The organism is Ruminococcus sp. (assembly GCF_016287535.1).
Classification (GTDB): Bacteria; Bacillota; Clostridia; order Oscillospirales; family Ruminococcaceae; genus Ruminococcus.
The window spans coordinates 57,672-114,420 of the sequence record NZ_JAEFAJ010000002.1; the positions used below are offsets into that span (position 1 = coordinate 57,672).

The 56,749-nt window shown below is 49.2% G+C and carries 62 protein-coding genes and 1 other annotated feature (1 of these 63 running past the window's edge); of the genes, 10 read left to right on the forward strand and 52 right to left on the reverse strand.

Features of this window, described 5'->3' with window-relative positions; genetic code table 11:
* Positions 1-78 precede the first annotated feature (78 nt).
* The 18 genes from hydE to QZZ36_RS01885 form a co-directional block, all read right to left on the reverse strand.
* Positions 79-1,116 (reverse strand): [FeFe] hydrogenase H-cluster radical SAM maturase HydE, encoded by a 1,038-nt coding sequence (hydE, locus tag QZZ36_RS01800; protein ID WP_295075812.1) that lies wholly within the window; start codon positions 1,114-1,116, stop codon positions 79-81.
* A 1-nt stretch (position 1,117) separates the two neighbouring features.
* Entirely contained in the window at positions 1,118-2,050 is a 933-nt protein-coding gene (gene nadA, locus QZZ36_RS01805) for a quinolinate synthase NadA (RefSeq protein ID WP_295075814.1), read from the reverse strand.
* Positions 2,051-2,254: 204 nt separating this feature from the next.
* Positions 2,255-2,587 (reverse strand): SdpI family protein, encoded by a 333-nt coding sequence (locus tag QZZ36_RS01810; protein ID WP_295075816.1) that lies wholly within the window; start codon positions 2,585-2,587, stop codon positions 2,255-2,257.
* 148 nt (positions 2,588-2,735) lie between these two features.
* Complete coding sequence (locus QZZ36_RS01815) at positions 2,736-3,122, reverse strand: RidA family protein (RefSeq protein WP_295075818.1); 387 nt, start codon at positions 3,120-3,122, stop codon at positions 2,736-2,738.
* A gap of 41 nt (positions 3,123-3,163) precedes the next feature.
* Positions 3,164-3,577: a hypothetical protein gene (locus QZZ36_RS01820; RefSeq protein ID WP_295075819.1), complete on the reverse strand. Its 414-nt coding sequence runs from the start codon at positions 3,575-3,577 to the stop codon at positions 3,164-3,166.
* Complete coding sequence (locus QZZ36_RS01825) at positions 3,562-3,792, reverse strand: hypothetical protein (RefSeq protein ID WP_295075821.1); 231 nt, start codon at positions 3,790-3,792, stop codon at positions 3,562-3,564. Before QZZ36_RS01825 ends, QZZ36_RS01820 begins: the two co-directional genes overlap by 16 nt.
* A 144-nt stretch (positions 3,793-3,936) precedes the next feature.
* Entirely contained in the window at positions 3,937-5,013 is a 1,077-nt protein-coding gene (gene leuB / locus QZZ36_RS01830; protein WP_295075823.1) for a 3-isopropylmalate dehydrogenase, read from the reverse strand.
* 148 nt (positions 5,014-5,161) lie between these two features.
* On the reverse strand, positions 5,162-5,806 hold the full coding sequence (locus QZZ36_RS01835; RefSeq protein WP_295075825.1) for a YhfC family glutamic-type intramembrane protease: 645 nt from the start codon (positions 5,804-5,806) through the stop codon (positions 5,162-5,164).
* Between the two features lie 19 nt (positions 5,807-5,825).
* A complete protein-coding gene (gene leuD / locus QZZ36_RS01840; protein ID WP_295075828.1) occupies positions 5,826-6,317 on the reverse strand; it encodes a 3-isopropylmalate dehydratase small subunit in 492 nt (163 codons plus the stop codon).
* Positions 6,314-7,582: a 3-isopropylmalate dehydratase large subunit gene (gene leuC, locus QZZ36_RS01845; RefSeq protein WP_295075831.1), complete on the reverse strand. Its 1,269-nt coding sequence runs from the start codon at positions 7,580-7,582 to the stop codon at positions 6,314-6,316. The genes leuD and leuC overlap by 4 nt, the downstream gene beginning before the upstream one ends.
* Positions 7,583-7,732: 150 nt before the next feature.
* Positions 7,733-8,236: an acetolactate synthase small subunit gene (gene ilvN, locus QZZ36_RS01850; protein WP_295075834.1), complete on the reverse strand. Its 504-nt coding sequence runs from the start codon at positions 8,234-8,236 to the stop codon at positions 7,733-7,735.
* Positions 8,237-8,245: 9 nt separating this feature from the next.
* Positions 8,246-9,943: a biosynthetic-type acetolactate synthase large subunit gene (gene ilvB, locus QZZ36_RS01855; protein ID WP_295075837.1), complete on the reverse strand. Its 1,698-nt coding sequence runs from the start codon at positions 9,941-9,943 to the stop codon at positions 8,246-8,248.
* Positions 9,944-9,979: 36 nt separating this feature from the next.
* Positions 9,980-11,647 (reverse strand): 2-isopropylmalate synthase, encoded by a 1,668-nt coding sequence (locus tag QZZ36_RS01860; protein WP_295075839.1) that lies wholly within the window; start codon positions 11,645-11,647, stop codon positions 9,980-9,982.
* A gap of 69 nt (positions 11,648-11,716) precedes the next feature.
* Positions 11,717-11,960 (reverse strand) — a binding site (T-box leader).
* 213 nt (positions 11,961-12,173) lie between these two features.
* A complete protein-coding gene (locus QZZ36_RS01865; RefSeq protein WP_295075842.1) occupies positions 12,174-12,431 on the reverse strand; it encodes a hypothetical protein in 258 nt (85 codons plus the stop codon).
* Between the two features lie 14 nt (positions 12,432-12,445).
* Complete coding sequence (locus tag QZZ36_RS01870; protein ID WP_295075845.1) at positions 12,446-12,589, reverse strand: hypothetical protein; 144 nt, start codon at positions 12,587-12,589, stop codon at positions 12,446-12,448.
* A 3-nt stretch (positions 12,590-12,592) separates the two neighbouring features.
* Complete coding sequence (locus QZZ36_RS01875; RefSeq protein ID WP_295075848.1) at positions 12,593-13,267, reverse strand: TIGR00266 family protein; 675 nt, start codon at positions 13,265-13,267, stop codon at positions 12,593-12,595.
* A 56-nt stretch (positions 13,268-13,323) separates the two neighbouring features.
* Positions 13,324-14,307: a biotin--[acetyl-CoA-carboxylase] ligase gene (locus QZZ36_RS01880; RefSeq protein WP_295075851.1), complete on the reverse strand. Its 984-nt coding sequence runs from the start codon at positions 14,305-14,307 to the stop codon at positions 13,324-13,326.
* A gap of 334 nt (positions 14,308-14,641) precedes the next feature.
* Positions 14,642-15,136 carry a hypothetical protein gene (locus QZZ36_RS01885; protein WP_295075853.1) on the reverse strand — a complete coding sequence of 165 codons (495 nt, stop codon included), beginning with the start codon at positions 15,134-15,136 and terminating at the stop codon, positions 14,642-14,644.
* Between the two features lie 109 nt (positions 15,137-15,245).
* Between QZZ36_RS01885 and spoIVB the strand changes: the two genes are divergently transcribed.
* The gene (gene spoIVB, locus QZZ36_RS01890) at positions 15,246-16,469 is read left to right on the forward strand and encodes a SpoIVB peptidase (protein ID WP_295075854.1); all 1,224 of its coding nucleotides are present in this window, start codon (positions 15,246-15,248) and stop codon (positions 16,467-16,469) included.
* A gap of 58 nt (positions 16,470-16,527) precedes the next feature.
* Here spoIVB and QZZ36_RS01895 read toward each other — a convergent pair whose 3' ends face one another.
* The 34 genes from QZZ36_RS01895 to spoIID all read right to left on the reverse strand — a co-directional run bounded on the left by QZZ36_RS01895 (position 16,528) and on the right by spoIID (position 46,654).
* A complete protein-coding gene (locus QZZ36_RS01895; protein WP_019679940.1) occupies positions 16,528-16,800 on the reverse strand; it encodes an HPr family phosphocarrier protein in 273 nt (90 codons plus the stop codon).
* Between the two features lie 371 nt (positions 16,801-17,171).
* The gene (gene trmD, locus QZZ36_RS01900; RefSeq protein WP_295075857.1) at positions 17,172-17,870 is read right to left on the reverse strand and encodes a tRNA (guanosine(37)-N1)-methyltransferase TrmD; all 699 of its coding nucleotides are present in this window, start codon (positions 17,868-17,870) and stop codon (positions 17,172-17,174) included.
* Between the two features lie 54 nt (positions 17,871-17,924).
* Complete coding sequence (locus QZZ36_RS01905) at positions 17,925-18,644, reverse strand: hypothetical protein (RefSeq protein WP_295075860.1); 720 nt, start codon at positions 18,642-18,644, stop codon at positions 17,925-17,927.
* 49 nt (positions 18,645-18,693) lie between these two features.
* Positions 18,694-19,917, reverse strand: coding sequence for a hypothetical protein (locus QZZ36_RS01910; protein WP_295075864.1), 1,224 nt, complete (start codon positions 19,915-19,917; stop codon positions 18,694-18,696).
* A 3-nt stretch (positions 19,918-19,920) separates the two neighbouring features.
* Positions 19,921-20,424: a ribosome maturation factor RimM gene (rimM, locus tag QZZ36_RS01915; protein WP_295075867.1), complete on the reverse strand. Its 504-nt coding sequence runs from the start codon at positions 20,422-20,424 to the stop codon at positions 19,921-19,923.
* 13 nt (positions 20,425-20,437) lie between these two features.
* Positions 20,438-21,190: a hypothetical protein gene (locus tag QZZ36_RS01920; RefSeq protein ID WP_295075870.1), complete on the reverse strand. Its 753-nt coding sequence runs from the start codon at positions 21,188-21,190 to the stop codon at positions 20,438-20,440.
* A 56-nt stretch (positions 21,191-21,246) separates the two neighbouring features.
* The gene (locus tag QZZ36_RS01925; RefSeq protein ID WP_295075873.1) at positions 21,247-21,852 is read right to left on the reverse strand and encodes a helix-turn-helix transcriptional regulator; all 606 of its coding nucleotides are present in this window, start codon (positions 21,850-21,852) and stop codon (positions 21,247-21,249) included.
* 230 nt (positions 21,853-22,082) lie between these two features.
* Positions 22,083-23,522: an adenylosuccinate lyase gene (gene purB, locus QZZ36_RS01930; RefSeq protein WP_295075876.1), complete on the reverse strand. Its 1,440-nt coding sequence runs from the start codon at positions 23,520-23,522 to the stop codon at positions 22,083-22,085.
* Positions 23,523-23,773: 251 nt separating this feature from the next.
* Complete coding sequence (locus tag QZZ36_RS01935; RefSeq protein WP_295075879.1) at positions 23,774-24,454, reverse strand: hypothetical protein; 681 nt, start codon at positions 24,452-24,454, stop codon at positions 23,774-23,776.
* A gap of 25 nt (positions 24,455-24,479) precedes the next feature.
* Positions 24,480-24,848, reverse strand: a complete 369-nt coding sequence (locus tag QZZ36_RS01940) for a hypothetical protein (RefSeq protein ID WP_295075882.1) — start codon at positions 24,846-24,848, stop codon at positions 24,480-24,482.
* A 73-nt stretch (positions 24,849-24,921) separates the two neighbouring features.
* Positions 24,922-25,155: a hypothetical protein gene (locus tag QZZ36_RS01945; protein WP_295075885.1), complete on the reverse strand. Its 234-nt coding sequence runs from the start codon at positions 25,153-25,155 to the stop codon at positions 24,922-24,924.
* A gap of 42 nt (positions 25,156-25,197) precedes the next feature.
* Complete coding sequence (locus tag QZZ36_RS01950) at positions 25,198-25,965, reverse strand: PP2C family serine/threonine-protein phosphatase (RefSeq protein WP_295075888.1); 768 nt, start codon at positions 25,963-25,965, stop codon at positions 25,198-25,200.
* 8 nt (positions 25,966-25,973) lie between these two features.
* Complete coding sequence (locus QZZ36_RS01955) at positions 25,974-27,071, reverse strand: FHA domain-containing protein (RefSeq protein WP_295075891.1); 1,098 nt, start codon at positions 27,069-27,071, stop codon at positions 25,974-25,976.
* Positions 27,072-27,228: 157 nt separating this feature from the next.
* Positions 27,229-27,882 (reverse strand): peptidoglycan-binding protein, encoded by a 654-nt coding sequence (locus tag QZZ36_RS01960; protein ID WP_295075893.1) that lies wholly within the window; start codon positions 27,880-27,882, stop codon positions 27,229-27,231.
* 217 nt (positions 27,883-28,099) lie between these two features.
* Positions 28,100-29,071, reverse strand: a complete 972-nt coding sequence (gene secF / locus QZZ36_RS01965; protein WP_295075896.1) for a protein translocase subunit SecF — start codon at positions 29,069-29,071, stop codon at positions 28,100-28,102.
* Positions 29,068-30,480: a SecD/SecF family protein translocase subunit gene (locus tag QZZ36_RS01970; RefSeq protein WP_295075899.1), complete on the reverse strand. Its 1,413-nt coding sequence runs from the start codon at positions 30,478-30,480 to the stop codon at positions 29,068-29,070. The genes secF and QZZ36_RS01970 overlap by 4 nt, the downstream gene beginning before the upstream one ends.
* A 287-nt stretch (positions 30,481-30,767) precedes the next feature.
* Positions 30,768-31,178 carry a F0F1 ATP synthase subunit epsilon gene (locus tag QZZ36_RS01975; protein ID WP_295075901.1) on the reverse strand — a complete coding sequence of 137 codons (411 nt, stop codon included), beginning with the start codon at positions 31,176-31,178 and terminating at the stop codon, positions 30,768-30,770.
* An 18-nt stretch (positions 31,179-31,196) separates the two neighbouring features.
* Positions 31,197-32,588: a F0F1 ATP synthase subunit beta gene (gene atpD / locus QZZ36_RS01980; protein ID WP_295075904.1), complete on the reverse strand. Its 1,392-nt coding sequence runs from the start codon at positions 32,586-32,588 to the stop codon at positions 31,197-31,199.
* A 107-nt stretch (positions 32,589-32,695) separates the two neighbouring features.
* Positions 32,696-33,076 (reverse strand): four helix bundle protein, encoded by a 381-nt coding sequence (locus QZZ36_RS01985; protein ID WP_365685407.1) that lies wholly within the window; start codon positions 33,074-33,076, stop codon positions 32,696-32,698.
* Positions 33,046-33,954, reverse strand: a complete 909-nt coding sequence (atpG, locus tag QZZ36_RS01990; protein WP_295075910.1) for an ATP synthase F1 subunit gamma — start codon at positions 33,952-33,954, stop codon at positions 33,046-33,048. The genes QZZ36_RS01985 and atpG overlap by 31 nt, the downstream gene beginning before the upstream one ends.
* 14 nt (positions 33,955-33,968) lie before the next feature.
* Positions 33,969-35,990 (reverse strand): F0F1 ATP synthase subunit alpha, encoded by a 2,022-nt coding sequence (atpA, locus tag QZZ36_RS01995; protein WP_295075913.1) that lies wholly within the window; start codon positions 35,988-35,990, stop codon positions 33,969-33,971.
* A complete protein-coding gene (gene atpF, locus QZZ36_RS02000) occupies positions 35,987-36,475 on the reverse strand; it encodes a F0F1 ATP synthase subunit B (RefSeq protein ID WP_295075916.1) in 489 nt (162 codons plus the stop codon). Before atpF ends, atpA begins: the two co-directional genes overlap by 4 nt.
* Before the next feature lie 48 nt (positions 36,476-36,523).
* On the reverse strand, positions 36,524-36,745 hold the full coding sequence (gene atpE, locus QZZ36_RS02005) for an ATP synthase F0 subunit C (RefSeq protein ID WP_295075919.1): 222 nt from the start codon (positions 36,743-36,745) through the stop codon (positions 36,524-36,526).
* Between the two features lie 45 nt (positions 36,746-36,790).
* Positions 36,791-37,012 (reverse strand): ATP synthase F0 subunit C, encoded by a 222-nt coding sequence (gene atpE / locus QZZ36_RS02010; protein WP_295075922.1) that lies wholly within the window; start codon positions 37,010-37,012, stop codon positions 36,791-36,793.
* Positions 37,013-37,014: 2 nt separating this feature from the next.
* Positions 37,015-37,764, reverse strand: coding sequence for a FoF1 ATP synthase subunit a (locus tag QZZ36_RS02015; RefSeq protein WP_295075925.1), 750 nt, complete (start codon positions 37,762-37,764; stop codon positions 37,015-37,017).
* Positions 37,765-37,977: 213 nt separating this feature from the next.
* Positions 37,978-38,313, reverse strand: coding sequence for a hypothetical protein (locus QZZ36_RS02020; RefSeq protein ID WP_295075928.1), 336 nt, complete (start codon positions 38,311-38,313; stop codon positions 37,978-37,980).
* A gap of 45 nt (positions 38,314-38,358) precedes the next feature.
* Complete coding sequence (locus QZZ36_RS02025) at positions 38,359-39,321, reverse strand: GDP-mannose 4,6-dehydratase (RefSeq protein WP_295075931.1); 963 nt, start codon at positions 39,319-39,321, stop codon at positions 38,359-38,361.
* A 30-nt stretch (positions 39,322-39,351) separates the two neighbouring features.
* Complete coding sequence (locus QZZ36_RS02030; protein ID WP_295075934.1) at positions 39,352-40,473, reverse strand: glycosyltransferase; 1,122 nt, start codon at positions 40,471-40,473, stop codon at positions 39,352-39,354.
* On the reverse strand, positions 40,470-41,618 hold the full coding sequence (locus tag QZZ36_RS02035; protein WP_295075937.1) for a glycosyltransferase family 1 protein: 1,149 nt from the start codon (positions 41,616-41,618) through the stop codon (positions 40,470-40,472). Before QZZ36_RS02035 ends, QZZ36_RS02030 begins: the two co-directional genes overlap by 4 nt.
* A gap of 27 nt (positions 41,619-41,645) precedes the next feature.
* Positions 41,646-41,909: a hypothetical protein gene (locus QZZ36_RS02040; RefSeq protein ID WP_295075940.1), complete on the reverse strand. Its 264-nt coding sequence runs from the start codon at positions 41,907-41,909 to the stop codon at positions 41,646-41,648.
* A gap of 29 nt (positions 41,910-41,938) precedes the next feature.
* Positions 41,939-42,976, reverse strand: a complete 1,038-nt coding sequence (gene gmd / locus QZZ36_RS02045) for a GDP-mannose 4,6-dehydratase (protein ID WP_295075943.1) — start codon at positions 42,974-42,976, stop codon at positions 41,939-41,941.
* A 34-nt stretch (positions 42,977-43,010) separates the two neighbouring features.
* Complete coding sequence (locus QZZ36_RS02050) at positions 43,011-44,075, reverse strand: mannose-1-phosphate guanylyltransferase (protein ID WP_295075947.1); 1,065 nt, start codon at positions 44,073-44,075, stop codon at positions 43,011-43,013.
* Positions 44,072-45,457, reverse strand: coding sequence for a sugar transferase (locus QZZ36_RS02055; protein ID WP_295075950.1), 1,386 nt, complete (start codon positions 45,455-45,457; stop codon positions 44,072-44,074). The genes QZZ36_RS02050 and QZZ36_RS02055 overlap by 4 nt, the downstream gene beginning before the upstream one ends.
* Before the next feature lie 177 nt (positions 45,458-45,634).
* Positions 45,635-46,654, reverse strand: coding sequence for a stage II sporulation protein D (spoIID, locus tag QZZ36_RS02060; protein WP_295075953.1), 1,020 nt, complete (start codon positions 46,652-46,654; stop codon positions 45,635-45,637).
* 123 nt (positions 46,655-46,777) lie between these two features.
* On the opposite strand from spoIID, the gene QZZ36_RS02065 reads away from it, so the two are divergent.
* The 9 genes from QZZ36_RS02065 to rimO form a co-directional block, all read left to right on the forward strand.
* The gene (locus QZZ36_RS02065; protein WP_295075956.1) at positions 46,778-48,136 is read left to right on the forward strand and encodes a citrate synthase; all 1,359 of its coding nucleotides are present in this window, start codon (positions 46,778-46,780) and stop codon (positions 48,134-48,136) included.
* Positions 48,137-48,150: 14 nt separating this feature from the next.
* A complete protein-coding gene (locus QZZ36_RS02070) occupies positions 48,151-49,491 on the forward strand; it encodes a hypothetical protein (RefSeq protein ID WP_295075958.1) in 1,341 nt (446 codons plus the stop codon).
* A gap of 55 nt (positions 49,492-49,546) precedes the next feature.
* On the forward strand, positions 49,547-50,248 hold the full coding sequence (locus QZZ36_RS02075; RefSeq protein ID WP_295075960.1) for a response regulator transcription factor: 702 nt from the start codon (positions 49,547-49,549) through the stop codon (positions 50,246-50,248).
* Positions 50,248-51,651, forward strand: a complete 1,404-nt coding sequence (locus QZZ36_RS02080) for a HAMP domain-containing sensor histidine kinase (protein ID WP_295075963.1) — start codon at positions 50,248-50,250, stop codon at positions 51,649-51,651. The genes QZZ36_RS02075 and QZZ36_RS02080 overlap by 1 nt, the downstream gene beginning before the upstream one ends.
* A gap of 35 nt (positions 51,652-51,686) precedes the next feature.
* Entirely contained in the window at positions 51,687-52,718 is a 1,032-nt protein-coding gene (locus tag QZZ36_RS02085; protein ID WP_295075966.1) for a DUF1385 domain-containing protein, read from the forward strand.
* Positions 52,712-53,560 (forward strand): peptide chain release factor N(5)-glutamine methyltransferase, encoded by an 849-nt coding sequence (gene prmC, locus QZZ36_RS02090; RefSeq protein ID WP_295075969.1) that lies wholly within the window; start codon positions 52,712-52,714, stop codon positions 53,558-53,560. Before QZZ36_RS02085 ends, prmC begins: the two co-directional genes overlap by 7 nt.
* Before the next feature lie 63 nt (positions 53,561-53,623).
* Positions 53,624-54,805 carry a recombinase RecA gene (gene recA, locus QZZ36_RS02095; protein WP_295075972.1) on the forward strand — a complete coding sequence of 394 codons (1,182 nt, stop codon included), beginning with the start codon at positions 53,624-53,626 and terminating at the stop codon, positions 54,803-54,805.
* Positions 54,805-55,446, forward strand: coding sequence for a RecX family transcriptional regulator (locus tag QZZ36_RS02100; RefSeq protein WP_295075974.1), 642 nt, complete (start codon positions 54,805-54,807; stop codon positions 55,444-55,446). Before recA ends, QZZ36_RS02100 begins: the two co-directional genes overlap by 1 nt.
* 1 nt (position 55,447) lies before the next feature.
* On the forward strand, positions 55,448-56,749 hold the 5' portion of the coding sequence (rimO, locus tag QZZ36_RS02105) for a 30S ribosomal protein S12 methylthiotransferase RimO (protein ID WP_295075977.1). The gene runs 27 nt beyond the window's last position; only the first 1,302 of its 1,329 coding nucleotides appear in the window; it begins with the start codon at positions 55,448-55,450; the stop codon falls past the right edge of the window.

Below are 56,749 nucleotides of genomic sequence, written 5' to 3' on the forward strand. Positions count from 1 at the left end.
CCAGAGGCGACTCCATAACTTTCAACTCTCAATTCTAAACTCTGAATTTAAATAAAGCTTTGTCCTGCAATAACAGGTTTAATCTATGCAGTCTCCGCGTTCCGATACTGTCTCGTATCCTGCGGATTCTATTCTTCTTTGCAGGCAGCCGCGGCACTCAGCCGCTTCCTCGCCTGTGCATATCTTGTTATCGTAGAGGTCGTACTTTTTGCGCACCTTTACAGGTGAAAGATTCGGCATTACCACGTTGCAGCCTGTCTGCAGTCCAAGCTCCCTTCCGTTGGGAGCTATAGTGCCGAGGGCAGTTGTCGCGGGGAGCAGTACCTTCGGGAACATAAGCCTGAGTATGCCGAGAAGCCGCAGGGTAAGTTCAAGAGTGCCGCCTTTTTCGCCGGCAAATGGAGTTTTGTGATGAGGCACGAAAGGACCTATTCCTATCATCTGCGGCTGAAGCTCCTGTAAAAAGCGAAGGTCGGCGATGAGATGCTCTACAGTCTGGAAGGGAGCTCCCACCATGAAGCCGGCGCCCACCTGATAGCCCAGTTCTTTCAGCTGAAACAGGCATTTCTTGCGGTTGTCGAGGCTCATTTCCTCAGGGTGCAGCTTTGAATACAGCTCCTGTGAAGCTGCTTCGTGGCGGAGCAGATATCTGTCTGCGCCTGCATCTCTCAGCAGCTTGTAGCTCGCATATGAGCGCTCACCGAGTGAGAGCGTCACCGCGCAGTCGGGATACTTTTCCTTTATCTCTTCTATCAGCGGACAGAGAAACTCGTCCGTAAAGAAGCTGTCCTCGCCGCCCTGCATTACGAATGTGCGGAAGCCCAGCTCATAGCCGTTTTCGCAGCAGCTCAGTATCTCCTCACGGGAAAGGCGGTAGCGGTCTGCGTCCGTATTGCCTCTGCGTATGCCGCAGTATAGGCAGTTGTTTTTACAGTAGCTAGAGATCTCTATAAGACCTCTCAGGAACACCTTTTTCCCGTAGCTCTTCTGCCTTGCCTCGTCTGCCCTTTTACGGAGCAGTTCCGCGGCGTCCTTATCATCAGTATTTATCAGCTCCCTCAGCTCGCTGTCAGAGAGGTCGCCTGTGCTGTACAGCTTTTCGACAATTTCCGTCATATCAGCCGCCCAGCCTTATCATTTCGTCTATGCATTTCCTTGCCTGAGCGATAAGCTCGTCACTCATAAGTATCTCACAGGCTTCACGGTCCTCGCCGCTTATTGCAAGGAGAGTATTGTACACGTCGGGAAGCGTTGTGAGCTTCATATTATGGCAGACAAGGTCTCTGCTCACAGGATAGAAGCTCTTTTCGGGACAGTCGTACTGCAAATGCTCAACTATTGAATTCTCCGTACCGATGATGAACTCCTTTTTGTCCGACTTCTTTGCATAATCCATTATGCCCGTTGTCGAGCCCACATAATCCGCAAGTTCTACTACTTTGGGGGTACATTCGGGGTGTACGAGGAAGAGAGCGTCGGGGTGCTCCTCCCTTGCCTTTTTCACCTCGCTGACGGTTATCCTTGCGTGTGTGGGACATCCGCCCTGCAGGAGCTTTATGTCCTTGTCGGGGCACTGCTTTTTTATATAGTCTCCGAGGTTGCAGTCGGGGATAAAGAGTATCTTGTCACTGTCGAGAGCCTTTACTATCTTCAACGCGCTGGAAGAGGTAACACACACGTCGCAGACCGTTTTGAGAGCGGCTGTGGTATTGATATACGCAACAACGGTGCGGTCGGGCTCTTGAGCGCGTATGGCGCTTATCATGTCCCTGTCCATCTGCTCAGCCATAGGGCAGCCGGCGTGTTTGCTGGAGAGGTAAACACGCTTCTGAGGCGAGAGCATTTTAGCTGTCTCAGCCATGAAGTGAACTCCGCAGAAGATTATATTCTCCTCAGCTACGCCCTTAGCGTCAACGCTGAGCTTGTAGCTGTCGCCTACGAAGTCTGCTATCTCGCATATCTCACGAGCCTGATAGCAGTGAGCGAGGACAGCGGTATTTGTTTCCTTTTTGAGCTTTATTATCTTATCCTGTAATTCCCTTACGGTCATACTTATACTTCCTTTCGTTTTCAGCCCTTTGTATGTGCGGACATTATCCGCCCAAGCCTTTAGTCATTAATTCTCAACTATCAACTCTCATCTTCCCCGTCAGCTTACAATTCACCTATTCTATCATTATATCACAAAGCAAGCATAATTTCAAGCAAAAAAGAAACTCCCCTGTCTGTAACGGACAGAGGAGCTGTTCATTTATCACTGAATCTTTCTGAGCTGTATTTCCACCCATGCAGCCGACAAAACGGCAGCAGCCGTGAGTATGATAAGTACAGCTATATGTGCGGGACTGTTATCGGAGAACAGGAATACCGCAGCCACAGACAGAACGAAGCAGACTGCTCCGATAACTGTCCATGCCATACCGCATTTTTCGTTGGCGAACCGCCATGCCTCGTCGCTTGACAGGGCTCTTACGGTCCTGAAGCCTATGGAGTGATCCAAGGGCGTTTTCGCGTATTTTCTCATACATAAGCCACCGAGCATTATACCGAGCGAAGTAATGATATTTACGATAATAACAACATTCATGATCCTTCTCCTGTACAGATTCTTTGTAAGATATTAATAAAATCCAACAGCCGGATTTGTACATTGCTACAAAGTCGAAAATTATTTTTTCAATATTCAATGGTTTTCCGTTGAATAAAGCCCCATTCCGACCCCATTATAGAGAGGCTCAGTAAGAATAGTCAGAGACCTCAGCTATTACCTCGACCTCTGCGAGTACGCCCTTGGGGAGGGTCTTTACCGCAACGCAGCTTCTTGCGGGCATTGATGTGAAGTACCTGCCGTATATCTCGTTGAAGGCGGCAAAGTCGTTCATATCCGCAAGGAAACAGGTAGTTTTCACAGCCATATGGAAGCCTGAATTTGCCTCCTCAAGTATAGCTGCAAGGTTTTTCATTATCTGCTCTGTCTGCTCTTCGATAGTTGTGCCCTTTACGGAATTGGTAGCAGGATCGATAGCTATCTGACCGCTGGTGTAGACCATACCGTGTGAAACGATAGCCTGTGAATAGGGACCTATCGCTGCGGGTGCGTTTGCTGTGATGATAGTAAGCATAAAAATACCTCCGTTATGAATAAATATTGTTGTTTTATAACTCAGTCCTTGCTGAACGATATGTAAGCGGAGCTCGATTTGTCACCGTTTGCGGTGAGATGGACTTTGTATATATCATACGACGCATCCTCGTCATTGATCGTAAAGTGCTGAGTTTCCTTTGTGAAATATACAGCACCGTCATAATCCTTGTCAACTCTTCCGTTCTCGGAAAAACTGCCGAAGTCGAATCCGCTTCCGTCGATACTGAATATAACGGCATCGTTTTTTGTGCCCTCGGAAATGAGCTTGTAATCGGCGCCGTGAAAGTGCATAGTACCGTCTGCTGATATAGTCATAGGATCATTTTCAAGATCGTTTTGTATCGTTTCGCAGTCGGGATACTTGTCACCGCCCCATGAGCCGTATCCGTTACAGGTATAGCTGCCGGTATAGTCCTTTATATCGGGCAGCACGTTATTGTTCTTATTTTTGTCTGACTTTTTTCAGTGGTCACTTCTGTAGCTTTTTCTTTTGTTGTTTCTGTAACTTTTACTGTTGTTGCTTCTGTCTTTTCACCCTTTGATACTGAAAAGCTGAAGGAAGAACCTCCGCTTCTTACAGTGCAGCCTGTGAGAGCTGCTGCGAAAATGAAAGAAGATGCTGTTAACCCCAATAATCTCTTTTTCATAATATTACTCCTTTAAAAACTGGTTTATTGCTGATATACGACCGGATAACGTATCGTATTGCCATAATGATAATATAAAACCATTCTGTTGTCAAGGAATAAATTATAAACTTATTGTTAAGTTCGTATGAACTTGTTATAGGTTCATATATCTTTTAATATCTCTTCTGTCATTTCGGAGCAGGAAAGGGGAACTGTTTTCTTGTCCGTACCTATGATATCCGCAGTACGGCAGCCCTTTTCAAGTACCTTGTCCACAGCTCTTTCTATAGCGTCCGCTTCCTTGTTGAGACCAAAGGAATAGCGGAGCATCATTGCGCCGGAAAGCACGGTAGCAATAGGGTTTGCTATATCCTTTCCCGCAATGTCCGGAGCCGAGCCGTGTATGGGCTCATAGAGTCCCCGCTTTGAAGCTCCCAGTGAAGCCGAGGCGAGCATACCTATAGAGCCTGTGATCTGCGAGGCTTCATCTGAAAGTATATCTCCGAACATATTGGACGTAACGATAACATCGAACTGTTTCGGGTCGCGGACGAGCTGCATAGCGGCATTATCCACAAGCATATCCGTATAGTGTACCTCAGGGTACTGCTCCGAAAGCTCGTGCATGGTCTTTCGCCAGAGCCGCGAGGATTCGAGGACATTTGACTTGTCGATGCTGCATACGCATTTTCTGCGCTTCATGGCAGCCTCAAAGGCAGCCTTTCCTATACGTTCTATCTCAGTGATACTGTAAGCCTCGGTGTCAAAGGCTTCCGTGCCGAATCTGCCCTCCCGGAGACCTCTTTCACCGAAGTATATACCGCCTGTGAGCTCCCTTACAATGAGGAGATCAAAGCCGTCGCCCACTATCTCGTCCTTGAGAGGAGAAGCGTTTCTCAGCGCGGGATAGAGCTTTGCAGGACGGAGATTGGTATAAAGTCCGAGAGCAGCTCTGATACCGAGTAGAGCCTTTTCCGGGCGGACATCTCCGCCGAGGCTGTCCCATTTCGGACCGCCCACAGCTCCGAGGAGAACGCTGTCGGAAGCAAGGCAGCCGTCCACAGTTTCCTGCGGCAGTGGCACTCCCGTCTCGTCGATAGCGCAGCCGCCTATGAGGTATGGAGTGAATATGAATTTGTGTCCGAATTTCTTTGCGGTCTTTTCAAGCACCGCCACGGCGCTGTCCACTATTTCGGGACCAATGCCGTCACCCTTTAACAATGCGATCTTCAGTTCCATAATATTCTCCTTTCGTTTTCAGCTATGCAGGGTAGATACTATCCGCCCGGCGCAGAGCCTGCGCACTCTTGCTACGTTTCGCCCGTAAACTCGCTTACGGCACAATAATTCCGAATTAAATCCACTCTCCACTCTCCACTCTCAATTCTCAACTCTCACCTCTCAGCTTCACAAAGCAGCGGTATGCCGCATAGCAGATACCCGCGGTGAGGATAGTGCTTTTTATTACAACTATGGGGGTGCTGAAGCTGTAGAGCGTTGTTGTTGCATTGCTTATGAAGTGTAAGAATATTGCAATTGGCAGCATGAGTTTTGTTCTGCCTGTCTGTATGCCGTAGAATATCAGTACAGTCAGTGCAATGGCAAACGCCTCGCCTTCAATGGCTGTAAAGAGATTTACAGGTAAGATATCTGGCGCAGCCTTTCCTGTGCCGATAAGGTTTATACAGGCTATTCCGCCGCTGAAGCTCTCAAATGCGCCGTGACCTATACCGTAGGAAACTGCATCCCTGCGGTTGTCGTATGAAGTGAGCAGATAGCGCATGGCAAGGAACTTCGAGCCCTCCTCAAAAATACCGTAAAGCAGTCCCTGCTTTACGCAGAACGAGAGCAGGTCGCCATGAGCGAAGCCTGTACGTATCAGACCTGCTATCGTAAAAACAGGCAGGCATACAAGAAATGCGGCAAGCGCCGGAAGTATGCGTGCACCCGTCCTTTTGCGCCAGAATATGAGCAGGAGCACAGGAACGAGCAGCCGTGCAAGTCCTGCAAGAAGGCAGTTAAGATCTGTCATGATTATCTCCGTATCCCTGTCAGAAAACGCCGTTTTCTATAGCCTTCATAAGTCCGCCGTTTTCGATTATATTCTGTACGAACTCCGGGAAGGGAGCCGTTCTGTACTCCCTGCCGGTGGTGATATTCCGTATTATCCCGTTATCGAGGTCAGCCTCTACGGTATCCCCCTCGGATATTTCCTCCGCAGCCGCGGGGCACTCCACTATGGCAAGACCTATATTTATAGCGTTGCGGTAGAAGATACGGGCGAAGCTCTTTGCGATAACGAGAGATACTCCGCTTGCCTTTATGGCTATGGGAGCGTGTTCACGGGAGGAGCCGCAGCCAAAATTCATGCCGGCGGTGATGATATCACCCGGCTTTACACGGCTGACGAAGGTTCTGTCCAGGTCCTCCATGCAGTGACTCGCAAGCTCTTTGTGGTCGCTGGTATTGAGGTAACGGGCGGGGATAATAACGTCTGTATCCACATTGTCCCCGTATTTTATAACATCTCCGGTATATTTCATATCTCAGCCACCTCCCACGGACTGGTTATCCTGCCTGTAACTGCGCTTGCCGCGGCAGTTGCGGGACTTGCAAGATATACCTCTGACTCTGTATGTCCCATACGTCCCACGAAGTTGCGGTTTGTGGTGGTAACAGCTTTTTCGCCTGCCGCTAATATGCCCATATATCCGCCTAAACACGGACCGCAGGTGGGAGTCGACACAACAGCTCCGAACTCGATAAATGTTCTGAGAAGTCCCATTTCCATTGCTTCAAGGTATACTCTCTGAGTTGCGGGGATAATGATTACCCTTACGTTTTTGGCGGCTTTGCGTCCTTTCATTATCTCCGCGGCAGTTATAAGGTCTTCCAGTCTGCCGTTGGTGCAGGAGCCTATGACCACCTGATCTATTTTTACGTCGCCTATCTCGCTGAATACCTTGGCGTTTCCGGGAAGATGAGGGAAAGCCACAGTAGGCTCTATCGCCGAAAGGTCGATATTTATCACATCGTCGTATTCCGCGTCGGCGTCAGCTTTGTAAACCGTTGGCTCTGTGCCGCCGTGGTCGCTGATATAACCGAGAGTTTTATCGTCCACCCCGAATATACCGTTTTTCGCTCCTGCCTCTATAGCCATATTTGCAATGCAGAAGCGGTCAGCCATAGTAAGTGAGGAAAGTCCCTCACCTGTGAATTCCATTGAGCGGTAAAGGGCTCCGTCAACGCCTATATTTCCGATTATATGGAGTATAACGTCCTTGCCGGAAACGTATTTCCGGAGACTTCCGCTAAGATCGAACTTTATCGCCGACGGCACCTTGAACCATGCCTTGCCGGTTGCCATGCCGCAGGCCATATCCGTAGAGCCCACGCCTGTTGAAAAGGCTCCGAGAGCTCCGTAGGTACAGGTGTGGGAATCTGCTCCGATGACCACATTTCCTGCGGTGACAAGTCCTTTTTCGGGGAGCAGGGCGTGTTCTATGCCCATTTCTCCCACGTCGTAAAAATGTGTGATATCCTTTTTACCGCAGAAATCACGGCACATTTTGCACTGCTCCGCAGCCTTTATGTCCTTGTTCGGAACAAAATGGTCCATGACCATAGTGACTTTATTTCTGTCGAACACGCTGTCCCTGCCGAGCTTTGCGAACTCCTTTATAGCTACGGGAGAGGTGATATCGTTTCCGAGAACGAGGTCGAGGTCCGCGAGGATAAGCTCTCCTGCGCTGACCGACTCCCTGCCGCAATGAGCCGCAAGTATCTTCTGCGTCATTGTCATTGCCATTTTTATCATTCCTTTCGATAAGTTATGCTTATCGGATCTATTTGAGTATTTGAAAATTTTGGCGGTTTATTGAGCATAAGGCGTTTGCAATTGCTTATTATACCACAAACGCCCGGTTACTTCCGACCACCCAAAAAGTTATTTACTCGTTTATTTCACTGTTTTCAGGCAGTTCTCTCCTCTTTCGATAGCTACGATACCGGTGCGGCACATCTCCATTATGCCGAAGGGCTTGAGAAGCTCTATAAATGCGTCTATCTTGGAGGTCTCGCCTGTTAGCTCGCAGGTGAGGGAGGTGGGAGAATAGTCCACTATCTTTGAGCGGAAAATTTCCACCGCAGTCATTATATCCTGACGTATCTCAGCCTTGTTCCTTACCTTTATGAGCAGGAGCTCGCGTATTACCGTGTCCTTGCTGTCGAGCACCTCTACCTCTCTGACATCATGGAGCTTCTGGAGCTGCTGGAGTATCCTCTCCTTGATATCCTCGTCGCCGTGGAAGGCGATGGTTATGCGGGAAAAGCCGCTGGATTCGGTCTCGCCCACAGTAAGGCTGTCGATATTGAAGCCGCGTCTCGTGAACATACCCGATACTCTCGAAAGTACGCCCGAAACATTGGCAACTATCACGCCTATTACGTATTGCTTATCCATAATGTCACCTCACTTTATCTCTGTGATTATATCGTCTACCGAACCGTTTGGCGGAAGCATGGGGAGAACCAGCTCGTCGCTGTCCACCGCGCAGTCGATAACGAAGGGAGTATTGCATGAAAGCGCTTCATCAGCCAGCTTTTCCAGCTCTGATACCGAAGCCGCATGACCGCCCCTTGCGCCGAAGGCTTCCGCAAGCTTTGTGAAATCCGTCCTGCGGCCGAGGGTGGTGTTTGAATATCTCTTATCGTAGAAAATGGTTTGCAGCTGCCTTACCATTCCGAGAACGCCGTTGTTCATTATTACTACTGTTATGGGGAGCTCCTGTGATACCGCAGTTGCGAGCTCGCAGAGGTCCATGCCGAAGCTGCCGTCGCCTGTGAAGAGAATACAGCGCTTTCCCGTTGCGGAAGCCGCGCCCACGGCTGCTCCGAGGCCGAAGCCCATAGTTCCCAGACCGCCGCTTGAAAGGAAGGTACGGGGCTTTTTCAGCGGATAGCGCTGGGCTGTCCACATCTGATGCTGACCCACGTCGGTAACGATTACCGTATCCTCCTCTGCACGGGAGCTGATAACGTCTATTATATCGTAAGGACTGAGCTTTCCGCTGCCGGTCTTTTCCTTTGCGATACTCAGAGCCGACGCTGTGCGTCTGAGCTCCTCGGCTCTCAGCTCTCCGATACGTTCAGCCCACTGAGGACGCTTTTTCTCCTCTGTCATGGCGATAAGACGTTCGAGAGAGTCGTGGAGGTCGCCCTTTATGGCAACATCCGCAGCTATATTCTTGTGGAGCTCCGCTCCGTCGATATCTATGTGTATTATGTTGAAATGCTTGGAATAGCGTGATTCGTCGCCTGTTCCCCTGTCGCTGAACCTTACGCCGAGAGCAATGACGAGATCGGATTCGTTCTGAGCGACGGAGGACGCGAAATGTCCGTGCATACCCTGCATACCGAGAAAACGGGGGTGGTCGGAGGGAACGGCTGAAAGTCCCATGAGGGAGCAGCCGAGAGGGGCGTCGATCTTATCCGCAAGAGCCATTATCTGCTGTGAAGCCTTTCCGCTGATAACTCCTCCGCCGAAATAGATATACGGCTTTTCGCAGCTGTTTATCATTGCGGCAGCCTTCTGAAGCTTTTCCTCAGAAGCAAAGGTGAGAGGATAAGGTATAACAGGCTGAGCGTTGGGTTCAAATTCGCAGAGAGCCTCCTGAACGTCCTTGGGTATATCCACGAGAACAGGTCCCGGTCTGCCTGATTTGGCTATTTTAAAGGCTGTGCGGAGCGTATCCGCAAGCTCGTTTATATCCTTTACTATGAAATTATGCTTGGTGATAGGCATGGTTATACCAACGATATCAACTTCCTGAAAGCTGTCCCGTCCTATGAGGCTGCAGGCTACGTTGCCTGTGATAGCCACCATAGGTACGGAATCGAGATATGCCGTAGCTATGCCTGTTACAAGGTTGGTCGCGCCGGGACCCGATGTCGCTATTACTACTCCCACCTTGCCTGTTGAGCGGGCATAGCCGTCCGCAGCATGGGCAGCTCCCTGCTCATGGGCGGCAAGTATGTGCTTTATGCGGCTCTGTGCGGAATAAAGCTCGTCAAAGAGGTCGATGACCTGTCCGCCGGGGTAGCCGAAAACAGTGTCGCAGCCCTGTTCTATTAGTGTTTCAACAACTATTTTTGCACCTGATATTTTCATAGTATCATGTCCTTTACTTTTGTTCTGCAAGCTGCGTCATGAGGCGGCGTTCAGCATATTGTTCACCGCGCTCACAAGCGCCTTTACAGATGATGTGATGATATCGTTGTCTATACCTGTTCCCCAGAAGCTCTTTCCGCTTCCGGAGACTATCTCAACGTAGGATACGGCTTTTGAAGCCGAGCCCACCTCAAGGGCGTGTTCGGAGTAGCTGTTAAGGCTGTAGTCAGTTCCGGTGTAGGACTTCACGGCATTGCTGACCGCGTCAAGACGTCCGTTTCCGGTATCTGTAACAGTTACCTTCCTGCCGTTGTAATCAAAGCTGATGGTAGCTTCTATGCCGTTGCGCTGTACGAAGTGCGTTTCTCTCATATTTATTGGAGAGGTTATATCCACGTAATTGGTCTTGAATATCTCGTAGACCTCGTCGGGAAGGAGCTCCTTGTGCTTGCGGTCGGATACTCCCTTGACAAGATAGCCCACGCTTTCACGCATCTTTTTCGGCAGATTGTAGCCGAAGCGTGTTTCGAGTATATATCCGATACCGCCCTTGCCGGACTGGCTGTTGATGCGGATAACGTCTGCGGAGTACTCTCTGCCGATATCCTCCGGGTCAATAGGGAGATAGGGTACTGTCCAGAACTGAGTATTGCCTTCCTCCCGCCATTTCATACCCTTTGCGATAGCGTCCTGATGAGAGCCGCTGAAGGCTGCGAATACCAGCTTTCCGGAATAGGGCTGGCGCTCGTATACATTCATTCTCGTCACTCTTGTGTAGAGCTCGGATATCGACGGTATATCGCTGAAATTCAGGTCAGGCTCAACGCCCTGGGAGTACATATTCATAGCGAGCACCACTATATCCACATTTCCCGTGCGTTCGCCGTTGCCGAAGAGAGTTCCCTCAACGCGCTCGGCGCCGGCAAGGAGTCCCATTTCGGTGTCAGCCACCGCGCAGCCGCGGTCGTTGTGGGGGTGGAGGGAAACTATGACGTTTTCCCGGTATTTCAGGTTATCGCACATATACTCCACCTGATTTGCGTATACGTGAGGCATTGACAGCTGCACGGTCACGGGGAGGTTGATTATCACCTTGTCTTCGGGAGTGGGCTGCCATACGTCCAGTACGGCGTTGCATACTTCAAGAGCGAATTCCGGCTCTGTTCCGGTGAAGCTTTCGGGAGAATACTCAAAGCGGTAATTTCCCTCGTATCTTTCGCGGTACTCCTTGCAGAGCCGTGCGCCGCTGACGGCTATATCCCTTATCTCCTCCTTGCTCTTGCGGAAGACCTGCTCGCGCTGAGCCGCGGAGGTGGAGTTGTACAGGTGTACTATAGCGTTTTTGCAGCCTCTGAGGGCTTCAAAGGTCTTTTCTATTATATGCTCTCTCGACTGTGTGAGCACCTGTATTGTAACGTCGTCAGGTATGAGATCCTGCTCGATGAGAGTGCGGCAGAAGTCATATTCCGTTTCGGAAGCCGCAGGGAAGCCTATCTCTATCTCCTTGAAGCCGATATTCACCAGCTGCTGGAAAAATTCGAGTTTTTCACCGAGGCTCATTGGTATGATAAGTGCCTGATTGCCGTCCCTCAGATCGACGCTGCACCACTGGGGAGCCTTGTCGATATAGGACTTTTTTGCCCATTTCATGGACGTTTCCGGCGCTTCAAAGAACTGCCGTGTGTACTTGCTGACGTTATTCATTGTATTACCTCCATTCCGATCCGTTCTGCCATTGCGGAGGGTATAAAAAATCTCCTCCATGCATGGCATGGAAGAGACGAAGCTGCAATAATACTCCGTGGTACCACTCTTCTTGATGTAAGAATACACCCACTCGTCTGCGTCGGATCAACGCATATCTCTGTAACGGGAGAACCCGTTCAAGCCTATTTGCCGAAGCTTTCAGCCGACTGCTCAGGGAGGAGTTATGGCTCGTACTTGTCTGCCGTCTTGCACCCACCGCCGGCTCTCTGTGAAAACTTGTACGGGCTTTGTTTCCCTTCATAGCATTTTTGATTTGTTAAGTGTATTATACACGGAAAAAAAGCGTTTGTCAAGACCCTGCCGAAATTTTGCGCCGTAAAATCTGAGCCGTTAGCTATTAGCTTTTGTAGGGGCTGCCTTCGGCAGCCCGTGCCAATATCATCGAAGTATTCGTGCGCCGGAACGGCGCCCCTACACCTATTTATTTTCAATCGTCCGCATCAGCGGACACATCAATTCCTAATTAAACAGGGGCTTTACTGCCGCAGTCCGGGCAAAAATTTGTACCGCAATCTCTGCCGCAGGAGCATTTCCACGGTCTGACGGGAGCCTTTGTGCCGCATTCGGGACAGAAGTTGGTGCTGTTTTCCATACCGCAGATACAGCGCCATTTATCGCCGTGCCATGCAAAGGCAGCTTTATTTTCGGCAGCCATGCGGAAAAGCGCGTCTCCGCTCGCCAGATACTGCATACCCATAAGGGGGATACCATATATAAACATACTCTCACCTCATTTTACTGCTGAGACTTTATATAGTCGGCTATCCTGTATATCGCGTAAAATACCCATATTATCCAAGAGAGCGCCCACAGTCCCGTGAATACGCTGAAAAGCAGGTATATCACGGCGACTGCGGCGGTTATGAGCCAGTTTTTCATTTATCAGCGCTTTGCACCGAGAGAAAGGATCTTTCCTGCAAAGTCGTTGAAGTTCTGTGTCTGGAGTATGATCTTGCCGGGGCCTGTAAGCTTTGTGAGGAAGAGACCCTCGCCGCCGAAGAATATGTTTCCGAGGCCCTTTACAGTCTCTATCTCGTACTGTACCGTAGGCTCAAAAGCGACTACGTTTCCTGTGTCTACCTTGAGGACTTCACCGGGGTTGAGGTAGCGCTCTACCATATCTCCGTCAACTTCAAGGAAAGCCATACCGTTTCCGAAGAGCTGCTGGAGTATGAAGCCCTCGCCGCCGAAGAGACCTGAGAGTATCTTCTTTGTAAAGACAGCCTTGAGGTCTACCGACTGTTCAGCGCAGAGGAAAGCGCCCTTCTGGCAGATGAGACCGCCGTTCGATATATTTACCGGAACTATAGAGCCCGGAACAGTAGCGCCGAAAGCGATCCTTGCGCCGGGAATATCAGCTTTGTAATTAGCCATGAATATTGATTCGCCTGTGAAAAGTCTGCCAAGGCTCCTGCCGACACCGCCTCTTGCGTTTGTGGACATAGTAAAGCCCTGAGTCTGCCAGATCATTCCGCCTGACTGTGTGAACATTGATTCTCCCGCATTGAGTTCGCACTCAACAGCCGGAACTGTCTGACCGATAATAGTATATCTCATATTGAAATACCTCCTGCAAATTATTATATATTATGCGGCATATCCGCATTCTGACATTATTTTACTATCCTGCACAGATTTGCCTCGCCTGAGCTGAGATACTTTATTTCCCCGTAGGGAAGCCTTATGATAAGGTTTGCGTTGTCGTCGATACCGAGAGCTTCACCGATGAGCTTTTCCGTGCCGACAACTGCGGTTATCATATTGCCTGTAAGAAGCTCGCGTTCCCTGTATGACCGGAGGAAGCTTCTGTCTGATATCTTGCCGAGATAGACCTCAAGGCGGTTCAGTATACCTGCGCAGAGCCTGTTCCTGTCAAGTCTGACGCCTGTTTCGTCCTCTATTGAGGTCGCTGTCTTTTTGAGCTCCTCGTCGAAGAGGTCGCCGATGCTGTGAACATTTATGCCTATACCTATAGTCGCACAGTCAAGTACACGCATTTCCAGTCCGAGGGAAGCCTCTGTAAGTATACCGCATATCTTTTTGCCGTTCATATACAGGTCGTTGACCCATTTTATCATTACCTTGCTGCCGCACAGTTCCTCTATTGCCTCAGCGGCTGCACAGGCTGTAGCGGCGGTTATCATGGGGGCAAACTGAAGATTGAAATTCGGGCGGACAAGAACGCTGAGATACAGTCCCACTCCCGGTGGGGAGACAAAATGTCTGCCGATACGACCCCTTCCTGCGGTCTGACGGTCTGCCACAGCGGTGGTGCCGTGGGGAGCTTTTTCGGTCTCAAGCTCACGAACCACGTTGTTTGTGGAATCCACCTCATCAAAGACCTTTATATTCCTGCCTACCTCCTTTGTAGTAAGGAGCGGTGAGATAAGGTCAGCCGAAAGCTTGTTATTGTCTTCGTTCAGTTTATAGCCCTTTGAAGTTATGGAACTAATTGAAAACCCCTCTGATTCAAGCACCTTTACGGCTTTCCACACAGCGTTGCGGCTCACGCCGAGCTTTTCCGCGAGAGCAGCTCCCGATATGTAGTCGCCGCCTGCGCCTGCGAGAGTGGCGAGCAGTTCGGATCTTACATTCATGGTAAAATGTTCCTTTCGGTAATATTGATAACATTGTACCACAAAAAGATAAAAATTTCAAGATAAAAAGTATAAAAAAGCAGCTTAAAGTGTGAATTTTTTTGCTGATACGCAAAAAAGGACGGTTTTCCCGTCCTTTCTGGTGTATAATATTTGGGTATATAAATACTTTGGTGGGTTACTGTGTATACAGCGTTCGCAATTGCTTATTATACCACAAATGCAAATTCAGTCAAGGTCAAGACGAGCGCCATAAATGGCGGTCTTGACAGAATTTGTATCTGTAGTTTGGGGAAATTACGCAAACGCCCCGCAGTTACCGACAGCCAAAAAGCTATTTACTCTGATATTTACCGCGGCACTGCTCCTGTACCTCATATGAGCACAGCTGCACAGCCGCAATGACCACTGCCATAGTCACGGGAGCGATACAGGGCAGTATCCGGCGTATGTACATATCGCTCACAGGAGAAAGGGTGTACTTGTCCGTCCAGCCTGCTGAATCGGCGTGAGCGGCGAGACGGTGCAGCATAGTCAGGCACAGGACAAGCCCTGAGGCTGACAGTATTATCGAAAGTATATTTACCTTTTTTTTCCGGAAGAGGCATAAAAAAGCTCCGGAAGTCATCAAAACGGCGGATATAACAAGGAACACGCCTGTTTTTGAGAGGCTTTCCCCGTAGCTACCGCGGTTGTATACAAGTCCTGCGCCGCTGAGAGCCGTCATAGCGCATGAGAACCACAGGCTGAGTGCCAGCATTGTAGCCTTTGCAGCGGTCATAATGCGGGAACGCTTTGCAGGAAGATATTTCTTTTTTTTACGGTCCATATTTACTCCATAAGTACATTCCGGCTGTGTGGATTTCACATTTATATTATCACAAAGCCGGAGCATAATAATTATGTTCCTCCGGGAACATGAAAGGATAAAAAACAAAATGATGTTGAAAAGAAAAATAATTAGATCAGCTGCAGCCTTATTATCTGCTGCAATGCTCGGATTATTCGGAACAGCAGGATATTATTCGCTGCGGCTGCCGTCGGCTGTCACTGCCGAAACGGGAAAAGCCTTTAAAATAGCGGAATATCCCGAACTGAGATGTATGACTGCCTTTGACGGGGCAGTTCCTGCGGCGGGGAGCTGTTCAGGCACCGAGCAGGTAACTCTATCGCTTTTTGGCGTCATACCGGTGAAAAATGTGGAAGTCCGCCGGGCAGAAGCGCCGGTGTATGCAGTCGGCGGCAGACCTTTCGGTATAAAGCTCCTTATGGAAGGAGTAATGGTCACAGGTCTGGGCGATGTTGAGGACGAAAACGGTGATATGAGCTGTCCTGCGGAAAAAGCCGGGATACGAACAGGCGATGTGATACGTCTTGCGGACGGCGAGGTCCTTACCTCAAATGACGCTTTGCAGGCGGCAATAGCTGCGTCCGGCGGAAAAGCGGTTGAGCTCTCCGTGGAACGCGACGGTGATATTTTTCCCGTGTCGCTCCAGCCTGTATTCTCGCGCAGGAGCGGAAGCTGGAAAGGCGGAATGTGGGTCCGTGACAGTATCGCAGGCATAGGTACGATGTCATTTTTTGACAAGGAAAGCGGCTGCTTTGCAGGTCTCGGACACCCTGTATGTGACTCTGACACCGGGGGTATAGTTCCTGTTCACAGCGGGGAAGCCGTACCTGTTGAGATAACCGATGTCCGGCGCGGCGCGGAAGGTATCCCCGGTGAGCTGCGTGGCAGCTTTGCCGCAGGTGAGAGCTTCGGCGTACTTGACAGCAACAGGAACAGCGGTATCTATGGTAAGCTCACTCCGGAGGCGCTCGCAGAGCTTTCTGCGGACTGTGAAGAGTTCACTATGGCGTACAGTCAGGATATAAAAGAGGGTCCGGCTGAGATATACGCCACGATATCCGGTGAAAAGCCTGAAAAGTACACCGCGGAGATAGAGCGTGTCGATTACGGCAGCTCCGGGTCAAAGAATATGGTGATACGCATAACTGACAAAAGGCTTCTTGAAGCCGCAGGCGGCATAGTTCAGGGCATGAGCGGAAGTCCTGTCATACAGGACGGCAGGCTTGCCGGAGCTGTGACCCATGTATTTGTATCCGATCCCTCACGCGGATACGGTATATTCGCCGAAAATATGGCGGAATATCTGCAGTAGGCAAAAATAAAAGCGGGCGTTACTTATCGTAACGCCCCAAAATATAGTCGTCGTTAAATTATCTGTTCTCCTCGCTGAAACCGCTGTCAACAAGCTCGATGAGTGCGTCAACTGCAGCCTTTTCATCAGCGCCGTCAGCGATGACCTTAACATTTGTACCGCCAACGATACCGAGTGAAAGGATACCGAGTAAGCTCTTAGCGTTTACTCTGCGCTCTTCCTTCTCGATCCAGATTGATGACTTGAACTCGTTTGCTTTCTGAATAAAGAAAGTAGCGGGTCTTGCGTGAAGTCCAACCTGATTCTTTACCATTACTTCTCTAACAAACATAAACAACTCTCCTATTCTCTGTGGTTACAGCCCCTCTCATTTTTTTGCAGGACTGTGTTGTCGTTTGCAATTGTTTTACTTGCTGATTTTATTATACATTCTATTTTTTCCTTCGTCAACGGATTTTTGCGATTATGCTTCTTCTTTTCTCTAAATTCTACATTTAGATTAAATGTGAACGAATTTTTATCAACTTGCTTGTTTATTATCACTACAAAAAAATGTTGATTCTAATTGTTGAAAATGCATATTATTCAACGTAAGATTATGTTGAATTCTTCTAAAGGGAAAATGTTTTTTTGTGTATACAGCCAGTTAATATGTGGAACAGCAATAAATGTTAAACTTAAACCCAAAAGCGCAAAAAACGCTCAGTCATTATTTAATTTATATTTAGCTAAAAGATCAGGACGCCTTTCCTCGGTGATTTTAAGGCTCTGTTCATGTCTCCATGCCTCTATATTCTTGTGATGACCCGTGAGAAGAACAGGCGGAACGGCTTCTCCCTCCCATACCTCTGGTCGTGTATACTGGGGATATTCGAGGAGTCCGCTGTATATGCTCTCGTCTGTGAAGCACACCTCGTCTGAGAGGACTCCCTCACACATACGGGCGACTGTATCGGCGACTACCATTGCGGGAAGCTCGCCGCCTGTGAGTACATAATCGCCTATGGAAAGCTCCTCGTCAACTATTTTGTCGATGACGCGCTGATCCACGCCTTCGTAGTGACCGCATACAATAAGGATATTGTCCAGCTTTGAAAGCTCTATGGCGCGTTTCTGGTCGAAGATCCTGCCTTTTGGAGACATATATATAGTATGCGGCTTTGTGCCGAGCTCCTCGCATACCGCCATATAGCAGTTGTATATCGGCTCACACTGCATCACCATGCCCATGCCGCCGCCGTAGGGCGTATCATCGACTCTGCGGTGCTTGTCGTGAGTATACTCTCTTATCTGACGGCAGTGAAGGCTTATTTTCCCTGCTTTCCGCGCTCTGCCGACTATGCTTTCTCCGAGTACAGCCTCGCACATTTCGGGAAACAGTGTGGCGATCTCAATATGCATAATTTTCTCCTTTATAGTTCGGGAACACACTCAATGGCAGTTCCTGCATTGCTGTCATGTAAGCTGTACGCTTTCGGCAATAGCTAATACCTCATTCCAGTCTGTTACGCTCATGGACAGGATATAGCGGTGACGCTTGTCCATTTCGGGGTAGATATTTATAAAAGCAGTCTGTCCCTCCGGAGTGTCATGAGTTATGAGGAAACCGCGGAATCCCACGCCGTCAACAGGGTAGAAGCTTACCTTGTTGGATTCTCCCGCTATCATATCGTTTTTGCAGCTCATTATCCTGTAAGCTGTCTTTGCGTTTTTTCTGCTGCGAAGGTCAAAGTCGTCCATAGTCAGCATTGATGCAAGGCGGACGAATTCATATTTGTTTTCGGGAGTGGTCTTCTGTATTTTTCTGCAGTAGCGGTCCAGATCTTCGGGATCTATGCCCGTCATGTCGAGAAAGTCATAATTCTCGCCGAGAGTGTCCACGCAGACCGAAACAAAGAGATTCTCGTCCTTGCTGCCCCACATTACAGCGTCCTTTTCGTCGGTGCGGACGGGCTCCATGCCCTTCCACGCGGTTATACGCACACCAAGTGAGGAGTAGAGGTCGTAGCCGTCGGACAGCTCCGGCAGCTCCTTAGGGACATCGTACCATATACTTCCGGTCTCGTCAAATTCGTGCTTTGTCTTGTAGTAGTAGGGAAGTCCGGGGAAGAAGTACGCGCATACTCCGATAGCGGCGATGATTAGAAAAAACAGTACGCCTAAGATCTTTTTCATGATAAATGCCTCCTTTTTGGCTGTGTTGAGCCGTTTTTCTTTTGTTCTTTTATTTTTCTGTTTCTTTTTTATGCATAAGGTGTATGCCGATGTGTCCGATGCCGAGTATTACTGCCGCTGCGATAAGAAAGACATTGCAGTCGTAAACTCCCAGCAGGAACGCGGCAAATACCGGCAGGGAAGCTCCTGCCAGCGGAAATCCGCAGTAATCCGAGTACATATCCGCAAGTGTGCGGCTGCTTCGGAAATACTTTATCCAGTACAGCTCGTAAATTATCATAAGTACAAGTGCAAGTATTATGTAGCCCAGCCGCGGTGAGAATGAAAAGCGGTCAAGCCGGCGGTCGGTGAGCAGAAGTGCGCTAACAAGCACTTCGCCTGTACGTTCAAGAGCAAGGAGCACCTTGTTTTCACGTTTTGCGGATTCCTTATAGCCTTCGGGTTGTCTTTTGCTCCATATGATATTGGGTATGAAGAGCATGAGCAGGAATACCATGCCCACGACCGATATGCCCCATTCCGGGAGCTGTCCCCAGCCGCGGTAATACTTTGTCGGGAGCAGAGTATAGCTTATATATTCGCCGTAATGCTTTTTGAGCGCTCCTGCCATTATGTCCGCTGACATATCCAAATGGTATGTGCCGTAGATACCCATTATCTCAGGCTGACCGGCATTGTCATACTCGCGGATAAAGTTTGATATCATATAAGGCTCACGCAAAGCCAAAAATTCGGAAGGATCGGCACTGTACGCCGTTTTTGCCTGCTCGATGTTTTCAAGAGCTATGCGCTGGTTCTCCGAATGAGTCAGATCGCCTGAGTTCATTTCCGAAATATATTCAAGATATCTTGCGCCCGTGGTCTTGTACTGGTGACCGATATCGGTGCCGTGAAAAACGGTTTCCGGGAAATCGCGCTTTATAGCGAGGAAAAACTCCTTATAATCAGGGGTGTCGCTTGCCGTGCCCTGAATCTCTTCAAGCATACTGTCAAGCAGCTCATCATTATCGGACTGCATCCATATATTGAGGAATTCTCCGTCATAGTAGGGAAGCTCCAGAAAAAGGTGGCGCATACCCTTGTTTTCGTAGCAGTCCTTCCAGTATTCGAGCTCCATATCGTAGTATCGCTTCACACCGTGCTCTTCGCCGATCAGTATTATATCAGCGTTTTTGTTCCTGTAGTGAGGCGGGAAAAACAGCACAGACCAGACTGCGAGTCCTGCGAACAGCACTGCCAGTACAGTGAGGGATATTATATTGTTTTTCTTCATATATCAGTCGAAAAGTCCGTCGAGTGGGCGGATAGTCATTACATTCCCGTCGGTATCGGTGGATACCACAACATCTGCGATAGCCGGGACAAGGTACTCCTTGTCAACGCCCTTGATGACGTAGACATCGTTTGCGCCGGTCTGCATTACGTCGGCGATAGTGCCGTATACCTCCGAGGTGTCCGCGTCCCTGACCTCCATACCGATAAGGTCCTGTATGAAATAGGTGTCCTCGTCAAGTTCAAGGTCGTCGCGGTGCATATACAGCACCTTGTTGCGGAGCTTTTCCGCATCCTCAGGAGTGTCCACGCCCTCTATCTTGGCAATGACAGTATTCTTGAACACCCGTGAGCGCTCAATGAACACTTCCTTGTGATCTTTTCCTATGAACAGCCTGTCGAACTCCGCAAGGAGCTCAGGGCTGTCGGTGTAGGGCATTATCTTCACCTCGCCCCGTATGCCGTGGGTGGTGACTATCTTGCCCGCTTCGAGATATTCTTTTTTCATAGCTTATCCTTTGTTATTCAAGCTCTATGGAGCTGATTATCTGCTTTGCGGTCGTTTCGTCGGCACATTTGACCGTCACGACGATCAGATCCTCGCTGTCATTCGGGATCACTGTATAAGTCCATATCCCGCCGTCATATCCGTAGCCTGTGACCTGTCCGATATAGGCTTTAAAGCCCTCGCCTGAGGTCTTCCACGAATTCTCAATATTCGGCGAATTCTCCTTGATCTCAGCAAGCTCCTCAAAAACGTCAAGGTCAGTGCCGCGGAGCTTTAAGCAGTCCTTAGCCGTAAAGCCGTCTCTTGCGAGCCAGATAATGAGCATATTCAGCCATTTTCCGGGGGGATCCGATCCTGTTTTGCTGAAAAAGTGTCTGTACTCCTCCACGCTGTGGTCATATCCCTCCCACGGGTCGTATTCAGCGTCTTCGCTGTAAAGGATATCGTAATAGCTCTGGTCGAACCTGATAGCAATTATCATCGACTTTTCATCTGCGGCGCGGTAGGACGACGGCTCAAAGCCGGAAATTGCCGAATGAGCCTCCCAGTCGGACGGAGCGCTGAACGTCACTCCCCTGATGGTATGAGTCACGTAATCCGCCGGTATTTCCACTCTTGGGAACTCAGGCACACGGCTGTCTATGTTGTCGTATTTGTGCTTTACCTTTAAATAAGTGGGAAGTCCGGGAAAGAATATGAATATTACCAGTGCGGCGGCGAGCAGAGATCCGAGAACAGCTCCGCCGATAATGAGTGGTTTTTTCATTTTATCTCCTGTGATCGTTTAATATTATCAGGGCGTATAATATCCGCCCCGTATATTCAGTGTGTCAGTCTGCGCTTGCAGTAAGAACGTTTGCCGCACTTAGGGCAGGTGAGCTTTCTCTTTGTGATAGTATGAATGCCGAAAACATAGCTCTTTGCAGACGGTACGAAGCGTGTTCCACACTGTCTGCACTCATAGGTGCCTGCGCTGAGATCCGCCATGCAGGCAACAGCGATACCGCCTGCCATAACGATCACGGCTATTGCGATAAGCAGAATCCTCTGCCATGTTTCCATTTTCAATGTGCCTGCCACTAATATGATCGTAACGCTTGCAAGTACTGCGATAGCGGCTGAAACAGCCGAAATGATTATTTTTCTGATGCTTTCTTCTTTTTCACGCATGATATCCATAATATTTTCCTCCGCTTTCTTCTTGTAGTCCTCGTCGGGGATACGCTCGCCCGTGAGGAGCTCGTTTACATTGATACCTAACTTTTCACAGAGGGGCAGCATAAGGGACACCTCCGGCATACCCTTGCCTGTTTCCCATTTGGAAACTGTCTTATCGCTGATAAGGAGTTCTTCAGCAAGCTGTTTCTGTGTAAGTCCTTTTTCTTTTCTCATCTGAGAGATGAATTTACCGATCTTTACCTGATCCATTCATGTTTCCTCCTTTCTGAGAAAAGTGTATCATGCTGCGCAGGAAATGTACACCCACGGGGTGTAGAATTATGATGAAAAGCGGAGTCTACGCATCGTAGAGTGCGGAATATCGCAAAAAGTTGAGAGTTTAGAGTTGAGAGTTGAAAAAGCTGCTCTTGACAGCGGAGGGTATCAAAAACTCTCAACTCTCCACTTTCAACTCTCAACTGAGCAGCCGAAGGCTTCGCTCAATTCTTCATTTCAAAGCTTTCGCCGAGAACGTCCTTGTTTGCGTCGAGTATGGGCTTTATGCACTCGGCAAGGAATTCGTCCACCTGCTGTGAGCTTCTGCCTGTGTAGTTCTCAGGCTTGAGAACTGCGTCAAGCTCCTCCTTTGTTACCATGAACATAGGATCGGCTTCGATGAGCTCGCAGAGATTGTTGTCGAGACCCCTGACCTTTACATTGGCGCCTGCCTCCATGGAGTAGTCCATGATACGGTCGTGGAGCTCCTGACGGTTTCCGCCCTTCTTTACGGCGTCCATCATGATGTTCTCGCTTGCCATGAAGGGAAGCTCCGCCATAACGCGGCGGCGTATCATTTCGGGGTAAACAACGATACCGTTTGTAACATTGAGCATTATGTTGAGTATAGCGTCAACGCCGAGGAAAGCCTCTGCTACGCTGATACGCTTGTTTGCGGAGTCATCGAGAGTCCTCTCGAACCACTGTGTGCCCGCTGTGAACGCAGGGTTGAGGCTGTCTATCATCACGTAACGCGCAAGAGAGGTTATTCTCTCACAGCGCATGGGATTGCGCTTGTAAGCCATCGCGGACGAGCCTATCTGCTTCTTTTCACGGGGCTCCTCCATTTCCTTGAAGGACTGGAGTATACGCATATCGTTGGAGAATTTGCTTGCGGACTGAGCTATGTCGCTGAGAAGCTCCAGCACCTTTGAGTCGACCTTGCGTGAGTAGGTCTGACCGGATACGGGAACTACCGCGTCGAAGCCCATTTCCTCCGCTATCATCTGCTCCAGCTTCTTGATCTTATCGGTATCGCCCTCGAAAAGCTCCATGAATGAAGCCTGAGTGCCTGTTGTACCCTTCGAGCCGAGGAGCTTCAGTGTGGACATACGGTATTCAAGGTCCTGAAAGTCCATGAGGAGCTCATTGAGCCAGAGAGTAGCCCTCTTGCCCACTGTGGTGAGCTGAGCGGGCTGCAGATGGGTATAAGCAAGGCAGGGGAGATTTTTGTACTCGTCTGCGAACTTTGCAAGGTTGTTCATTACATTGAGAAGCTTTCTGCGCACTACTTTAAGAGCGTCACGCATGATGATGACGTCGGTATTATCGCCTACATAGCATGAAGTCGCGCCGAGGTGTATGATACCTGCCGCATCGGGACAAGCCTGTCCGTATGTAAATACATGAGCCATAACATCGTGGCGTGTTATTTTTTCACGTTCAGCTGCCATTTCGTAGTCCACATCGTTTATATGCTCCTCAAGCTGCTTCACCTGAGCCTCTGTTACCGGCAGACCCAGCTTCATCTCGGCTCTCGCAAGAGCCACCCAGAGCTTTCTCCATGTGGTGAACTTCTTATCCGCGGAGAAAATGTACTGCATTTCCTCACTTGCGTAACGTGTACAGAATGGGCTTTCATAGCTGTTGATATTACTGCTCATTTGAAACTTACTCCTTTAAAATGAAAATTGATGTGCGCTTTAAGCGCAAAGGATATCAATCAGTATACCGCGCAAATTCTGTGTCTTTTAAGAAATTTGCGCCCCCACCGAACGAAGTTCGGGGCAATAACCGCCTTACGGCGGTTATTGAGGATATACTAATTATATCATCATAAATCTTTCGTGTCAACAAAAAAGGCGGCTGAGAGCCGCCTTAGTTTTAATGAAATTCTGCCTGATTTCTGTGTAAATTACACATCATCCATAAAGTTGTTTCTGTAATCGTCGATATACTCATCGATCTCATCGTCGGGAGCCGTAAGCTCCGACATTGAATCCGAAGCGCTTTTTTTGAGCCTTTCAAATTCAGTCTGATAAGGGTCCTTTATAGCTGCCTGCTTTCTGTCCATGTCCTGGTCGTAGAAGCGCTCGCTGAAATGCGGGAACCCGTCTGCTTCTTCAAGCCTGTGGTAAACAATGTTCGCTGCCATGTTTATAACAACGATCACAAGTATGACGGCGAGCAGAAACAGGTGTATTTTAAAAGTATAGCCTATGGAATCGAATTTGAAGTATTTCAGGTATTCGCCTTTGGCGTAGTGCCTGAACACTCCGAGTATGAGCTGATTGACCACAGCTGTGATGCCGACGAATATTACGAACAGATCCCGTTTTCGGTATGCCGCCTGCCATGCGCAGTATATACTCAGCGAGTAGACTATAAAGCTCTCAAATGTCAGGAATATGGTATCTTCCGCAAAAACGCTGCCGAGCATAAGAAAGAATGAAAGCAGCGGAAAGAATGTCAGTGCGAAAAGATATGCTATGATAAGTCCTTTGTAGGTCTTGCTGCATTTGTTGAGCAGAGTGCGGTTGTGGGCGTACTCCTTCGCCTTTGCCTCCTGATTGCGGTAAATATCGGATCTGTCCATATTAAACTCCTTTAAGAAGCTGATATCAGTATTTTGAAGCCAGCATTTTTGCCATGAAGCAGTATACTATAGCAATAGCGAGACTGATAACACCAGTGCTTTTCTCTTTGCTCAGCAAAAATGATACTATGACTATCACAAGCAGCAGCGCTGAGAGCTTGAAACAGAAATCATAGTTCTCTTTCAGACCGGCTATAGTCATGAATATAGCAATGCCAACCGGGATCAGTCCGAGGATTATGATCAGGACATTGAGACCGCTCATAGCGGCATCTGCACCTGTATGACCGGCTGCGCTCGAACTAATTATTGAGATATCACTGATGTTTGAGATAGCTACTAAACTGTAGCATACCAGCAATACTATGCTTGAGACCTTAAAAACTGTTTTCATTTTGATTTTCCTCCTATATCATAAAAAAATATATATCAGACCGCCGCCTGCATGGAGAGCGGCAGGTATGACCCTATATCCTGTCGTCCGTGTGGACGATGACAATATTTTCAAGCAGCCTGAATCCCATTTCGGCTGCTGCTCCGGGTACTCCGCCCGGCAGCTTTATGCCTTTGTCCGCAGAGGCTGCTTCTTCCGCGGCAGCTTCCCTGCGTTCCTTTTTTATAATAATGGTCCACATTATTATATTTATTATAATGAACACCGCAGCGGCTGCTGCGATGACGAGTATCTCTCCTGTAGTCATGGTTCCTCTCCTTTGAAGCGTATAGCTGCGTTTGAAGGTGTGTCAGAATTCGGGACGGAACAGAGCGGCTGTAATATTATCGTTTTCCTCTCTTGTCTTGACTGTGTCTATGAGCTGACGAAGCTTTTTCTGCATATCCGCTTTTGAAGCGGTGACGGCAGGCGACAGTTCCTCGAAAAGCTCCTTTTCGGTAAGGACGTGGCGGAAACCGTCCGAGCATATCATATAGTTCGCGCCGCTTTCGAGGTCGCCGAGCTTGACCTCCGGGAAGATATCGGCGGTAACGCCTACACACTGTACGAGAGCGTTCCTGCGGGGGTCTGTCTTAGCCTCCTCGGGAGTCATTCTTCCGCTTTTTACTTCGCGGTTCACGAAGGTGTGGTCGTCGGTGAGCTGGCTGAGCTTGTCGGATATCTTGTAAATACGGGTATCGCCCACATGGAAGGTCATGAATTTTGAATCCACGGCTATTATTCCGGTAGCGGTGGTGCCGAGCTGTATATCCTCGTGCATACCGTAGTCCACCATCATAGCGTTCAGCCTTCTCAGGCGGCTTATGACATTGTGTGCGGCTGCTTCCCAGTTCCAGTCCGGAAGCTCGAACGGGAACTCGCTGTCGAACCATTCCGCAAAGCTGCGTATGACCTCTGCGCTGGCGAGCTCTCCGCGGGAGAGACCTCCCATGCCGTCGCATACCAGTATAAGAGCGGCTTTCCCGCTGCCTGTTTCAGCAGTTTTGACGCATACGCTGTCCTGATTGATATATTTTGAGATGCCTGCGTCTGTATCGCAGGCTGCGATGTATTCCATACTGCATTCTACCTGTCTGTGAAATCGAATTCTTCGTTGGAAAGTTTGAGTACGTCGCCGTTCTTGAGTTTTATCTCCCTGTCGGGAATGACCGGCGTACCATTGATGTATGTTCTGTTGGTGGAGTTGTTATCCTCTATGAAGCATGAGCCGCTGCGTGTGTATATAGTCGCGTGAAGCCGGCTCACTGTGCGGTTTTCAGTGATACAGAAGTCAACGCGGTCGCGTTCCTTGCCTATCCTGAAAACAGGCTTGTCGATATTTACGGTGACCCCTGTTGAGCGTCTTGTAAGGGTGGGATAGCTCTGTTCTGTATGAGGTATCTCCTTTCTGACGAGCTCTGGGAGGCTCTGTTTCTTGTCCTCCTTTATAGCAGGTATCACCTTGGGCTCTGTTCTTTTTAAAACTGCAGCCGCAGGCTTTTCTGCCCGGGGCGGTGCGAAAATATGCGTATCTCCGCTGCTTTCGACAGGCGGTATCACCTTCGGCTTGCGCACAGGCTGCTGAGCAGCCTGTGAAGCGGGTCTGCTGAATTCGCTCCTGTCCGGGAGTGCGAAAAGCTCCGGAGCTTCACTGCGTATATAGTTCTTTGTTTCATATATGCTGAAAGCGGACTTGCTTATGACGAAATTCATAAAGCTGTCAATGTGGTCGTAGTCGTAGCGGGTGCTGTAATTTGCGTAGGTAGATATCCTGCGCAGACAGTTTACTATACCGTCGTTGGTGGTCTCGTTGTACCAGAGCGGGAGATAGAAAAGGTGTATCTCTTTTGTATGCTGGTCTGCCGTGATGAAGTTCGGATCGAGAACGATGTTCTGCATATTGAAGCCGCACTTTTCGGCAACTTCGAGAATGTCGAGAAGATTTGACACTATCCTGAAATACTGTTTCTTGTCGATACCGTTTTTCAGCACGTTTATCAGAGGTACTCCCTTGGCGCCTGTGAAGACCATTTTTCCGTCGGAAACAAGAGAGGGAACGAGCCAGCCCTTTATGCTGTTATCTATAAAATAACGGTATTCAGGCTCGTTGAGCATTTCGCTCCCCGTAAATCTGCACACGATACATACTTCATTGTTTTTTTCAGTAAATTTGAGCTTTGCCACGTTACCACTCCTTTCGGTCATTCTGCAATATATTATACAATATAATTATTACAAAGTCAAGATGATCGGAGCAGCAGCTGTGCAAAGCAACGCACAAAAGAAACAGCCCCGTTTTTCACGGGGCTGTGTGTCAGATAGCAAAGCGGCTGATTTGAAATCAGAGAACTGATTTCATTTTTGCAAGAGATTTAGGACCAAATATTCCGTCTACATCTTTTAAGCCGAATCTCTTTTGGAATGCTTTAACAGCTGCTACGGTCTTAGCGCCATATTTACCGTCAACTTCAAGATAATGATTACTTATATAGCGACCGTCTCTGGAACCGAAAAAGATCAGTTTGTTGATCGCGCACTGTAACCAGCGAACTGATGAACCGCTGCTTCCCTTTTTGAGTGTTGTTGTAGGTACGTTATAATTATTATATGCATATAATGCGTTGGTTATAGGCAATGCATTTCTCATTACTGTACGGGATTCTTTACCAAAGATACCGTCTGCGTCTATTGAATATTTTCTCTGAAAAGCTATAACAGCTTTTTGGGTTTTCTCGCCAAAGGCACCGTCAACATCAAGCTTTGATGTGTTTAATTTGTGTCCGTAGCTGTCGCCCTTAATGATCAGGTAATTGAGCGCGCACTGCAGCCATGATACCGTATCACCTTTGCTTCCCACAGAAAGAGTTGTTGTAGGCTGATTGTGATTCCAGTAATCTGTAGAGTTATTTGCTGCAAAAGCAGACATAGGAAGTACAGAGATAAGCATTATTAAGCTTACAAAGATCGTGATAAAGCTTTTAGTGAATTTTTTCATTTTTAATTCCTCCGTTGTTATAATAATAGTAGTTCGATAAATACTGATAACGAATATTGTAAATATAAAACCGCCCTGATCTGAAAGTATGTTAACAGCATTACCTTAAATATATTATCATTGCAAAAGCAAAAAGTCAATATTAATAGTAAAATAACATACAAACATAATAAATGTTTAAACAAAGAAAGACCGCCCCTGAGGACGGTCTGTGATATTACTTTGATTTCTTTTTCTTTGCGTCGTTCTTGTTCTTCCACCATGACCATGTTACAGGCGCAACGAAGAGTGACGAGAACGTACCTGAGATAAGACCCATCATAAGCGGTACAGAGAAGCTGAGCAGCGACTTGTAGCCTGTTACAAGAACAACTATGGTGATTACGAGCATAGTACCGATAGTTGTTACAGAAGTTCTGATAGAACGTGTAAGTGACTGTGTACAGCTTACGTTGATAAGCTCATTGAGTGAAGCCTTTGGCATAAGGTTGCGGTTCTCTCTGATTCTGTCGTAAATAACGATGGTGTTGTTGATGGAGTAACCGAGGATAGTAAGGATAACCGCAACGATGTTTGAGTCGATGCTGAAACCGCATACTACAGTAGTTGTGAACGCTACGAAGATATCGAGGCAGAGCGCGAAGATAGAGCATACGCCTGCGGACCAGCCGCCGATATTTCTGAATCTTACAGCAATATAGATGATAACAATGAATGCTGCAAAGAGCACCGCGATAAAGCATTTGAGCAGGAATTCACGGCCCGAAGATGGGTTAACATCGTTTGAATCGTAGATAACGAGGTCGTTTGAAGCAAACTTCTCTCTCAGAGCTGTTGTGAGCTCTGTCTGTCTGTCGGCTGTAAGTCCCTCATCGGAGGTAAAGGAGATAGTTATCTGCTTTCCGCCGGAGTCAAGGCTCTCACCGGTTCTTGCCGTAACAGTTGAGCCTACAATTTCCTTTACAGCGTCAACAACTTCATTGGTATTGATATCGCCCTGATAGGTGTAGGTTATGAGCGTACCGCCCTTGAACTCGATAGCGAGGTGTATGCCTCTGATTATCGCACCTGCGATGAATACCACGAGAACAGTGATTACGACGCCGAGGATAAGCCTTTTCTTTGAACAGAAGTCATATACCTTTGCGGGAGTGCTTACGTTTTCCTTCTGAGTAGTATTCTTGCTCATTTCACGTCACCTCCGTAAAGCTTTCTGTTTTTGAAGCACTTGAACTTGGAGAGTGATGTTACCATAAGTCTTGAAGCAAATACTCCGAAGATGAAGTTGCAGATAACACCTGCGAGCAGGGTAAATCCGAAGGAGTAAACAACGCCCTCAGCAGTAGCGCCGAATGGGAAGAAGATAGTCTTGTTGAGGATCTTCGAGAAGAAGCTGTCCGGAACGCCGAAAGCACCCATGAGTATAACAGCGATGATAACATTTGTGATGTTACCGTCAAGGATAGCGGAGAATGCCTTCTTGTATGCTATCTTTATAGCAGCGTCAAGAGACTTGCCTGTTCTGAGCTCTTCCTTGATACGCTCGCCGGTGATGATGTTTGCGTCAACGCCCATGCCGACTGCAAGTATGATACCTGCGATACCGGGGATAGTGAGCGTGGAGCCCTTCATGAAACCGAACCAGCCTGTAACAGCTGCAAGAGAGCCTGCGACCTGACCGCAGAGTGCGATAACGGCAACAACGCCGGGAAGCTTGTAAAGGATTATCATATATACAGCGATGCAGCAGAATGCGATGATAGCTGCAAGGAGTATAGCGTCAAGTGAACCCTCACCCATTGTAGGAGATATGGTCCTGAAGCTCTTTGTCTCCATTTTGAAGGGGAGAGCACCTGAGTTGATCTGATTAGCGAGCTTTGTCGATGATTCGAGATCGAAATTACCTGTGATCTGAGCAGTTCCGCCTGTGATAGCGTTCTTTACTGTAGGAGCTGAGATCATTGTATTGTCCATCCAGATCGAGATAGGCGTACTGGAGCCTGCGAGCTCACCGGTAGCCTCAGCGAATTTTTCTGTACCAGAGGATTTGAGCTCAAGGGATACGGAGTATTCCATATCCTTGCCGTCTTCAGTGGGTAGGTACTGACTCTTTGCAGAAGCGATATCGTCGCCGTTGAGAACGATCTCGCCTGACGGTACAGTATTTCCGTCAGCGTCAGTAGTTGTATCTGTGCCCTTACGGAATGTCAGTTCAGCCATTTCACCGAGTTCCTTAACAGCGGACTCAGGGTCGAAGTTTGATTCGCCGACTTTCCAAGGGAAGCGGACGATAATTCTGTCGCTCTTAATATCGCTGTACACTTCGTTATCTGTGATACCGAGTGAAGAAAGTCTGGTCTTGATGACTTCGGTAGCAGAATCAAGCTGTCCCTGATCTGCGTCGAAGTTGCCGGCAGGACCGAAAGTAACGTCAACGCCGCCCTTGATATCTATACCGAGACGGATATCGTCAACGCCCTTGACGTAAGTAGTTCTGTTATCGCCGTAGAGCTTATCAATGCCCATTACTGACGTAACAGCGAACAAAGCGATAAAAGCAACGACAATGAAGAAAGTTTTTTTGCCTGTCTTTTTCACAGTCATGCCTCCTAAATATGGGGCTTTTTCCCCCTTTCCGCAGGTATGCGGAAAAGGCAGCAGCCCTTATTTCCTGTCTCTTTGACAATTACAATTATTGTACTATATTTTTATAAAAAAGTCAAGTATCTGGACTGAAAAAATCCCCATTTCAAAAATATGCACAATTAAGAACAGAAAATTTCGGAATTATGAACAAAATAGCCGTTAGCCTGCAGGGGCGGCGGAAAGGGCGCCCACTGCAGTGATAACAAAAAATGCACCCCGGATACGGAGTGCATTTATTCTTACTTGAAATGCTTCTGTGACAGTTTAAGGCGGTTCATCGCGCGGTTCAGAGCAGCCTGTGTCTCATAGTATTCCTTTATGCTCTGTTTCTGTCTGAGACGCTCCTCAGCGCGTTCCTTTGCCTCCTGAGCGCGTTTGATGTCTATCTCCTCAGGAAGCTCACAGGTGTCCGCAAGGATTATGGACGAATCCGGCATGACCTGTATGAAGCCCTCAGATATGGCGGCATACTTCCATACGCCGTCCACAAGGTATTTCAGCTCGCCTGTGGGAAGTGATGTTACGAGGGGCTCGTGACCCGCCATTATTCCGAGAAGTCCGTCGATAGCGGTTATAACGAGATGCTCGACTTCTCCGCTGAAGAAAATGCGGTCGGTAGCGATTATTTCAAGGTGAAAGGTCTTTGCCATATCCGGCTCCCTCCTTTATTACTCGTCCATCTGACGGGCTTTCATAATAACGTCGTCAATAGTGCCTGCCATGAGGAATGCGGTTTCGGGGTACTTGTCCATCTCGCCCTCGATAATGGCCTTGAAGCCCTCGATAGTGTCCTTGAGGGGCACGTACTTGCCCTTGAGACCTGTGAAGTTCTCGGCAACATTGAAGGGCTGGGACAGGAACTTCTGTATCTTTCTTGCACGGTATACCGTCAGCTTGTCCTCCTCGCCCAGCTCCTCCATACCGAGTATGGCGATGATGTCCTGGAGCTCCTTGTATTTCTGGAGTATCTCCTGAGTCTGTCTTGCGACCGCATAATGCTCCTCGCCGACTATTTCAGGTTCGAGGATACGTGAATTGGATTCAAGGGGGTCTACAGCCGGGTATATGCCCTGTTCAACTATCTTACGGGAAAGTACCGTGGTAGCGTCAAGGTGTGCGAATGTTACCGCAGGAGCAGGGTCCGTAAGGTCGTCGGCAGGGACGTAGACCGCCTGTACCGAGGTTATGGAGCCGTTTCTGGTGGAAGTTATACGCTCCTGCAATTCGCCGACTTCGTTTGCAAGTGTAGGCTGATATCCAACAGCTGAGGGCATACGTCCCAGAAGTGCTGATACCTCCGAGCCTGCCTGTACATAACGGAAGATATTGTCGATAAAGAGAAGAACGTCCTTGTGCTCGCAGTCACGGAAATACTCAGCCATGGTAAGACCTGTCTGAGCCACGCGCATACGAGATCCGGGAGGCTCGTTCATCTGACCGAAAACAAGAGCGGTCTTTGAGATAACTCCCGATTCCTGCATTTCGTTCCAGAGGTCGTTGCCCTCACGGGAACGCTCTCCCACACCTGTGAATATGGAATAGCCGCCGTGCTCGGTGGCGATATTGCGTATGAGCTCCTGTATAAGAACAGTCTTTCCTACGCCGGCGCCTCCGAAGAGACCTATCTTACCGCCTTTTGCGTAGGGAGCTATAAGGTCTATGACCTTGATTCCTGTTTCGAGGACCTCAACAACGGGGCTCTGATCCTGAAAGGTTGGAGCCTTGCGGTGTATCTCCCATTTCTCTTCGGTCTCAACGTCGCCTTTCTTGTCGATAGGTTCGCCGAGGACATTGAACATACGTCCGAGTGTTTTCTCGCCCACCGGTACCTTTATACAGGAGCCTGTGGGAGTGACCTCCATATTTTTGCTGAGTCCCTCGCTGGACGCCAGCATTATGCAGCGGACGATGTGGTTGCCCATATGCTGAGCGACTTCCATTACCCGCTTTCTGCCGTCCACCTCAACGGTGAGAGCGTCCTTTATCATAGGGAGCTTTCCAACGCTGAACTCAACGTCTATAACAGGTCCGATGACCTGAGTTATTCTGCCTTTTTCCATAAGCTTCACCTTTCAGGAAGAAGCAGTTGTCAGAAATCAGAAAGCAGAAAGTAGTTTATTCTGCTTTTAGATTTCTGAGAAACGATGTTAGCATTTTGCCGATTTCATTACAAAGCTCTGGCTGCTTGTTCTTCCTTAATAAATCCTAATCTGATACATATAAGTATCTGTGTTTCAAGTTCATATCTCGAACCTCTTGCTATAACAAGAAAATGTGCAAAATCCGAATTTGTTTTTCTTCCTGCACCCTCAGCTATGTTAGATGGTATTGAAACAACTGCTCTACGCATCTGGTCTGACAAAGCATATGTTTCTTCTTTAGGAAGAAATTTAATTAATCTATATATTTCTTCCACCAGTTCCATTGCTCTTTGCCAAACTATCAGATTTTGAAAAATAGTATGATTATTATTCAACATAAATCTCTCACTACTTTCTACTTTCTGATCACTGATTTCTAATCGCTGACCGATGCCGCGCCGCCGCATATCTCGGTTATCTCCTGAGTGATAGCCGCCTGTCTTGCGCGGTTATAGAGCAGCGACAGGTCCTTTATCATGTCCTTTGCGCTGGTGGTAGCAGCGTCCATAGCGGTCATTCTCGACTGCTGCTCGCAGCAGAAGGCTTCCACCATAGCGCCGTAGATTATTCCCTTTGCGTACTGAGGGATAAGGTAGTTCATAACCTCTTCCGGAGAAGGCATGAAGGAAGCCTTCGGCAGCTTCTTCATAGTACCGTCGGCAGCCTTTCCAAAGTGCTTTCTCTCAAAGGGGAGGAGACGGAGCGTTCTCGGCTCCTGCAAATTAGAGGATACCATATCGGTATATATGAGGTATACCTCGTCCAGCTCCCTCTTCTCGAACTTATCAAGCACGAGCTCTGCTATCTCACGGGCTCTGTAAAGGGTGGGGTTCTGGGTGGTATAGAGAAATTCTCCGTCCACGTAAGCCTTCTTGTCGCTGCCTATGCGGCGCTGGAAGTGCATTCTTCCCACCTGTCCCATGACGAAGAGGTAGCAGTTGTCGATATCTGCCGCTTCTTCAAGCTTCTGCTCGGTGTATCTCAGGATATTATGATTGTAGCTTCCACACAGCCCCTTGTCGGCGGTAATGACGATATATCCCTTTTTACGCTTGTCCTCCGGGATATCCTGACGCCTGTCGAAATAGAGCTGACGGGTATGGGGAGTATGCTCCAGCACGCTTTCGATAGTTGACTGGAGCTTGTAGAAGTAAGGCTCTGTAGCCTCAAGCGAGCTTCTTGCCTTTTTGAGCTTTGAGGACGACATGAGGTACATAGCGTTGGTTATTTTGAGTATCTGCTGGATACTTCCGATCCTTTCGCGGATCTCTCTCATGTTGGGCATAGCTTTTCACCGCCTTATTCTTCAAAAGCTGTGAGTATTCTTTCGATACGCTCTGCAAGATCGTCAGTGAGGACCTTGTTTTCTTCTATTTCCGAGATAATGTCCTGACCGTAGCTCCTGATGTAGTTCATAAGGTCTTTGCGGTACTCTCTCAGCTCGTCAAGGGGAATGCCCCTGAAAAAGTCATGCTGTGCAGCGTAGAGGAGTATGACCTGCTCGTAATGGGGGAGCGGATTGTAGAGCGGCTGTTTGAGCAGCTCTGTGAGCATATGTCCGTGGTTGAGGAGCTCAGTCGTGGACTGGTCGAGCTCTGAGGAGAACTGTGTGAATATCTCCATTTCCTTGAACTGGGCAAGGTCAATACGGAGATTGCCCGAAGCCTTCTTCATAGCCTTTGTCTGAGCTGCGCCGCCTACACGGGATACGGAGAGTCCGTAGTTCACGGCAGGGCGCAGACCTGAGTTAAAAAGCTCGCTCTCCAGGAATATCTGACCGTCGGTTATGGATATTACATTGGTCGGGATATAAGCGGAGATATCGCCTGCGAGGGTCTCGATTATCGGGAGAGCCGTCAGCGAACCGCCGCCGTGCTCGTCGTCAAGACGGCTGGAGCGTTCAAGAAGTCTCGAATGGAGATAGAAAACGTCGCCGGGGTATGCTTCACGTCCGGGAGGACGGTGGAGCAGCAGGGACATGGCTCTGTAAGCGACGGCGTGTTTGGAGAGGTCGTCGTATACTATGAGTACGTCCTTGCCCTTTGACATGAAGTATTCCGCGATAGCAGTTCCCGAATAAGGGGCTATATACTGGAAGGGCGCGGGATCACTGGCAGATGCGCATACAACTACGGAGTAATCCATAGCGCCGTACTTTTTAAGGGTATTTACTATCTGTGCAACAGTGGAGGACTTCTGACCTATGGCAACATAGATACAGATAACGTCCTGTCCCTTCTGGTTTATGATAGTATCAACGGCAATTGAGGTCTTTCCGGTCTGGCGGTCGCCGATAATGAGCTCACGCTGACCTCTGCCTATGGGGAACATCGAGTCTATGGCAAGTATGCCTGTCTGGAGAGGTACGCTTACGGGCTTACGCTCGATAACTCCCGGAGCCTCGCGCTCTATGGGGAAGTAGTCCTCTGCCTTTATCTGTCCGAGACCGTCTATAGGCGCTCCGAGAGCGTCAACTACTCGTCCGAGAAGCTCGTCGCTCACGCCGATACCGGCTCTCTTGCCGGTCCTGATAACAGAAGAGCCCTCAGTGAGTCCGTGGTCGTCTCCGAGGAGAACTACACCCACGGTCTTTTCCTCAAGGTTCTGTACTATGCCTCTGATACCTGTTTCAAATTCTACAAGCTCGCCGTACATTACGGAATTCATGCCGTATACTCTTGCGATACCGTCGCCGAGACGGGTGATGAAGCCTGTTTCGGTAGCTCCTGACTTTACGTCAAAGTCCCGCACCTCTGTTTTGAGTACGGATATGATATCGCTGTTCCTGCTTTTTGAAACAGAGCTCACATACTCTGTAGCCTTGTTCTGAAGCGTGTCCTTCATAAGACGGAGACTGGTGCGGTAGCTCTTGTCGTATTCAAGGTCGCCTGCGTTGAGTATGAAGCCTCCGATGATATCAGGGTCGTGCTTATATTCTATATCGACGTCTTCCTTGTCGAATTTATCCATGATAAACTGTCTCAGGTCAGCCTGCTGCGACTCCGTAAGCGGAGTAACATAGCGTACCACAGCCTTTATACTGCCCTGTCTGTTTATGAGGATATCGTCATATTCGTCAAGTATATCGCCTATGCGCTCAACATCTCCGCTGCGGACGGCGCTCATCATGAATTTCTGCATAGACTCCGGGAAGAGCTTGTTTATAACGGCTCTTTTCTCGTCGTGGGTGACAAGGGGATTAGAGAGCGTATCCGCAAGGTCGGGACAGGTCTCAAGAACCTTTCTTGTGTCAGAGCAGTCGGTCTGAGAAACGTCAAGACGTACCAGCTCTTTCAGCAATTCTCTGTCTGCGTCTTTCATCTCTTGCCCTCCTCTTCGGAAAGGAACTTGTCTACAAGACGGCGGTTCTTTTCGTCGTCAACATTTTCACCGATGATCCTGGAAGCAGCTTCTATAGCAAGGTCTGCTATCTCGGACTGAGCCTGACGGAGAACTCGCTTTCTCTCGTTCTCGATGGTCTTGTCGGCGTCTGCAACGATCTTTTCAGCCTCTTCCTGGGACTTCTTTATTATGGCAGATGACTCAGCCTCAGCGTCCTCATGCGCTTTCATGATTATCCGGTTAGCCTTTTCCTTTGCTTCACTGATAGAATCCTCATACTGCTTACGGAGCTCCTCGGCTTCGGCTTTTGCCTTTTCGGCGGAGTCAAGGTTGTTCTGTATAGTACGGGTGCGTTCTGCCTTTATTTTGTTTATAGGCTTGAAAAGGAATATCCTCAGCAGCACAAAAAGTATGACAGTGTTTACAACTGCCTCAAAAATGCTCCAGAATGAAAAATCAAGCATTTCATGCCCTCCTTATGTGAATTTGCCATGATTATCTGCTGCCGGGCATCAGCGGAGCATAATGATTATAAGCAGAGCCACAACAAAGCCGTAAACAGCGGTAGCCTCAGCCATAGCGCATCCGATTATAAGCGCAGTTCTGATGTCGCCCTTTACCTCAGGCTGACGGGCGATAGACTCAGTAGCCTTGCCGGTCGCGATTCCTATACCGATACCTGCGCCTATGCCTGTAAGTACGGCAACAGCGGCGCCTAATGCGATTATTCCCATTTTTAATATACCTCCGTGTATGTAGTTGTTATTTGCTGCCGGGCATCAGCGGAGCATAATGATTATAAGCAGAGCTACAACAAAGCCGTAAACAGCGGTAGCCTCAGCCATAGCACATCCGATTATGAGCGCGGTCCTGATGTCGCTCTTTACTTCGGGCTGTTTTGCTATTGATTCTGTTGCCTTGGCAGTTGCGATTCCTATACCGATACCTGCGCCTATGCCTGTAAGTACGGCAACAGCAGCGCCTAATGCGATTATTCCCATATTTATTTACCTCCGTGAAGATGTGGTATTTTTTTAGCTTTTTTCAGTTTTTTTCCCTCTTTTCCTTCTTCCTCCTCCATAGCCTCAGACATATAGAGCGAGGTGAGGAATACGAATATATAGGCCTGCAGGAGTCCGTCAAATATATCGAAGTAAGCGCTGAAAATGACGGGTAATCCTATCGCGGGAACGCCCATGACTGCCTTGAAGGGGAGCTTTACGAGCTCCATAACGACGAACGCTCCGAGAATGTTTCCGAAAAGTCGCATACACAGCGACAGCGGTCTTGTTACAAGGTCAAGCAGATTTATAGGATTAAGGAAGCTTTTCAGCCATTTCACAGGGCCCTTTTCGATTATGAAGGTCGCCTGTACGAGTATGATAGCCATTCCCGCAAGCGCAGCCGTTACGTTTACGTCCTTTGTGGGCGGTACGAAACCGAAAATACCGATTATATTCGATATTCCTATGTAGAGTATAAAGGTTTCGAGTATAGGTATGTACCTTCTGCCTTTTTCTCCGAGGATATCCACAAACAGAGCGTCAAGCCAGTCCATTACTCCCTCAAGTATGCACTGGGAGCCTGTGGGCACCTTTTTCAGCTTTCTTGTGAGTAGTATTGAAAGCAGTACAAGAACTGCCATTATTACCCAGGTCACCACACATGAATCAGCAATGGGGATATCAAGACCGAATAAATGTATCGTAAAGGCGGTATGGTTATCCAGCCCTTCCATTAGCTCTTCTGCCATGATAACACCTTCTTTCTTTGCGTAATTATTCCAAAAATAATAAAACGGAGACTGCAATTACACAAATCTCCGTTGATTGAGTCTTGATGATGTACAGATATATGTCCGTCGGACTTTTTCAAGCTGCGGATAACATCATGTCCACTTATATATAATATAACAAAAACATCTTATTGTCAAGACTTTGAGAAAAATTTCACACTAAAGATACAATTATTTTCCGTCGCCTTCCGCAAGCTTCAGAGCGCGGTCGATACGCTCTATAGCGCCGGAATTGAGCTTTTCCGCAAGGCGGACGCGGTCTATCTCCTTTTTGAAGGAACCGAGCTCGTCAGCGATACGTCTGAGCACTTCGGCAGTTTTCAGCTGCTGATCCTCCAGAGCGCAGACCCGCTTTATAAGGTCGTTTATATTTGCGGCAAGAAGCTCGTTGGCGTTGTTCTGATTTTCACCGAATTCCGTCAGCTTTTCGCCTGCTTTAAGCGTACTTATCTTTTCGTGTCCGGTAAATGTAAGCATTTTGTCTTTGGTCAGCTTCATATCAGACATTTTGTTCACTCCTTTTATTCGGTTAAGAGTCGTTGTTCCGGCTTTTTATGTGCCAAGTGACAAGCCGTAAGCCATGAGCTTTTCTCTCCAGTAGTTCAGCGTATCCTCTACGGTCTGCTCCATGCTTATCTCCGCGCACCAGCCGGTATCGGCGAATATCAGCGAAACATCTGGCTCTATTAAAGGTATATCTGAAGCTCTCATGCGGCTGGGATCCTGTTTTACTTCTATCGGCAGCTCTGCGAAGGAAAGGGCAGTATCAAGTATGAACTGTATCGTCACAGCCCTGCCTCTGCCCACGTTGTACACGGCTCCGCTCCTGCCCTTTTCGCCGAGAAGCCGGTAAGCTCTGACCACGTCCCTGACGTCGGTGAAATCACGCATAGCCGTGAGATTTCCAACGCTGATAACAGGCTCGCGCATACCCTTTTCTATCTCCGCTATCTGTTTGCAGAAATCGGAGATAACGAAGATATCGCTCTGACGGGGACCCGAATGGTTGAAAGCTCTCACCATCACTATGTCCATTTTGTAGGCACGGGCGTATATCTCGCCTATCATGCCCTGACAAGCCTTTGTGGCGGCATAGATATTGCCGGGATTGAGGGGCTCCGACTCCTTCAGCGGACAGGCTCCCTTGCGGATATAGCCGTATTCCTCGCCGGAGCCGATGAGCAGCGTCCTTATATCCTTTTTTTCTGCTGCGCGAATCGCTTCAAGCACATTTATAGTGCCGATGACATTTATTTCCGCAGTGAGCTGCGGTTTTTTCCATGATACCGACACCGAGCTCTGAGCGGCAAGGTGATACACCACGTCGGGAGCGGTTTCGTCAAATATCTGCGATATGTCGTCCCCGTTCATTATATCGAGCACGTGGGTGCCGCATTTTTCGGTTATTGTCTCATTCGGCAGACAGGTAGCGTGGACCTCCCAGCCTGCGGAGGCGAGCTCGCGGATAAGATAAGCTCCCACGAAGCCTGCCGCGCCGATTATCAATGCTTTCAAGTGTCTGCCCTCCATTATCAAGAAGTTGTACTATTTCAGAAGCTCATAGAGCCTGTTGAGTATGGTCTTTTCGTTGAATTCGTTCTGCACTCTCTCAGCGGCGGCTTTGCCGTACCTTTCACGGAGCTCCTTATCGGCTGCAAGGGTGTTTATCGCCTCTGCAAGAGCCTTCGGAGATGAGGGCGGCACTGTAATGCCCGTCATTCCGTCGAGACTGACGTATGGAACGCCCGACTTCAGGGCTGTATTTATTACCGGTTTGCCGTATATCATGGCTTCGAGCTGCACGATGCCGAAGGCTTCGCTTGGCGCTACAGACGGCAGCACGAAGATATCGCAGTCTGCGTAAGCCTGTTTCAGCTCCTCGTCGGGGAGAAAGCCGAGAAAGTGTACCCTGTCCTCCATGCCATGAGCGGAAACAAAGCTCCTGAGCCTGTCGCCAAGCTCTCCCGTGCCTGCGATGAAAAGCTCGCAGCCCCGCACCTTTTCAAAGGCTCTGAGAAGAACGTCAACGCCCTTATAGTAGACGAGCCTGCCTGTGAAGAACACCTTTACGCTGCTTTTGTCATTCGCTTTTTCGGTGAGAACAGGTCTACGCGGTACGGAGAGGTAGTCCTCAGGAGTTATGCCGTAGGGCAGTATCCTGCATTTTTCCCTGAATTCCGGGAGATAGCGGGAGTGCTTCACGTGTCCCTCCGTAGCGGTGAGTATGATATCAGCCCTTTTGAGCAGACAGCGCATGAAGGGCTTGTAAAAAAGCATGAGTTTTTTCTGCTTTACGATGTCGCTGTGCCACGATACCACGACCTTTCCTTTGTAGCCTGACAGCAGCAGAGCGACGTCCGCAAGAGGGAATGGTACGTGTATGTGTACCACATCGGCTTTTTTCGCCATTCGCCTGAAATTGCGGATAAATGACAGGGATACGGGACATGAGAAATATGTTCCGAAGCTCCCCGACCGTGTGAGGTCTACTCCGCACATTTTCTCGCGGATAGTTTTTCCTCTTCCGTCACGGCACACGAGAGCCTTTACCTTAACGCCCTCAAGCTTTCCGAGCTCCTCGGAATACTGGCGGATAAGAGTCTCTATACCGCCTATATGGGGAAAGTAAGCCTTATTTACTTCAAGTATGTTAAGCTGTTTTTTCATTTTGCGAGCTCCCTGTATACTTCCATGAGCATTTCTGCGGAGCGTTTCCATGTGAAGCCCTGAGCACGCTGAAGTCCCTTTCTGCCCAGCTCTTTGCGCAGCTCTTCGTCAGTGTAGAGCCTGTACATACCCTCGGCAATGCTTTTAGGTTCATAAGCGTCGCATATCACAGCGCAGTCGCCTGTTACCTCCGGGAGAGAAGCCTCTCCGGAAGAAAGTACCGGCACTCCGCAAGCCATAGCCTCAAGGGGAGGCATGCCGAAGCCCTCGTAGAGCGAGGGGAAGACGAATGCCAGCGCACCGCACATAAGGGGATTCATGTCCTCTGAGGGGACGTATTTCGTGAATATGACCCTGTCCGTCAGACCAAGCTTTTCCACACGGCTGTAGATCCCCTGATCCAGCCAGCCCTTGCCGCCTGCGAGAACCAGCTTTGGAGCGCTGTCTCCTGCCTTTTTGGTAAAGGCGGCATATGCGGTTATGAGGCGTTCGAGGTTCTTGCGGGGCTCGATAGTGCCCACGTACAGGAAGTAATCGCCCTTAATGCCCAGAGACTCCTTTACCGCAGGTATGCGCTCCGGAGTATCGCAGGGGTGAAAGCGTCCGAGGTCAACTCCGCAGGGAATGACCCTTATCTTTTTTTCATGCTGAGGGAAATATTTTATTATCTCCGACTTTGAGAATTCAGAGTCGGTAACTATGAGGTCGGCACGCTTCATGGAGCGTTTCAGACCTATATCCAGCATATATTTCGTCCTGCCGCGGACAGTTCCGGGGAAGGACTTGTATACCATATCGTGAACGGTCACGACCTTTTTCCCGTGTACAAAAGGAGGGACGATATAGTTGAAGAAGTGGGTAATATCGGACTTTCTGCCGAAGAAGAATGAATAGGGCACGGGCAGGAAGGTGCTGACGGCGCGGTAGACAAAGCCCGAAAACTTTGAGGTATTGAGCCTTATTTTTTTGCCTGCCAGCTTTTTTACGCGCTTTACGCGCTCCTCATCACCGCTTGTGAAGAAGCTGTATTCGTATTTGTTTTCGGGACAGAGCTCCGCGAGAGCCTGAGTCTGTCCGAGCTCGCACCAGCCTATTCCCGTCATTTTGTCGCTGCATATCGGTACAGCGTCGAAGGTTATTTTCAAATCAACTTCTCCACCTTTGATGTATTTTTATTGTATTTTTTTCTCGATCATCGCAATAAGATCGGAGATGTAAGCGTCGGTATCCTCCACCGAAAAACCGGGAGTTCCGAAAAAGCCGCCCTTTTCGGTGCGGATCTCGATCTGCTTTATCCTTTCAAGCTCTGAGATCGCTTTTTCCCGCGGCATACCCTCCTCCACAGCGAGCAGTAACCCGTTCAGTGCGTCCAGTTTAGCGATTACACTGGCCTTGGAATAGCCGCCCTTTTTAGTTCTGAGTACCTCGAATCTCATGATGAGCCCTCCTTAAAAAAGCTTTTATATCAGCCTACAGTTTCCTTTATTTTTATTTCCTTTTCGACCAGCGCAAGGTCGTTCTTTACCATGCGCTCAACCAGCTGTGAGAAATCTATCTCGCGCTTCCAGCCGAGAGCCTTTTCAGCCTTTGATGGATCGCCGAGGAGTATATCCACTTCCGCAGGACGGAAGAACTTCTTGTTCACCTTAACGACAGTCCTGCCGTTTGCCTTGTTTATACCGGTCTCGTCAACGCCCTTGCCCTTCCATTCAATGTCGATACCCGCGTGTCTGAAAGCGGTCTCAACGAATTCGCGGACAGTTCTTGTCTCGTTTGTAGCGATAACGTAGTCGTCGGGCTTGTCCTGCTGGAGCATGAGCCACATTGCGCGGACATAGTCCTTTGAGTGTCCCCAGTCGCGCTTTGAGTCCATATTTCCCAGCTCAACGCAGTCCTGAACACCTAACTTTATACGTGCTACAGCGTCTGTTATCTTTCGTGTGACGAACTCTATGCCTCTGCGCTCGGATTCGTGGTTGAAGAGTATTCCGGAGCAGGCGAAAAGTCCGTAGCTCTCGCGGTAGTTCTTTGTTATCCAGTGACCGTAGAGCTTTGCGACGCCGTAGGGACTTCTCGGATAGAAGGGAGTTGTTTCCTTCTGGGGTATCTCCTGTACAAGTCCGAACATCTCAGATGTGGAAGCCTGATAGAAATGCGCATCGGGTTTGACGATACGGATAGCCTCCAGCATATTCGTAACGCCGAGAGCGTCGATATCGGCGGTGCCGATGGGGGTATCCCAGCTCGTAGCCACGAAGGACTGCGCTGCGAGATTGTAGACCTCGTCAGCCTGTGAAATCTTCATAGCGGATATAAGAGAAACAGGATCGGTCATATCAGCGTATATGAGAGTTACCCTGTCTCTGAGGTGGGCGATGTTGCCGTAATCGGCAGTAGCCTTTCTTCTCCATATACCGTAGACGTTATAGCCTTTTTCCAGCAGAAGCTCTGCAAGGTAAGAGCCGTCCTGACCTGTGATTCCTGTGATAAGTGCATTCTTCATTTTTATTGCTCCTCCGTAATATTCATGCCGCAGATCATACGAACTCGTTCCTGTTCTGTTCCTTGAGCTGTGCTATGACTTTTTTTACATCCTGTGTGTTGTTCTTTGAGCATACAAGAAGCACATCGTCCGTATCCACGATGATGATATCTCTTGTGCCCACAGCGGCGATCAGTCTTTTTCCGCCGCATACGGTCGTGCGCTGGGCATCGACTGTTATCACGTCGCCGTCGATGAAGTTGTTGTCGTTGTCGGTCTCGTTAATTCTCTCGACAGCGAGCCAGCTTCCCACATCGTCCCAGCCGAAGCTGCCGGGGATAGTATAGATGTGACTGGCTTTTTCCATTATTCCGAAGTCGATGGACTCACTTCTGAAGGCTGTGAATTCCTTAACGAGCACATCTGTGAAGTCAGGTGTTCCGAATGCCTGTCCTATATGCACTGCGCCCTCGTATATATCCGGCATGAATTCCTTTATATTATGCATTACCGAGGATATCTTCCACACGAACATACCGCTGTTCCAGAGGTAGCGTCCGGAGGCAAGATACTCCTTTGCTGTGGCAAGGTCCGGTTTCTCGACAAAGCGCTCCACAGCGTATACGTCGCCCTTTTCCTCGCCGAAGTTGATATAGCCGTAGCCTGTTTCGGGGTACTCAGGAGTTATTCCGATAGTTACGAGGCGCTTGCCCTTTTCGGCTGCCCTGACAGCCTTTTTGAGAGTGTTGATGTATATGTCCTCATAGCCGATGAGGTGGTCCGAGGGAAGCACGAGCATTATCGCGTCCTCGTACTTCCTGCTGATGACTGCTGCCGCAAAGGCTATGCACGGGGCGGTATTCCTTGCGCATGGCTCAAGGAGGACATTTTCCCTGGGTACTGCCGGGAGCTGTTCAAAAACGAGCTCCTTATAGGCTGCGTTGGTGACGATGTAGATATCGTCTGTTTCGACTATGGGAAGAAGACGTTTTACCGTCTTTTGTATCATGGTCTCGCCGTCCTTGGTCAGTGAGAGGAACTGCTTCGGACTTGCGTTGCGGCTTTTCGGCCAGAAACGCTCGCCTCTGCCTCCTGCCATGATAACTGCTGTGATCTTCATTTTGTATTTTCCTTTCTTTCGCTGTTCTTCGGCATTAAGAGGGCTTCCGCCGTTTCAGCGTTGTTTTTCGGCGGGAAGAACATTGTCTTTAGTGTCATAAGTATTATCTGAAGATCAAGACGTACCGAGTAATTTTCAATGTACATCAGATCCATTTTCAGCTTGTCGTAGGGAGTTGTATCATAAGCGCCGGTGACCTGCGCATAGCCTGTGAGACCTGCCTTGACTTTAAGTCTGAAGCCGAATTCCGGCATTTCCTCCTCGTATTCCTTTGTGAGCTCCGGACGTTCCGGTCTCGGACCTACAACGGACATATCTCCTTTGAGTATGTTGAGGAGCTGCGGGAATTCATCAATACGGAATTTCCTCAGGACTTTTCCGACGGGAGTTATACGGTCGTCCTCCTCGGTGGCAAGACGCGGTCTGCCGTCCTTTTCAGCGTCAACTATCATGCTGCGGAATTTGTATACGTCAAATTCCCTGCCGTTGAGGGTAAGGCGCTTCTGCTTGTAGAAAACGGGGCCGCGGTCGTAGAGCTTTACAGCGAGGGCTGATATGAGCATGAACGGTGCGGCAGGTATAAGCGCTATCACGGAAAAAATTATGTCGAAGGTGCGCTTTACAAGCTGCTGCTCGAAGTCCAGACCGTAATTGCGGCAGAGCATGAGAGGGGTATCGAACAGACGTATGTCGTCAGCACCTCTTATTATAATATCTGATATTTTTGGCGCTATATACGCGCGTCTGGAGTGGGCAAAGCAGAATTTGAGATAGTCGTTGCGCTGTTCTGCGGGAATGTCGCAGACGATAGCGCCCTCGTATTTCATTATAAGCTCCTTCACCTTTTCTTCCGGTTCGGCTATGCTGATGGATTCACATATCATGTACTTGTCCACGCGCTGACTCATTTTAAGCACGAGTGACGCGGCGCGGTGGCTTCCGTAGATTATGACCAGCTTTCTCGGTGGATATATCATGAAATATATCTTTCCCATAAAAAGCGTCCAGAGAGCTATCGCTCCCATGTCCACGCAGGACATATAGACTATCGGCATGACCGCCATGAAATGACGTCCGATAAGGCTTATCAGGAAGTAGCTGACGGTATTCACGCACAGCATGGATATCATCTGGGCATAGAACATATCCGTCTTTTTCAGGTAGCCCAGCTTGAAGCCGCCGTAGGCTCTGAAAAAGAGCCATACTATCAGGCAGTATATAGCGATGAGCACCCAGTTTCCTCGTCTGTAGTACGGAAGTACGATGACTTCGCTGTAGTTCCTGTACCATACAAAGGCGAATATGCCTGTTATCATGGCAAGCAGGAGCACTCCCGATACAAAGGTGACAAATCTTTTATACAGGTCTTTATTTTTGTTCATAATCCTTATCCGCCCGGTGCGGACACAGTCTCCTTCTGATTCATTTGTGTTTCGTTTCTTCTGTTGAGCCGCAACAAGCGGCACAAAGTTATTATAACAAATCGTCGGAGCTATGTCAATATGAATTGACATATTCGGCAAAAAATGAAAACCAAATATTGCGGTCTCAGCAGGGGCTCAGCTGCCGGTCACAGTGCAGCCGGGGTAATAATGTTCAATTATCTCGCGCCAGCTTTTTCCTGCGGCAGCCATTGCGTTTGCCCCGTACTGGCTCATGCCCACTCCGTGTCCGAAGCCCTTGGTGGTAATGACTGCTCCGCTGCTGTCTGCGGCATATTCAAAGCTTGCCGAGCGCAGTCCGAGAGCGTCGCGGAGCTCTCCGCCTGTGACCGTCATATTCCCGACGGAAGCCGTAAGCACCGTGCCCGGATCGGATGTGGTCAGTACCTCTATCCATTTTTTTATGTCATCTCCGAGAACTATCCCCGGAAATGCTGCTTCGAGGGCGGCCTTCAGCTCCTCCTGCGTGTACTCCTTCTTTTCGCGGAAATGCGGAGCTGTCAGGTCGGAGCGGCTGTCGACCTCCACAAGATAATCAACGGAAGCACCCCAGACGTTTTCAGCGCTTTCTGTAAACCCCGGTGACATGGAGTGGAAAGCAGCTATTATGGGAGCGTCCTCGTATGTGATTATGAAGGGCAGCACCTCATCGGCGGCAGCGGCGATCTTGGTGTAATTTTCACTGAATTTTTCACCGAAGCATTCCTTTGCCTTCTCCTTTGTGAAAAAGCCCTGATACTTTGCGGTATCGTTGGAAAAGTCCGCGCCTCTGAGCTCTGCCGTGGGGGAGCTCCTCTCGCTTATGCGGCGGCGCTCGGCGTAGGTATGAGCTGCGACAGCCTGTGCTTTCAGGGCTTCCTCGCCGAAATCCGCAGGCATTTCCGCGCATACCGCTCCTATGACGTAGTCGCGGACAGGCACTTCCATGACCTCGCCGCTCTCGACGTCCAGCACCTTGTAGGGCTCGCCGGAAAACACCGTCTTTTTGCTTACTTTATCATCGTCAAAGCGGAACTCCTTCAGCTGTATCGTCCCGCCGGCGGAAACATCGTTTTTTCCGGATATACAGACGGGAACAGCAGGTATGACAGTTACGGATACTATCAGCAGCAGTGCTGCGGCAATTGCTTTTTTCATACTTGTCCTCCATTCGGAACACCGGCTTGTTTACTGCTGTTTCTTTAATAAGAAATAATGTTTGACATTAAACAAGATATGGTGTATAATTAATAATGAATATGTTTTAGGAGAGTGATCAGGATGCCGTCATATATTTCGGGCGCCAATATTACAGATTTATGCAGCAAGCTTGCTGAAAATACCGTCATAGATCAGAATCTTTATGAAAAGTATCACATCAAGAGAGGACTCCGCAACAGCGACGGTACCGGCGTAATGGCGGGTATTACAAACATATGCAATGTTCACGGATATGTTATTAACGAGGGCGAAAGGGAACCTATCCCCGGACAGCTCATATACAGAGGCTATAACGTAAACGACCTTGTGGAGAATGTTGAACAGGACGACCGCTTCGGTTACGAGGAGACCGCTTTCCTTCTCCTCTTCGGTCATCTGCCGAATGAGAAGGAGCTCAAGACTTTCAGCTCCTACATCTCCGTAAAAAGAGACCTCCCCAACGGTTTCGTTGAGGATATGATACTCAAGGCTCCGTCAAAGAATATCATGAACAAGCTGGCGCGTTCTGTGCTGGCTCTGTATTCCTACGACGACGAGTGCGAGAACAAGGGCCTTGAAAACGAAATGCGCACAGCGGTGAGCCTTATCGCAAAAATGCCTGTAATCATGGCAAACGCCTATCAGGTAAAGCGCAGGGTATTCGACAACCAGAGCATGATAATGCATCCCATAAATTACGAGGAAAACACGGCGCAGTGCATACTCTCGCTGCTCCGTCCCGACAGGAAGTACACCAAGGAAGAGGCTCAGATGCTCGACCGTCTGCTCATGCTCCAGGCAGAGCACGGCGGCGGAAACAACTCGACTTTTACCTGCCGGGTACTCACTTCGTCGGGAACTGACCCCTATTCCGCTTATTCGTCGGCTATATGCTCACTGAAGGGACCGCGCCACGGCGGTGCCAACCTCCAGGTGATAAATATGCTCGACAACTTCAAGGCGAATATAAAGAACTGGGAAGACGAGGGCGAGGTCGCGGACTATATGCGCAAGACCATACTAAAGGAGACCAATGACCATTCAGGTCTTATCTACGGTATGGGCCATGCGGTATACACCATATCCGACCCCCGTGCCGTTATCCTGAAGAAAAAGGCTTTCGAGCTCGCAAAGGGCAAGGACATAGAAGCAGAGTTCCGCCTACTTGAAACTATCGAGAGACTTACTCCCGAAGTGTTCAGAGAGATGAAGGGCAGCTGCAAGGTAATGTGCGCAAATGTTGATATGTATTCCGGACTTGTTTACAGAATGCTCGGTATCCCTGATGAGCTCTTTACTCCGCTTTTCGCTATCGCGCGTATGGCAGGCTGGGCTGCTCACCGCATGGAGGAGATACTCACGGGCGGAAGGATAATAAGACCCGCCTACAAGGCCATAGCAAAGGAAAAGGAATACATAAAGCTCTCTGAGCGCGAATGACCTTTACAGGATATATGAAAAAAATTTCAGCGATTATCACAGCCCTCTCAACGGGGGCTGCGCTTACGGGCTGTACCTTCGGTGCAAGCATAGACACGCTCATGACTCCTCCAAAGCTCAGTGTCGAGCAGGAACAGATATATTCAAAACTGACCGACCCGACAGGAGCTTCAACGATAAGCCTCAAATATCCGAAATCGGGCAAATATCTCTCCGCCTTCATAATCGAGGATATCGATGACGACGGCGGCAATGAAGCTATCGTGTTCTATGAGAGGAAAAACCATGCGGCAGACGAGAATCCGCTGCGTATAAACGTCCTCGACAAAGAGGGCGATGAGTGGAAATCGGTCTATGACACGGCGGCGGAAGGCAGCGAGATCGAAGAGGTCATAATCTCAAAGCTCGGCTCAAACAAAAGGACGAACATCATCGTCGGAACAAGTATCATAAACCGTTCCGAGAAGAATGTTTCCATATACAACTACTCAAACGGAGAACTGATGAAGCAGATATTCGATGCTCCCGCTTCGTCGGATGAACCTTATTCTTACATAGGCGTAAAGGATCTCGATTCCGACGGACAAAACGAGTTCCTGAGGTTTACGGGAGCGTCCAACGGCACTCCTGCCACGGCTAATGTGTATACTCTCGACAAGAACGGCAATTTCAACAACGCTTCCATCGGGCTGAGTGAGAACTTCGGTGATTTCACGATAAACTACGGCAGGCTGCCTGACGGGAATACCGGTATATACATCGACGCTGTGTCCGGAACGGGAACTATCCAGTCGGACGTGGTGTATATGCAGGACGGCTCGCTGCAAAGGTTCTTCAGCACTCCTGAAGAGGCTTCCGTGACTGAAAGATCAGCCGGCTGCACCTGCTTTGACGTGGACGGCGACGGCAGCATAGAGATACCGGTGCAGAAAGCAGCTCCGGGATATGAATATTACGACGACAGCGAAAAGCTGAAGCTGACAGAGTGGATGAAGATAAACAGCGATATGAAGCTGCAGAGGTGCTATGTATCCTATTACAGCCTTAATGACGGATATATCTTCATTTTCCCCGACAGGTGGGTGGGAAAGGTAACTCTGAAGACTGATCTCATAAACGACGAGATCGTTTTCTGCGCCTATGACAAAAAGATCATCGGAAGAGACCTTATGAACATTTTCTGCGCCGAGGACGCTCCTTCATGTGAGGACAGGCTAATGGGAGAATATATGCTGATGCATACAAAAGGCGATTCGTCTTACCTTGCGTATATCCCCAATAACACCGGCACTGACGGCGACGGTCTTTCCATAACGGCGGGAGAAGCTGCCATAGGCTTCAGGACAAGAGACTGATATTACCCGGTCTGAATGCCTACCGGGAAATAATACATAAAGGAGTGATACTCTCATGAAACGTATTCTTATATGCGAGGACGAGGATACAATACGTGAATTCGTTGTAATAAACCTCAAGCGTGCAGGCTATGACGTAGTCGATGTAAGCTGCGGCGAGGACGCGCTCAAGACCTTTGAGGCAGAGCACGGGAATTTCGATATCGTCCTGCTCGATATAATGATGCCTGGTATAGACGGTTTCACAGTCTGCAAGAAGATACGTGAAAAAAGCTCTACCATCGGAATAATCATGCTTACTGCAAGGACACAGGAAATGGACAAGGTCAGCGGTCTTATGATAGGCGCGGACGATTATATCACCAAACCTTTCTCACCGTCAGAGCTTACCGCCCGTGTTGACGCTATCTACAGGCGGGTATGCATGAGCTTCATCAAGAGCGAGAAACAGTCCGTCATAGAGAGCGGTCCCTTCGTGCTTAACCTGAAAAGCCGCACCGTCACAAAGGACGGCAATCCTATAGAGCTTACACAGGTAGAGTACCAGATACTTGAGTTCTTCATGAACAACAAGAATACCGCTCTTGACCGTGCGAGCATCCTCAACCATATATGGGGCGAGAGCTACTACGGCGACGATAAGATAGTAGACGTCAATATAAGACGTATCCGTATGAAAATAGAGGAGGAACCCTCCAACCCCAAATATATCATCACTATATGGGGCTACGGATATAAGTGGAATGACGGACAGTAATGGCTAAACACAGTATCACCAAGCGCTGGATATTCAACAATCTCGGCGTTGTCGTGCTTGCTATTCTCGTCATTGATATGGCCATAATCTATGCTGTGCAGAATTATTTCTACAGCAATGCGAAGCAGTACCTTATATCAAAGCTGAATGCCGTAACGAGCGTGCTGAGTATCCATTCTCAGGACAGCTCGTCGAATTTCTCGGCTGAAATGAGAAAAATGCTTGAGACCTTCAACGAGAAGGACAAGATAGAGCTGATGGCGATAAACTCAAAGGGAAGAGTTGTTCTGACTTCTTCGGGATTTTCGCCGGACGCAGGCGATCCTATGCCGGATTACGATAAAGCCCTCAGCAAAAGCGAGGGTGACCAGGTGTACAGACTGAACAGAGGCGAAAAGATCCTTGCGGTATCTGTGCCGATAGACTCCATGAGCAGCGAGTACAGCGCCGTCAGAATGGTGACGTCCCTTGAAAAGATAGACGATACCATAAAGAATTACGCCATCGCGATAACCATCGTCTGCCTTGTGATAATACTCATAATCGTGATGACAGGTCTGTATTTCGCAGGCTCGATCGTCAGACCGATACGGCAGATAAGCGGTATAGCGCGTAAGTATGCTATGGGCGACTTCTCCAGACGTATCGAGAACGACAGCGACGACGAGATAGGCGACCTCTGTACGGCTATAAACAATATGGCTGACGAGCTCTCCGCCACAGAGGCGATGAAGAACGAGTTCATATCTTCGGTATCACATGAGCTGAGAACTCCCCTTACTGCCATAAAGGGCTGGGCGGAGACGCTCATGATAGACGGCGGAGGCAGTCCCGACACAATGAAGAAGGGCGTAGGAGTAATCGTCAACGAGACTGAGCGCCTTTCACAGATGGTAGAGGAGCTCCTTGACTTCTCCCGTATGCAGAACGGTCACTTCACTCTCCAGAATGCGAATATGGATATCCTCGCAGAGCTCGGTGACGCTGTGCTGATATACAGCGACAAGGCAAGGCGTGAGGAAAAGGAGATAATCTACAACGAGCCTGAGATGCTCCCCTTCGTGTACGGAGACAAGAACCGCATACGTCAGGTGTTCATCAATGTCATAGACAATGCGGTAAAGTATTCCTCGGCAGGAGATACCGTTACCATAATGGCTTATGAAAAAGGCGGCAGCGTCGTTGTCATGGTGACCGACACCGGCTGCGGAATAAAGGAATCAGACCTTTCAAAAGTTAAGACCAAGTTCTACAAGGCGAACCACACGCGCCGCGGCTCAGGTATAGGACTTGCCGTTGCAGATGAGATAATAACCATGCACGGCGGCACTATGGATGTTACCAGCGAGGGCGAGGGAAAGGGTACAACAGTTATCATCACCCTTCCTGCGGTAAAGCCGTAAGGCGGACAGAATACTGAATTCAATAAGGTGAAAACATGGAAAAAAACGATAATACACAGGAAAAATTCAAATCAAAGATAGGCGGTCAGGCTCTCATAGAGGGCATAATGATGCTGGGACCTACAAAGGGCGCAATGGCTTGCAGGCTCCCCGACGGTACTGTTGACCTGGAGACATGGGACGAGAATAACGGAAAGAACGCCCCGTGGTACAGGAAAGTTCCGCTGGTAAGAGGCTGTACGGGCTTTGTCATATCCCTTGTCAAAGGCTATAAGTACATGATGAAGTCTGCGGAAAAGCAGATGCCTGAGGACGAGGAGGACGGAAAGGAAAAGAAAAATAAGAAAACGGCTGATACCGACACCGCGCCTGCAATAGCCGGCGATGCTGCGGTCAGTGCCGGCAGTACAGCTGCTGAAGCTGTTCCCGAAAAGAAAAAGGAAGGCTCAGGATATGATATATTCATGTACCTCGGCATACTCCTCGGAGTAGTAATGGCTCTGGGACTTTTTGTCATGCTCCCCAAGTGGATAGTGGGACTTATCCCCTCCGTAAAGGAGAATCGCTTCCTGCGCTCTCTCCTTGAGGGCGTTGTGAAGATAGTCCTTTTCGTTGTATATATGTACCTTACAAGTCTAATGAAGGATATACGCAGACAGTTCATGTATCACGGCGCAGAGCACAAGACCATTGCCTGCCATGAGGCGGAGCTCCCGCTCACAGTTGAGAATATCCGCAAGCAGAGCCGCTTCCACAAGCGCTGCGGCACCAGCTTCATATTCATAGTTCTTATCGTAAGTATATTCGTGATGTGCTTCGTGCCTTTCACGGTAACATGGCAGCGTATAGTTGCTTCACTGGTGCTGCTGCCGCTTGTTGTGGGTATCTCCTACGAGTTTATACGCCTTGCGGGAAATAACGACAACCTCTTCACACGTATCCTTTCCGCTCCCGGACTCGCAATGCAGCGCATAACCACTCGTGAGCCCGACGACAGTATGATAGAGATAGCGATAGCAGCTATGACTCCCTGTATCCCTCAGGACAAGGAGGAGGACAGGTGGTAAGCCGCGGCGAGCTTTTTGCAAAATGCCGCGGGCTCATAGCCCTGCGTGACGAGGAGTCCGCGGACTTTGACACCGCCTGTATATTTCAGGATATGCTGGGGGAGAAGTTCCCCATGTTCGCTCCGAAGGAGCCTGTTCCCGATGAGAAGGCTGCGGAGATACTTTCTCTTGCAAAGCGCCGTTCCGAGGGCTATCCCCTGCAGTATCTGCTGGGACAGTGGGAGTTCTGGGGCTGCAATTTCAAGGTGGGCGAGGGTGTTCTCATACCCCGTCCCGATACGGAAACTCTTGTGGAGCAGATACTCGATATATGTCGCAGGGAAAAGCTTACAGCGCCCAAGATAGCCGATCTTTGCAGCGGCAGCGGCTGTATAGCCGTAGCGCTGAAAAAGGAGCTCCCCCAAGCGGAGGTATACGCCGTGGAACTGTCTGAAAAGGCTCTGTACTATCTGAGACAGAACACAGAGCTAAACGGCTGCGGCGATATAAAAATAATAAGCGGCGATGTGCTGAGAAGTGAAACTGCCCGTCAGATAACGGGACTTGATATACTTGTGAGCAATCCCCCTTACCTTACCTCGCAGGACATGAGTGAGCTCATGACAGAGGTGAGATACGAGCCTGAATCGGCGCTTTTCGGCGGCAAGGACGGTCTCGACTTCTACAGAGCCATGACAAGGCTGTGGAAAGCTTCCATAAAGAACGGCGGATATATCGTATATGAGTTCGGTCTCGGTCAGCATGACGCCGTAAAGGATATACTCGAAAAAAACGGTTTCGCCGACGTTGAGCTTCGGCGTGACGGCGGGGGAATAATCAGAACAGCCGCCGCCGTGAATTGATTTTTAGGTTTTTCAGGAATTTTAAAGCTTAATATATTATAATACAGTACGGAGGAAATACCAATGGCAAAAAAGGAACTTGCTAAAAAGCCTACAGTTGTCAGAGTTACAGCCGTAGAGGACAAGAAAGCCGCTCTTGACGGCGCTCTCAAGCAGATAGAAAAGAAGTACGGCGCAGGCGCGGTAATGCGCCTCGGACAGACAAAGACCCTGAATGTTGACGCTATCCCCACTGGTTCCATGACTCTCGATATGGCGCTTGGTATAGGCGGCGTTCCGAGAGGACGTATCGTTGAGATATACGGCCCTGAGAGCTCCGGTAAGACCACAGTTGCGCTGTCTATCGTGGCTCAGGCACAGAAGGCAGGCGGAGAAGCCGCGTTCATAGACGTTGAGCACGCTCTCGACCCTGTTTACGCAAAGGCTCTTGGAGTAAATATCGACAATCTTCTCGTTTCGCAGCCTGACAGCGGCGAACAGGCTCTCGAAATAGCTGAGGCTCTTATCCGTTCGGGCGCTATCGATGTAATAGTTCTCGACTCTATCGCCGCTATGACCACCCGTGCCGAGATAGACGGCGAAATGGGTGATCTCCATGTAGGTCAGCTGGCGAGACTTATGTCACAGGCTATGAGAAAGCTCACAGCGGCTATATCAAAGTCCAACTGTGTTGCTATATTCATCAATCAGATACGCGAAAAGATAGGCGTTATGTACGGAAATCCCGAAACTACTCCCGGCGGTCGTGCGCTGAAGTTCTATTCATCGGTGCGTATCGAGGTAAGAAAGGGCGAGGTGCTGAAATCCGGTACTGATGTTATTGGTGCAAGCACACGCTGCAAGATAGTAAAGAACAAGGTAGCTCCTCCTTTCAAGGAGTGCGAATTCGACCTTATGTACGGCAGCGGAATCTCCCGTACAGGTGAGGTGCTCGACCTTGCCGTAGACCTTGACATCATCAAGAAGGGCGGCTCGTGGTTCAGCTACAAGGATCAGAAGCTTGGACAGGGACGTGATAACGTAAAGGAGCTGCTCCAGAACGACGAAAAGCTCATGAAGGAGATTGAGGAGCAGATACTGGCAAGAAAGGACGAGCTGAACGCTTCTGTTGCAAAGAAGAGCAAGCCCGCGGCAGCTCCGGCTGCTGAAAAGCCTGCGGCTGAGAGCGGAGAAGGCGCTTCAGACGAGGACGTTCTTGCAAGCTTTGACGAGAACTTTGAGGAGTTCACGCCGGCTGAGGAATAATGAAGATAATATCCGTTGCGCGGTACAAGGGCTCGACCTACGAAGCGGAACTTGACGACGGGCGGAAGCTCTATCTCCATGCCGATATAATCACTGATTTCGGTATACGTCCCGGTATGGAGACAGACAGGGAGACCCTGAAAAAGATTGTCTACGCTTCCAACTTCCGCAGAGCCTATCAGCGGGCTCTTTACTTGCTGGACTACAGAGACTATACTTATTCGGAAATGTTCGGAAAGCTCATTGAGAACTATAAAAGCGAGCCGCTTTGCACTGCGGTCATGAAAAGACTCACTGAGCACGGCTTCATAGATGATGTGCGATACGCTGAGCGTATGGCGCGAAAGCTCGTTGAGGTAAAGCGCTTCGGCTCACGCCGCTGCAAGAGAGAGCTCATGCAGAAGGGTATAAGCGAATATATCGCAGAGGACGCTCTCGCCCCCTACAGCGATACCTTCGGGAAGAACCTTATGGAGCTGCTGAAAACCAAGCATTCCCGATACCTTACAGACCGTGAGGACAGAAAAACAATAGAAAAGGTCAAAAGCGCACTTGTGCGGTACGGCTATGATTTTACAGAGATAAACCGCGCCGTTAAGGAGTATTTTGAATGTGCGGACGATCTTGAGGAGGAAAACTGATATGGCGATCAAGGTGGGCATGGTGTCCCTTGGCTGCTCGAAAAATCTTGTTGACTCTGAGCGTATGCTCTACAAGCTCAGGAGCCACGGCTACAAGCTTGTGACAGAGCCGGGGCTTGCCGATGTGGCAGTCGTCAATACCTGCGGCTTCATAAAGGCCGCAAAGGAAGAAGCTATAGAAACTATCCTTGAACTGGGAAAGCTCAAGGAGGAGGGCAGTCTCAAAAAGATTATCATAACAGGCTGTCTTGTGGAAAGGTACAAGGAGGAGGCTGCGGCGCAGTTCCCCGAAGCGGACGCCGTTATAGGCATAGGTGACACAAAGGATATAGTCGATATCCTCGACCACGTTCTTGCGGACGAGCGCGTCGTGCGCTTTGCTCCCAAGCTTGACGCGGAGCTCTGCGGAGAGAGGATAATATCCACCCTGCCATTCTTTACTTACCTTAAAGTCGCGGAGGGCTGTTCGAACTGCTGCACCTACTGCGCTATACCCATGATAAGGGGGAAATTCCGCAGCGTCCCTATGGAAAAGCTCATAGAGGAAGCGAGATTCCTTGCTGACAACGGCGTTACGGAGCTTGTGGTCATCGCACAGGATACGGCTCAGTACGGAAAGGATCTCTACGGCGAGCCGAAACTGGCGGAGCTTCTCACAGAGCTGTGCAAAATAGACGGTCTCCGCTGGATACGCACCCTTTACTGCTATCCGGAGCGCATAACCGACGAGCTTCTTGACGTTATCGCCCGTGAGGAAAAGCTTGTAAAGTACCTTGAGGTACCGATACAGCACTGCAGCGGGGATATACTTTCAAGCATGAACCGCTGGGGCGATGCCGAAAAGCTGGAGGCGCTGTTTGCGCATATACGCGAAAAGATACCGGGAGTTGTACTCAGGACTACGCTTATTACAGGCTTTCCCGGTGAGACTGAGGAGCAGTTCGAGGAGCTGGCTGAATTCGTGAAGAGAGTACGCTTTGACAGACTGGGCTGCTTTGCTTATTCACGTGAGGAGGGCACCAAGGCTTACGATATGCCTGGTCAGGTTGACGAGGAAACTGCCGCCCACCGCGCGGATATCATAATGGAGCAGCAGATGCTCATCAGCTGCGAGAACAACGAAAAGCTCATGGGCGAAGAGCTTGAAGCTGTTGTTGAAGGCTTTGACAAGTTCGGTGAGTGCTGGTTCGGAAGGACGCGGCTCGACGCTCCCGATATTGACGGAAAAGTATTCTTTACTTCGGAAAAACCGCTTGAGATCGGAGATCATGTAAGAATAAGGATCACTGATACACTTGATTAT

Coding starts and splice junctions, on each gene's coding strand:
- hydE (WP_295075812.1), bottom strand. CDS start 1,116: ATGACGGAAATTGTCGAAAAGCTGTACAGCACAGGCGACCTCTCTGAC.
- nadA (WP_295075814.1), bottom strand. CDS start 2,050: ATGACCGTAAGGGAATTACAGGATAAGATAATAAAGCTCAAAAAGGAA.
- QZZ36_RS01810 (WP_295075816.1), bottom strand. CDS start 2,587: ATGAATGTTGTTATTATCGTAAATATCATTACTTCGCTCGGTATAATG.
- QZZ36_RS01815 (WP_295075818.1), bottom strand. CDS start 3,122: ATGCTTACTATCATCACAGCAAACGCACCCGCAGCGATAGGTCCCTAT.
- QZZ36_RS01825 (WP_295075821.1), bottom strand. CDS start 3,792: ATGAAAAAGAGATTATTGGGGTTAACAGCATCTTCTTTCATTTTCGCA.
- leuB (WP_295075823.1), bottom strand. CDS start 5,013: ATGGAACTGAAGATCGCATTGTTAAAGGGTGACGGCATTGGTCCCGAA.
- QZZ36_RS01835 (WP_295075825.1), bottom strand. CDS start 5,806: ATGACAGATCTTAACTGCCTTCTTGCAGGACTTGCACGGCTGCTCGTT.
- leuD (WP_295075828.1), bottom strand. CDS start 6,317: ATGAAATATACCGGAGATGTTATAAAATACGGGGACAATGTGGATACA.
- leuC (WP_295075831.1), bottom strand. CDS start 7,582: ATGGCAATGACAATGACGCAGAAGATACTTGCGGCTCATTGCGGCAGG.
- ilvN (WP_295075834.1), bottom strand. CDS start 8,236: ATGGATAAGCAATACGTAATAGGCGTGATAGTTGCCAATGTTTCGGGC.
- ilvB (WP_295075837.1), bottom strand. CDS start 9,943: ATGAAAATATCAGGTGCAAAAATAGTTGTTGAAACACTAATAGAACAG.
- QZZ36_RS01860 (WP_295075839.1), bottom strand. CDS start 11,647: ATGAATAACGTCAGCAAGTACACACGGCAGTTCTTTGAAGCGCCGGAA.
- QZZ36_RS01865 (WP_295075842.1), bottom strand. CDS start 12,431: ATGTTTATATATGGTATCCCCCTTATGGGTATGCAGTATCTGGCGAGC.
- QZZ36_RS01870 (WP_295075845.1), bottom strand. CDS start 12,589: ATGAAAAACTGGCTCATAACCGCCGCAGTCGCCGTGATATACCTGCTT.
- QZZ36_RS01875 (WP_295075848.1), bottom strand. CDS start 13,267: ATGAGATATACTATTATCGGTCAGACAGTTCCGGCTGTTGAGTGCGAA.
- QZZ36_RS01880 (WP_295075851.1), bottom strand. CDS start 14,307: ATGAATGTAAGATCCGAACTGCTCGCCACTCTCGCAGGCGCAGGCGGC.
- QZZ36_RS01885 (WP_295075853.1), bottom strand. CDS start 15,136: ATGGACCGTAAAAAAAAGAAATATCTTCCTGCAAAGCGTTCCCGCATT.
- spoIVB (WP_295075854.1), top strand. CDS start 15,246: ATGATGTTGAAAAGAAAAATAATTAGATCAGCTGCAGCCTTATTATCT.
- QZZ36_RS01895 (WP_019679940.1), bottom strand. CDS start 16,800: ATGTTTGTTAGAGAAGTAATGGTAAAGAATCAGGTTGGACTTCACGCA.
- trmD (WP_295075857.1), bottom strand. CDS start 17,870: ATGCATATTGAGATCGCCACACTGTTTCCCGAAATGTGCGAGGCTGTA.
- QZZ36_RS01905 (WP_295075860.1), bottom strand. CDS start 18,644: ATGAAAAAGATCTTAGGCGTACTGTTTTTTCTAATCATCGCCGCTATC.
- QZZ36_RS01910 (WP_295075864.1), bottom strand. CDS start 19,917: ATGAAGAAAAACAATATAATATCCCTCACTGTACTGGCAGTGCTGTTC.
- rimM (WP_295075867.1), bottom strand. CDS start 20,424: ATGAAAAAAGAATATCTCGAAGCGGGCAAGATAGTCACCACCCACGGC.
- QZZ36_RS01920 (WP_295075870.1), bottom strand. CDS start 21,190: ATGAAAAAACCACTCATTATCGGCGGAGCTGTTCTCGGATCTCTGCTC.
- QZZ36_RS01925 (WP_295075873.1), bottom strand. CDS start 21,852: ATGGATCAGGTAAAGATCGGTAAATTCATCTCTCAGATGAGAAAAGAA.
- purB (WP_295075876.1), bottom strand. CDS start 23,522: ATGAGCAGTAATATCAACAGCTATGAAAGCCCATTCTGTACACGTTAC.
- QZZ36_RS01935 (WP_295075879.1), bottom strand. CDS start 24,454: ATGGACAGATCCGATATTTACCGCAATCAGGAGGCAAAGGCGAAGGAG.
- QZZ36_RS01940 (WP_295075882.1), bottom strand. CDS start 24,848: ATGAAAACAGTTTTTAAGGTCTCAAGCATAGTATTGCTGGTATGCTAC.
- QZZ36_RS01945 (WP_295075885.1), bottom strand. CDS start 25,155: ATGACTACAGGAGAGATACTCGTCATCGCAGCAGCCGCTGCGGTGTTC.
- QZZ36_RS01950 (WP_295075888.1), bottom strand. CDS start 25,965: ATGGAATACATCGCAGCCTGCGATACAGACGCAGGCATCTCAAAATAT.
- QZZ36_RS01960 (WP_295075893.1), bottom strand. CDS start 27,882: ATGAAAAAATTCACTAAAAGCTTTATCACGATCTTTGTAAGCTTAATA.
- secF (WP_295075896.1), bottom strand. CDS start 29,071: ATGAGCAAGAATACTACTCAGAAGGAAAACGTAAGCACTCCCGCAAAG.
- QZZ36_RS01975 (WP_295075901.1), bottom strand. CDS start 31,178: ATGGCAAAGACCTTTCACCTTGAAATAATCGCTACCGACCGCATTTTC.
- atpD (WP_295075904.1), bottom strand. CDS start 32,588: ATGGAAAAAGGCAGAATAACTCAGGTCATCGGACCTGTTATAGACGTT.
- QZZ36_RS01985 (WP_365685407.1), bottom strand. CDS start 33,076: ATGCGGCGGCGCGGCATCGGTCAGCGATTAGAAATCAGTGATCAGAAA.
- atpG (WP_295075910.1), bottom strand. CDS start 33,954: ATGCCCAACATGAGAGAGATCCGCGAAAGGATCGGAAGTATCCAGCAG.
- atpA (WP_295075913.1), bottom strand. CDS start 35,990: ATGAAAGACGCAGACAGAGAATTGCTGAAAGAGCTGGTACGTCTTGAC.
- atpF (WP_295075916.1), bottom strand. CDS start 36,475: ATGCTTGATTTTTCATTCTGGAGCATTTTTGAGGCAGTTGTAAACACT.
- atpE (WP_295075919.1), bottom strand. CDS start 36,745: ATGGGAATAATCGCATTAGGCGCCGCTGTTGCCGTACTTACAGGCATA.
- atpE (WP_295075922.1), bottom strand. CDS start 37,012: ATGGGAATAATCGCATTAGGCGCTGCTGTTGCCGTACTTACAGGCATA.
- QZZ36_RS02015 (WP_295075925.1), bottom strand. CDS start 37,764: ATGGCAGAAGAGCTAATGGAAGGGCTGGATAACCATACCGCCTTTACG.
- QZZ36_RS02020 (WP_295075928.1), bottom strand. CDS start 38,313: ATGTCTGATATGAAGCTGACCAAAGACAAAATGCTTACATTTACCGGA.
- QZZ36_RS02030 (WP_295075934.1), bottom strand. CDS start 40,473: ATGAAAAAACAGCTTAACATACTTGAAGTAAATAAGGCTTACTTTCCC.
- QZZ36_RS02040 (WP_295075940.1), bottom strand. CDS start 41,909: ATGAGATTCGAGGTACTCAGAACTAAAAAGGGCGGCTATTCCAAGGCC.
- gmd (WP_295075943.1), bottom strand. CDS start 42,976: ATGAAGAATGCACTTATCACAGGAATCACAGGTCAGGACGGCTCTTAC.
- QZZ36_RS02050 (WP_295075947.1), bottom strand. CDS start 44,075: ATGAAGATCACAGCAGTTATCATGGCAGGAGGCAGAGGCGAGCGTTTC.
- QZZ36_RS02055 (WP_295075950.1), bottom strand. CDS start 45,457: ATGAACAAAAATAAAGACCTGTATAAAAGATTTGTCACCTTTGTATCG.
- spoIID (WP_295075953.1), bottom strand. CDS start 46,654: ATGAAAAAAGCAATTGCCGCAGCACTGCTGCTGATAGTATCCGTAACT.
- QZZ36_RS02065 (WP_295075956.1), top strand. CDS start 46,778: ATGCCGTCATATATTTCGGGCGCCAATATTACAGATTTATGCAGCAAG.
- QZZ36_RS02070 (WP_295075958.1), top strand. CDS start 48,151: ATGAAAAAAATTTCAGCGATTATCACAGCCCTCTCAACGGGGGCTGCG.
- QZZ36_RS02075 (WP_295075960.1), top strand. CDS start 49,547: ATGAAACGTATTCTTATATGCGAGGACGAGGATACAATACGTGAATTC.
- QZZ36_RS02080 (WP_295075963.1), top strand. CDS start 50,248: ATGGCTAAACACAGTATCACCAAGCGCTGGATATTCAACAATCTCGGC.
- QZZ36_RS02085 (WP_295075966.1), top strand. CDS start 51,687: ATGGAAAAAAACGATAATACACAGGAAAAATTCAAATCAAAGATAGGC.
- recA (WP_295075972.1), top strand. CDS start 53,624: ATGGCAAAAAAGGAACTTGCTAAAAAGCCTACAGTTGTCAGAGTTACA.
- QZZ36_RS02100 (WP_295075974.1), top strand. CDS start 54,805: ATGAAGATAATATCCGTTGCGCGGTACAAGGGCTCGACCTACGAAGCG.